Raw genomic sequence first — 57,091 nt, forward strand, 5'->3', positions numbered from 1 at the left:
GCCGTGGCCTCGCTCGAAGAGCCCGATCGCCGCCTTCCTGGCCTCGATGTCGTGCTTCACCCTCAAGTCGACACGCATAAAAAGCCTCCCATTTCTCATGTCCAAGAAATGGGAGGCAGTTCAAATCGCACGGGCTTTTCATTGGTTGCAGATGAGGCTAAAAGCAGAAGGCGGGGAACACGCAGTAGATGTTCGTCGCGCTGTAGTAGTCATAGCTGCCGTTGCTGTGGACACAGCGGAAGGACGCGAAGTTGCTCGGATGCACGGAGCGAGTCCAGTGATAGCTGCTCGACGAAGCACTGGAATAGTTCGACGTTGTCACGCCCTTGGATTTGTAGTACTCGTACTGGGCGCCGTCAGACTGGAGGTCACCGTAGACTTCAGTCATCGAGAGCAGGAAGACCTTGTCAGTCGTGGCCGAGGGGGTGCCTGCCTTGCCGCCGCCCAGGTTGTCGGTCATCTTCGTGACGGACTTCACCTTGGACTGGAGTTCGCAAGGCAAAAGCGACCAGAGGTCGCCGGTATTGAGGCGGCCGCGGAGTTCGGACTTCTCCCAGCCGCCGGCGTGCGTGTTCGTGGCGTTTATTCTCTGTAGGGCCAGGGCATTGTTGGTCGCCTCGAACGTAAGCCCCGCCTTGCCTGAGCCATCAGCAAAAATTAAGATAAGACCGTGTATGACCAATATGAACTTGAGCATATTCCGTCCGTATTCATACTGGATGATCAAGGAAACATCATCGGCTTATCCGAAGGAGAGGAAGAACCCCTTGCCTTATTAAAGAAATACGCCAAATACAACGGATATAAAGCGGAAGGAGGCGACATCAAGTAACTATCAAAGGCCAGATTAAGGAGCCAGCCATGAAGAAATGCCTGCCCTCCATCGTCTCAGCAGCTCTTTGCCTCTCCTTTGTCATGACACCATTTGTGCCCGTTGCGGCAGCCTATGCCGACGAGGGGTCTCCCGCCGAGAGCAGCGAGATCTACGTCCGAGACAACTACGACGAAAAATACGATATATCCCTTTTTGAGCGCGGACGCTGCACGGATTCATATTCCAAGGCGTGGTGCGATTCTCACGGATTTGCAAATAACCGCACCGTCCCTCACAAGGTCAAGCTGAACGCAAAGGAGGAGGCTTGCCTGCGCGATCCCTACCTTGCTGGCACCGCTGAAGTTATCGCCGGTCTCGTGACAACCGGTCCTGGCGGCGACTTGTTTGCAACCGCAATGACATCGTACCGACTTTTCACTTGCATGTTCTAAAAGGAAGTTGCCATGCTGTCGCAAACTCAATCGAGATACTTGACCACAATCGGCTTTGCCCTGCTTGCATTACTCTTTGCTAGCGACCTTTTGCTGAAACCGCCCAAGGAACTCGTTTCGCTTGCCATAGCCTGCATTTCCGCCCTTTACTTTACGGCAACCCTATTCGTCGGACTAAAGGAGAGGAAAAAGGGCGCAGTCGTTGCATCTGCCGTAGGCGTGGTCACAGCCATTGCCTCATTCTTTATCTGACGCATTGGTGATCTAGGGGCGATATCGTAGGAATGCGACCGGGAGAGCCGGGACCAGATTGCCCGGGTTGCCCGGTCGGCTCGCGCGACGGCGCGGCGGTTCCACAGAAAGCTCTCCGGACTTCACGCCGTTTCTGATCGCATTGTAGACAGCCATCTCGTCTTCGCAGTCGGCGAGCACGCGGTGTGCGTCGTCGTTTTGGATGTCCAGTTAATCTCGAAGGTCCTCCATGCACCAGCGTTCGAGATTTGGCCATGCGCGTTGCGCGAGCTGATAAGTGTCGATTGCGATGTTGTAGTTAAAGTCCAGGCCAAAGCCGTCCCAGGCAGAACGGCTTTGTTTCCTTGATTATCAACTTCATCCGGACACTTCCCGCATTCATCCGTGTGTACGGATGAATGCGGGGTTCGATACCCCGGCGGCCTAATCGGCAGACCGACGGGAATTCTCACTCCTCGAAAAAAGCCGGCACTCGGTTAGTCCTACGCATCTTGAAATCGCCAGTCTCGTGGGAGACGTAGAGAATGCCGTCCATCCCGTCTCGCGATGCATATGAAAGGTGAACAGAACCGCAATCCGCTCCATCATTGTCGAGAAGATCGAACGAGTTCGGGTCGCTCGTTGCGGCCAAACGACCACTCAGACAAGAGCCATCGTCATTACAGATTTGCCATTCCATATCTTCACCTGCAAGAATCGCCATAGACGGCTTGGTCGCGCCATCGTTGACATACATCCCATCTATGCCAAAACCGTTTTCAGCGCCATCGATGAACGACTGCTCGGACCTAAACCTCGCAAATGATGCACATAGCACCATTGCAAGACAAAGTGCAAAGCCAACAATCGCTATCTTTGCATAGCTCTTGCCTATCATGTCATTCACCTCCTTCGTATGTATCGAGGTATTCCTGCTTGAGTGTTTGCGAGGACGACTTGATCTTTTCCACGAGCGTGCCGGCCTCGATGAAGTAGAACGAGTTGGTGAGGTCTGCCAGGTCGTCGAGCAGATGGCTTGAGATGAGCACGCTTCGTCCCCGCGCCACCTCGCTGCGCATCGCGTCGCAGGAGGTTTTCCGCTTTCCCGGATCGAGGCCGTTCAGCGGTTCATCGAGGATGAGGTACGGGCAACCGGTCGATATCGCCATGGCAAGCTTTACCTGCTGCTTCATTCCTGTCGAGAGTTTACGGGTCGGCTTGTCGAGATATGGGGAGATTCCGAGGGAGCTGCAGAGCGAGTCGATGTCGGTGGCCGATTTCCACGCCTCCCTAACGAAAGAGAGGTGCTCGAGGGCTGATAGCGTGGGATAGAGATCCGTGTCGCCTGAAGAGCTCAGGTAGACGAGTTCTGCGAATTCGGCTGATCGACGTTGGCAGATTCCGTCTGCCGCCAGGCTTCCCGAGCGGATGCGGGTGGGAAATTGGCCCGACAGCGCTTCAAGAAGGGTGGTTTTCCCCGAGCCGTTGGGAGCAACGAGGCCCGCCGCCGTTCCCGGGCTCAGGAAAAGCGACCCGATTGAAAGTATCGTCGTGCTTCCGTATCCCACGCTCGCGTCCAGAAGCTCGAGCCCATGGTGCTTTTTCGCGGGTCCAGGCTGTTTGGGCGAACGTGTCGCAACGGCGCCGACCGCAAAAAGGACCGCGACGTATATCAGGGCCACGGCAAGCATCGATGCGCTGCCTGAACCGGAGCCAATGAATTCTGTCGGGAAGCATCCTACGTAACCCGTTGCCTCGATAGGCGAGAATACGGCCAGCGGCAGGAGATTGAGCGCGGCGTTATGCCCCAGTGCCGAATCGGACAGTAACGGGAATGCCGGGGCCGCGACAAGCAGCGCGGAGGTAAGGGGGCCTGCGAAGACGCGCCTCGTTGCGGTCGATAGGACGGCGGAGCAAACGGATATCAAGGTTCCGCCCGCAAGCAGCGCGATAAGCAGGGCTGTGAAGACGTTTCCCGCGGTCGTGGTGGTAAGCACGCCGTTATGGAAGAAGGCGATCGGGTACCCAGTTTGCCCGAAGCCGTTTAGGGCCAAGGCGTAAATGCTCCCGGGTGCAAGGCCGGCGAGGAGCATCGCGGTCCCCGCGCCAATTATCGAAAACACGGTTTGGATAAGGCGCCGGAATTTGGGCACGGGCGCCTTTGCCGCCAGGGTCGCAGGCCTTGTGGCGCCGAGCACGAGTATCGACGAGAGAAGGAAGGGGATGAAGGGAAGGAAAGACGGCGCCTGGGCAATGGCGTAAGGCAGGAAGGAAAGGAATGGCAGGTCGTTTGCGGAGGCTGGGATATCCGTGATGCCGGAGCTGCTCAGAGCGCGGCAATACGCGAGGTCTGCGTCATTGGTCTCTCGGTCTCCCACGATGGACCCGGATTGGAAGCCTTCGTCCATGAGCGCGTAGTAGCTCTCGGCAGAGTCGAGAAAGGCGGCGTCGGTTTGAGCGGCGAGGGCGGCGTTCGCGTATCTTGCAAGCTCAGCGTCATCTTGCTGCTCTGGCGATAGGTCTGTGCCGCTGGCCTGGGGCGCGCGCGTATTGAATGCGTCGACGAAGCCCTGCATGCCCTGCTTCATGAAGAAGGGTCCGTAGATGGGTGAATTGAACGCAATGGGGATGGAGAAGGCTGCAGCGAGAACGAGCGTACAAATCCATACGGCCTTGTCTCTTAGGATTAGTTTGAGAAGAAGTCGACAGTACATTTAGAAGCACCTACGTTCCTCAAAGAATTGTTAGATTAAAAGTAACAGACCGGATGAAGATACGTGCGACGGGGGCGAGGCGAATGGCTGAACGGTATCGATATGCGGGTTCAACGGTATTATATTGACTACATAGATTATTAACTTGCTTGACTTGTAAACCTAGTCGTCCTGTCATCATATTCAACTTCGAAAAAAGGGGAATGAGGGCATCCCGATGCATCGAGTATTACTGGAACCCTGGCGATACGCTGAATGATTTGTGACGAATAGTCATGTCCATCAAGAAGGCTCGACGCTTCGGGCAGCTCGTCAATCGATATGTCAATTCTTGGAGACATGTATTCCTACCATTTTTAAAGAAACAACGGCGGTAATCGCTATCGCGATTGCGCCAATAATACCGAGCGCCATCTATTTATACTTGATTTAAGGCGGAGTGGAATGTGGGCGCGCAAGGAGATGCGGAATCGATGAGAGCCTCAAAAAAAATTACTGCAGTGTTATCAACTTTCATCCTCTCTATTCTTCCATTTCTGATTCTATGGGCGGCTTGGTCAGTCCTCCCTGATACAATTCCCGCTCATTGGAGTGGGGGTGTGGTTGATCGATGGGGTAATAAGCTTGAATTGCTGGTTGTTCCGCTGTTTTCTCTGATTGGTTCTATTGCAATTTCTGTGTACCTTATTGTTTCCACGCGGCGAAGAGAGTTCGCGGATTTCTCTGTTCGAATGCGACGGGACTTTGTTGCGTGCTATATTTCAAGTCTTCTTTTATCGACAACCTGCTCAGTGATAATTGCCGTTTGGGTTCAGTTGATTCTTACGCAAAGCACTGCGTTTGATGGGGGGCTTGGACTATCGATCCTGTATTCCCTTCCCGGGCTATATGTGATCTTGTGCGCTTTGCCGCCTTTTTATGCGAGCGGCGAGAGCAAAAAGGCAGAGCGCCTGATAACAGTTCTTATTGGCGGCGCGGAGATTGTTCTTTGCGGAATAGTGCTTGAAGGTTCGGCTGCCTCTTATGCGATGATTGGACTGATGATTCTGTTCTGTGCGTTTGAGATTGTGTCACAGGTAAGGGATAGCCGGTCCTTATGAGTTGAATTACGCGCGTGCGGATATAAAGGGTGGCATGTTAAATTTGTTGAAAACTCTGACATGCGCTGCCGACTTCATTAAAGTCGATTGCCAATCAAGTCTTCCTATATATGCGAGCCCTGAGAAGCTGCGCTGTGAACCTGAGACCGCTATCGATCGGCCCGGTGCACCGGGCCGCTGTCCTCGAGCCGGCATCAGCTTGCCGGTCTCAAAACGTATGCCGTCCGGTACGACCAACAGCCGAGTCTTGCGCCCAGTTCGAGCAGCGCCAGAACCCCGTGCCGGAACCCACGCAGCCGATGGCAGGGGAATTCAGCCGCGGCAATCGAGGAGCCGACCCAGGGACGGCGCCCCCAGTCCTCGAAAGATTTCCACCGCCCCCTACAGGCCTGGATTGATTTAACAGTTGATTTAATCCGGCTGAACAAGCCGAGCATGGGCCGGTTGACAAAATGTAAGGTAAAAAAGCAGATACGACCGTACGCCGGTGCGGGGTTCGGGTGATGTGATAGAAAGTAATACACGTATTACATCTAACCGGGAGGTGCATCATGGCAACCGCCACCGCAGCCCTGAGAACCCCCGAGGACCTCGCGAACAGGTACGACCGCCTGGCGAAGTCGACGGGCCGCACTAAAACCTTCTACATGACGGAGGCGCTTGCCGCAGAGATAGGCAGGCTCGAACACGAGTACGGCCTCATGAATTATCCGGGAAGCGTTTGGTTGCGAGGTATGCCAGTGTGAGGGCCTGATTCGTCAGGCCCCGCACAGGGGGACCGCGATGGTGGCCACCGCGCCGCCCGAGGGGCTGTTGGCGAGCGAGACGGAGCCCCCGTGGGCGCTCGCGGCCTCGGAGGCGACGTGGAGGCCGAGCCCGTAATGGCGGCCTCCGTCGCGCGAGGAGCGAGAGGAGTCGTCTGTGAAGAGGCGCTCGCAGCCGCGTTCGAGGGCGGCGGGAGAAAAGCCCGGTCCGTCATCGGCGACCTCGATGACGAGGTATCCACCAGCGACGTCGCAGGAGACCACCACGCGCGAGCGCGCGTGCTCGGCGGCGTTGGCCACGAGGTTCGCGGCGGCTCGCGCCAGGGTGGTTCGGTCGAGTGGGGCCTCGGGCGCGCCCACGACAGCGGGGCCCGTGGCTGCGTCGAGCGTCACGCCTCGCGCCCGGGCGATCTGGGCGGCCTCGGCGAGGACCTGCTCGCAGAGCTCGGCCGGCCGCATGGGGGCCCTCTCCGCCCCGCCGGACCCGCGCGAGGCCTCGATGAGCAGGCGCACGTAGCCGTCGAGCCTTTCGACACTGCCGGCTATGTCGCGCGCGGCGGCCGCGAGGTCGGCGTCTTTCTCGTCTTCCAGCTCCTCCGCCACGAAGTCGGCGTTGGCGCGCAGCACGGTGAGCGGCGTCTTGAGATCGTGGGCGAGCGACGCCACCTGCTCGCGCTGCCCCCGCTCCGCGGCCCAGCGGGCCTCGAGCGACTCGGCGAGGGAGGCCCGCATGGCGTCCATCGCGGCGAGGACGTCGTTCACCTCGCGCACGTTGGTGCTGCCGACCGCGAAGTCGAGCTCCCCCGCGCCGACGCGCCCCGCCGCCTCCGCGAGCGGCGCCATCTTGCGCGAGATCACGCGGCTCGCGCGGCGCGCCACGAGCGCGAGCGCGAGCGCGCTTCCCGCCGCGGCGCCGACGAGCATGAGGTTCTGCGGGTTGGGAAGCAGGCCGGCGAGATCGCGCGAGACCCACTGCGGCAGGTACTCGCTGACGAGCGCGCATGCCCCGCCGTCCTTGAGCGGGAACGCGGCGTAGGTGAGGCCCGAGCCCCCGCCCTCGATCTCCACTGTGCCCGGATCAGCGGCGAGTGCCGTACGGGCCATTTCCGTCGCGTCCTCGAGCCGCGTGCCCTCGAGGTCTGTCATCAGCACGTATCCGTCCTTGTTCAGGATGAGGTAGCGGTACGCCGTCGGCACGTCCTGCTGCCCGCAGACGCCGTCGCGTGCCAGGCCCTCCGCGACCTCGCGCGCATTGGCCGGCCCCCAGCTTGCCTCGTAGACGAAGTCCACATTGATCGCCGCGGAGAGCGCCATGAACGAGGCGAGCCACGCCGTGGCGACCGCCGCGAACGCGTAGGCGAAGTAGCGCGCGATGACGAAGGAGAGCGGCATGCCCCCGCGACCTCGCGCCCCGGTCCTCAGAGCTGCCACTTGTACCCCATCCCCCAGACGGTCGCGATCGGGTCGGCGCCGGCCTCGGAGAGTTTCCTCCGGGCGCGGCTGACCTGCATGGATATGGCCGCGTCGTCGGCGTCGCTCTCCCAGCCGAGCACCGCCTCGCGGATCTGCGCGCGGCTCATGACCTGCCCGGGGTGGCGGGCGAGGTACTCGCAGATGGCGTACTCGGTGGGCGTGAGCGGCACGACCTCGCCGCCCACGGCGAGGCCGCGCGCCCCGAGGTCGATCCGCACCTCCCCGAAGGAGAGAGCGTGCGAGCGCGGCCGGCGCTCACGGCGTAGATGGGCCGCGACCTTGGCGCGCAGCTCCGCGGCCCCGAAGGGCTTGCGGACGTAGTCGTCGGCGCCCAGGCCGTAGCCGGCCACGGCGTCCTCCTCGGCCACGCGCGCGGTCAGGAAGACGATGGGCCCGTCGAAGTCCGGGCGGATCTGCCGCACGAGCTCGAAGCCGTCGAGCCCCGGCATCATGACGTCGCAGAGCACGAGGTCGAAGCGCGAGAGGTCCATCCCCGGGACCGCCGTCGGGTCCGTCGCCCTGACGACCTCATGGCCGTCGCGGCCGAGGACGCGCGCGAGCGCGTCGAGGATCGCCCGTTCATCATCCACTGCCAGTATCCTCGCCATGTTCGACCTCCTGAAATTCTCGTCGGAATTGTACTAGCGCCGCGCTCAGCGGTCCAGAGCCCTGCGCGAAGCCGCGGGCGCCTCGGCCGCGTCGCACGCGCGGTAGCGCACACCCGAGCCGCCGCGCGCCTCGATCTCGAGCCAGCCCTCGCCGTCCGACTCCCGCCCGAAGAAGATGAGCTGGAGCTCTCGGACTTTGCCTCTGTCGTCCGCCGCGTCCACCAGGTAGACGTAGTTTGCCCCCGCCCCAGTGGCGTCGGCGTAGGCTCTCGCGTGGCTGCCGGGCTCGGGCGCGGGCGCCCACATGGCTATCTCAGGGTTGGGCAGCACGCGGTCGGTGATCGAGCGCAGCGCCGACCCCCAGCCGGCGTCGAGCAGGGCATTCCCGCCCAGGACGAGCGCTGCGGAGAGGAGGACGAGCATGGCGGCGAGCGGCCTCCTACGCATCCGCCCTCCCGTCCTCGAAGCGGCAGAACCAGGCGAGAAGGACGGCGTCGGCTAACAGGGTGAGCACGAGGCCAGCGAGCGCAGTCGTGAGGAGAGGGCCCGCCGCGCGTGCTGCGTCGATGAAGGCCTCTACCCCGAGCGACCCCAGGCGCGCGGGCCAGGCGAGCGGCACCCAGCTCAGGGGCGTCGCCAGGGCACCGGTGAGCTCGCCGGTCATGAGGCCGTGCGCAAGTCCGCCCACTGAGAAGAACGCGAGGAGCATACCCGCCGCGCCGGCGCCGATGGCGGCGTTGCGGCCGAGGCGCAGGGCCACGCCGAGCCCCAGCGCGTAGAGGGGCAGGCTGCCCAGCACGATGCCCGCCCAGGCGGCCGCAAGCGGAGCGGGCCCGAGCGGCAGGCGCCCGGCAACGGCGATCACGGCCCCGAACACGCCAAGCGCCACGGCCAGCGCGCCCGCGCCGAGCGCCGCAAGGGCGAGTAGCTTCGCCGCGACGGCGCGCCCGCGCGAGGGGACCGCCGTGAGGTTGGCGAGACGCCCGGCAGCGCGCTCGTCGTCCACGGCGAGCCCACAGACGATGGCGGACATGAGCGGCATGAGGGCGCCGAGGAACTGGGCGTAGGCGTCCGCGCCCAGCGCCGGGTCCCATCGGGTTACGGAGAAGTACTCGCCGCAGGCAAGACCGGCTGCCAGGCCGCAGACGAGGTGCACCACCGTGAGCGGGGAGCGCGCCAGGCGCAGGGCCTCGGAGAGCAGGGCCCGCGGGAGAGTCATACGCGGCGTCGGGTCGGAGAGTTGTGTCATGGCCATCACCTCTCCTCGGAGCGCGCGAACCAGGCCGCGCCCGCCGCCGTGAGCGCGGCGAACGCGAGCGCGCAGACCGCAAGGCCCGCCAGTGTGAGCATGCCGTCCGCCGTGAGCGCCCCGCCGAGCGCCATGTCCGCGGCGAGTGGCTCGCCGCTCGGCAGCACGGGGATAAAGCTCGTGGGGATGACCATGCTCGCCGACGGCGGAAAGAGCTGCGGAAGCGGCATCAGCGACCAGGCGAACCCACCCACGAGCTGCGCGGCGAGCGGGCAGAAGATGCCCGCGAGCATGCCGAGCCGCGCCGTGAGGAAGAGCCCTGCGGGGATCATCCACGCCGCGGTCACCGTGTTGGCGAGCGCGCAGAGGAGCATCGTGAGCGTGCCCGCGGCCGTGAGGCCCTGCGAGGAGAACGCCGAGCCCGCGAGGTAGATGCCGAAGACCACGAGGTTCGAGAGCGTGCAAAGCGCGAGGCACCAGAGCGCCTTGGCCCACCAGGCGCGCCCGAGCGGGAAGCCCAGGCCCAGAAGCCCCCGCATCCGCGTGCGAGCGTCCGCCCGCGCGACGCACGCCACCACGAGTGAGAGAGACACGGGCAGGAAGAGCGCGTACCAGTAGTTCCACGCGCTGAAGATCTGCACGCCCCGGTAGGGCATCGCGCCGAGCAGCGGCATCGGCAGCGCCATGAGCACGGCCAGGCGAACCGGTGCCGCGTGGCGCGACTTCAGGGCCTCGGCGCGCAGGCCCGCGAGCAGGCTGCCTTTCTCGCTCGTCATGCCGCCACCTCCCCGCGCGCTCGACGCCCCTCCCGGCAGACGCTCATGAAGAGTTCCTCGAGGTCCTGCCCGGGTCGAAGCGCATCCTCGTAGGCGAGGCGCCCCCCGTAGATGATGCCGATGGTGTCCGCCATCTGCTGCACCTCGGAGAGGATGTGGCTCGAGACGATTACCGTCGTGCCCGCCGCCGCGAAGCCGCGGATCTGGTCGCGCAGCTCCTCGATGCCGATGGGGTCGAGGCCGTTGGTGGGCTCGTCGAGCACGAGCAGGCGTGGCCGGGCGATCAGCGCCAGCGCGAGCCCCAGGCGCTGCCGCATGCCCATCGAGAAGCGCCCGGCGCGCTTCTTCCCGGTGTCCGCGAGGTCCACGGCGGCGAGCACCTCATCTACGCGGCTCTCGGGAAGGCCCAGCAGCGTGGTGCGCACGCGCAGGTTCTCGCGCGCGGTGAGGTTGGGGTAGAGCGGCGCCTCCTCGATGAGGCTGCCGATTGCGTAGAGGTCCTCGCGGCGCCAGGCGTGCCCGGCAAAGAGGATCTCCCCGGCCGTCGGCCGCAGCATCCCGCAGATCATCTTGAGCGTTGTCGACTTGCCGGCGCCGTTGGGACCGAGCAGCCCGTACACCTCGCCCTCGCGGATATGAAGGCTCACGTCGGCCACGGCATCCTGCGCTTGGTCGCCGCGGCCGAAGCGCTTGGTGAGCCCGCGCGTCTCGAGCATGTAACCCATGGGTTCGTCCTTTCTCTTCCGGGCGCGCGGGCCGAGTCGCCGTGCCTGCGCGCCTTACCTTTCGGGTTCACCATCCATGGTGGGGCGCGTTTCTAACGAAGCCGTAACGGCCGTTGGGCTCTTTTGGCGCCAGCCAATCTCGACCCGCACGCATTTGCATAAAGTAACAACTTTCCCGATCGATGTAATCACCGAATCAAAACGTGTACACCAGCCACCGAAATCGACATTTTTCGACATGTTTGGAGGCAGATGTACACGAATGCGAAATTCCCCGCCTAATAGCGCCCTCCACATGTCTGGACTCTCTATGCTTACGCTGGATAGACATCGCCGGAACGGGTATAGTATCGAAAGTTTTGTCGTTAACCAGCGGGGGAGTCCTGTGGGCATCAAAAAGAAGATCAAAAAGGAGCTTATCGGCACTTCCGATTACCCGTCGAATAAGATCTTTACGATCTCCAATTTCATCACCTTTACGCGCCTGATCCTCACCCTGGTATTTCTGTACCTGTTTGTGACGGATAACAACCGTGTCATCGCCATCGTTATCTACGCCGTTGCCGCCTCCACCGACTGGATGGACGGTCAGATCGCCCGCATGACTAAGACGGTCTCGTGGCTCGGCAAGGTCATGGATCCCATTTGCGACCGTGCGCTGCTGTTCACCGGCGTACTTGGACTGGTGGTCCGCGGAGAGCTGCCCATCTGGGTCTGCGTGCTCATTATTGGCCGCGACATCTATCTGGGCATCGGCACGCTTATCGTTCGTCATTATCACCGTCGCCCCATCGATGTCGTCTTCCCCGGAAAGATTGCCACAGCGCTGCTCATGACTGGTTTCTCGCTCATGCTGCTCGGTTTCCCCGTTGTTGACGGCCTGCATCTTCTACCTTCATCCCTTACGGCCTTCCCGGGCCTCAACGGAAGCTCGGTGCCCCTCGGTATCTTCTTTGTGTACGGCGGCGTGATCTTCTCCATGCTCACGGCTGTCATCTACTCCATTAAGGGCGGAGTGGCCATTAAACAGGCTCTCGCGCATCCCGAGGACGAGGACATCGACTTTCTGAACCCCGAAATCGAAGACTGATTCGTTGGGGTATGATTACGTACGGTTCATTATTTGCGGCACGTCCGCGATAAGTTAGGGGTTGTCATGGACAACATGGTTAACAATATGCCTCAGAATGATAAGACTGCTGACGCTACCTGCGTATTCCGCGTGCCTTCAAGCGACGTCACCGTTCCCGACCTCATGGCCAACGTGCGCATCACCGCCCCCGTTCTGTCCATCGTCAAGGGTCCGCAGACTGGTGCCGCCTTTGAGCTCGAGGAAGACGTGACCACCATCGGTCGCGATCCCGCGAACGGCATCTTCCTCAATGACATGACCGTTTCGCGCAGCCACGCGCGCATTATTCGCGAGGGCCTCGGCGCTCGCATCGAGGACTTGGGCTCGCTCAATGGCACCTGGGTCGACGGTGCCATCGTCAATGCAGCCCCGCTGCACGACGGTTCTTCCGTCCAGATCGGTACGTTTACGCTCATCTACCACGAGAGCACGCCGGAGCGCATCGAAACCGGTGAGTAGGGCATGGCCGAACGCAACTATCTGAGTATCGGCCAAGTCGTCAACCTACTTCGAGGCGCATACCCCGATCTTTCGAACTCAAAAATTAGATTTCTAGAGGATGAGGGGCTCATTACCCCTCATCGTACGCCTAAGGGATACCGTCAGTACTCCAAGGAGGACGTTGATCGCCTGGAGGTCATCCTGCACTTGCAGAAGACCCGCTACATGCCGCTCAACGTGATTAAGCAGCGCTTGGAAAACGCCACGGACCTGTCAACGCTCGCTTACGAGGTGGGCTTGCTGTCCGATGTTCCGCTCAAGACGGAGCCCAAGGAGACTAAGCAAAAGCTGCATCCCATCGAGACCATTCCCGATATGCTGGGCGTCGAGATTTCGTTTATCCGCTCCCTTGCCGAAAACGACCTCATTCGCATCATCAAGAGCCCGCAGAATCGAGAGCTCGTCGATGGTCGCGATTTCCCGATCATCCGTTACTGCTCCGAGCTGTCACGCTTCCATATCGAGCCGCGCAACCTGCGTCAGTACGTGTCTTCCGCCAACCGCGAGTCCTCGATGTTTGAGCAGGTGCTCGTGAGCATGCTCGGCATGGATACCTCCGATGACGAGCGCGACGCCAAGCTCGAGCGCGCGTTTAAGAAGCTGCACGACCTGACGGAGGGCGTGCACACCGCGCTGCTCAAGAACCGCGTTTTTGAGTCGCTCAACGCCGTGGTCGAAGACGCCGACATCGATGCACTCGATGAGGAAATCACTCGCTCCGAGTCCACCAAGGCCAAAAACGAAGAGACAGCCGCGCCGGCTTCGCACGAGGATTCTCTCGTAAAGCCGCTCAAAGTCGTCGCCCCTTCGCAATCCGGCACCGTCACCGCAGGCAAATAACAGCTGCCGAAATTTCGACAACCCATTGAAAGGTCATGCAATGTACGACTTCGAATCTCAAATCGTCGACATCCCCGACTATCCCGAGCCCGGAGTCATCTTTAAAGACATCACGCCGCTCTTTGGCAATCCCGAGGCGCTCAAAGCCATGACCGATGCCCTCGCCGAGCACTTTGCCGGCATGGGAATCACCAAGGTCGTGGGTCCCGAGGCTCGCGGCTTTATGGTTGGCGTACCGGTGGCTGTAGCCCTTGGCGCCGGCTTTGTTCCCGCACGTAAACCGGGAAAGCTGCCGCGCGAGACCGTGAGCCAGAGCTACGAGCTCGAGTACGGCACCGATTCAATTGAGATCCACGCCGACGCTATCAGCTCTAAAGATACCGTGTTGATTCTGGACGACTTGGTCGCGACGGGCGGAACCGTCGAGGCAACAGGTAAACTGGTGCGAGATATGGGCGCAAAGCTTATCGGTTACGGTTGTATCCTTGAGCTTGCGTTTCTCAACCCGCGCGAGAAGCTCACGCCGTCTGATGACGATGTGGAGCTCTTTAGCCTGGTGACGGTGGACTAGCCGTTACCCTTAGTTACTGGAAAGGAAGCTACATGCGCACAGCAAACACGCACAAAAACATGGCACGCTGCGCTGCTACGGCAACCCTCGCTTGTGTTTTGGGCCTGGGCCTCGCGGCTCCTACCTATGCCGATACCGCATCCGACCTTGCCGCTGCTCGTACCAAGCTCGAGCAGATTGGCACGCAAACCCAGCAGATCTACGACGAGCTCGCCACTCAGACGCAAGCACTCGACCAGACCGCCGGTGAGATCACGCAAAAGCAGCAGGAGATCGCCGATGGTCAGGTCAAGCTCTCTAACTACGTTGCCGGTGAGTACAAGACCGGCGGTCTGAGCCTGCTCCAGGTTCTGACGGGCGTCGACGATCTGGGCGACATGCTCAACCGCCTGTTCTACTACGGCAAGGTTTCCGACAAGCAGGCCCAGACCATCCAAGATGTCAAGGAGCTTAAGCAGGAGCTCACCGACAAGCAGGCCGAGCAGGAGAAGAACGTCGCCGCCACACAAAAGAAGGTTGACGAGCTCAATGCTCAGCAGGCCGAGGCTCAGAATGTTGTGAGCTCTCTGGACTCCCAATTGCAGGCCGAGCTTGCCGCCGAGGCCGAGGCCAACGCAGCACTGCAGGCCGGCATTAACGCCAGCACCGCCGAGAAGGCCACGGTGAGCACCGAGACCACTGGCACGACTGAGAACACTAACAAAGGTGGCGGTACGACCAATGACGGCGGCAACACGCCTGCCCCCACTCCCACGCCCGCTCCTGCCCCTACGCCGCAGCCCGCTCCGGCTCCGGCTCCGGCTCCAACCCCTTCGGCGCCGAGCCAGTCCGTTGACGGCGGCAGTGTTGTTTTGCGCGCCTACAGCAAGCTTGGTTGTGCTTATTCCTGGGGCGGCATTGGCCCGGACAGCTTTGACTGCTCCGGCTTTGTGAGCTACTGCCTCACCGGTCGCTACTGCCGTTTGGGCACCACCGGCACGTTTATGGGTTGGACGCGCGTTTCCGATCCTCAGCCGGGTGACGTTGTGGTCAACTCTTACCACACCGGCATCTATATTGGTGGCGGCCAGATGATCCATGCTTCCGACTACAACACGGGCGTTATCATCAGCTCTGTCGCAGCCGGCATGAACAACAACTACATTTTCGTGCGCTACTAAGTCACTCTGTATAGCAAACGAATGTGAACCTCGTGGTCTTTGGGCTGCGAGGTTCATTTATTTAGGACCGTGCTCCATACATGATCCCAATGAGCTAGTTTTCAATACTAGATGCACGTTTCATAGGTAAGCAAGATGGCTATAATATATGAGAAACATTTAGAAAGGACCCTCTATGAGCTGGGCACTTATCTCCGATTCAAGCTGCAACCTCCGCGATTGGCAACCGATCGCACCCCATACCACCTTTGCATTTGCTCCCCTCAAAATTCGAGTGGGGGAGCGTGAATTCGTCGATGACCTTTCGCTCGATGTTCATGAGCTCAACTGCGCTGTTCAGGCGGAGACGAATGCCTCTTCGAGCGCTTGTCCCAGCGTGGGGGAGTGGGCCGAGCTCTTCAAATTGGCAGACAAGACCATCTGCATGCCGATCTCTGAGGGCGTGTCGGGCAGCTACAACGCGGCAGCCACGGCTCGCGATATGGTTCTTGCCGAGGAGCCCGACCGACAGATTCATCTAGTCAATTCACGCGCAGCTGGCGGCAAAATGGACCTCATTTTCTTGCTGTTCGACCGCTATCTTGCAAGCAATCCGAATGTCTCATTCGAGGATGCTTGCGCATACTTCGATAGCCTTGAACAGAACAGCAAAATCCTCTTCAGTTTGTGCAATTACGAAAACCTCGCCAAAGCCGGACGTATCCCTAAGGCAGCCGGCGTCATTGCCAACAAGCTCAATATCCGCATTTTGGGCACGGCGAGTGAGGCCGGTAAAATCGAACTCGTCGGGCACACGCGTGGCGAAAAGAAGATGCTCAACAAGATCATCGACACTATGGAAGCCGAGGGCTTTACGGGCGGTGAGGTCATCATCGATCACGTTGAGAACGAAGCTGGAGCCCAGGCGCTTACTGATCGCATAGTCGAACATTGGCCCTGCTCCAAGACCATCATCATGCCCTGCAACGGCCTGGATTCCTATTACGCCGAGATGCACGGCCTGATCATCGGCTACGGCATGGGCGTAGCTTCGGGCAAATAAAGTCCAAGCCGCAAAAAAACGGGCGGGACAAAGCGACAGATGGCTCTTTGTCCCGCCCGTTTTATACGTCGGCTAGCTATTAAACCCGTTGAACTTGAGATAGCTCATCAAGTAAGCCTTCGAAACAAAGGATGAAACCGCGCTGCGCACAAGCAGCGACTCACGCGTTACCTGATGCGCCGTATCGGGAACCGGCGTCTGCTCGACGGAAAACGCCGAACGAATCGATGCCTCGAGCTGATCGACCACATAATCAAAGGCCGTCGGGGCATCGTAGCTCAAACGCTGAATGTTAAAGAGTGCCTGCACCGCAGCAATAGGTAGCACCTGCTTAAAGATGCAGATAGCGATCAGGCGGGCAATCTGCTCGCGGCCATATTGCTTTTTGACCGGAGCAGGCACCAGGCCGACCTTCACGTAGTTATTGATCATCGATGGCGTAATGACAGGCTGCTCAACGCAAATGGACAGCGGCTCCATCCACAGCGCAACATACTCAATAACCTGGTCGCGGTAGAGCGTCACATTGGGCAACTGGTTATAGCGCAGCAGACTCAACGTATTAAGTTTGCGCACGATATCGGACTGAATAAATGCATCGGGCAGCACAGTGGGCTGAATATCCTCAGGCTTAATGCTGACCGATGTATCGGACATCGGGATAACGCGTTTGGCGTGGTTCATAAGGATCCTCCGTTCATTAGCTATATTGTATTCTAGGTTATCTAGTTTTGCATACCATATAGCCGGCAAGTAAAAGTGGTTGGACAGCACATTGATGCACCGTCCAACCACTTTGTTTTAAAGATAGCAACCTTACATAAGATATATTATCGTACTTATCCACGGAGAAACGCGTATACGCTCGTTGCCGCTATGGCTCCATCAGAAACGGCAGTCACAACCTGGCGTAAACGCTTGGAACGGATGTCGCCAGCGGCAAATAGACCTGGCGTGCGGGTCGCCATGGAATCATCAGTAACAATACCGCCGTCCGGCGCCAGATCGACTAGATGCTCAACGAGCTCGGAATGGGGCTGCGTTCCGGTAAAGACAAAGATACCAAACGAGCCAGGGACAAATGACTCGGTGTGAGTTTCCCCGGATGCATTGTCCTTAAAGGTAATCGTCGTTGGCATGGCTTCGCCCGAGAGCTCGACAATACTAGTTTGGTACCTAACTGAAATATTATCTTTTGCAAGAACTTTTTGAACCACACCATCGGGGGCACGGAACTGATCGCGGCGCAAAACGATGGTCACGCTGCTGGCGATTTCTGACAAGAACAGAGCTTCCTCGCAGGCAGCATTGCCGCCGCCGATGACAAAAACCTGCTTGCCGCGAAAGAACATGCCGTCGCACGTCGCGCAATACGAAACGCCGCGACCGCGATACGCATCCTCGCCAACAAAACCAGCAGATCGCGGCGTGGCACCCATGCAAGCGATAACGCTCGAGGCCGACGTATCGCCCAAATCGTGATGCACCGTAAACAGCGCTGCATCGGCATCGTAATCGATACCCGTAACCATGCTCCATGTAACCTGTGCTCCCAGGCCCTCTGCATGCTGCTGAAAACGCTCACCGAGTTCGGCGCCACTCAAGAGCGGAATGCCCGGATAGTTCTCGACTTCATTGGTCGTGGCGATCTGCCCTCCCGACATGCCCTGTTCAATCACGGTCGTCGTTAGGTTGGAGCGCGCCGCATAAATGGCCGCAGCATAGCCCGCAGGGCCGCCACCGATAATCGCAACATCGATCGGCTGATGGGTAGTCATGAAGAGACCTCCTGTCGAAAGATTGGCGTTCTTTGCGCTCATACCCAAATTTACGTGAACATGACACTCATGCACTACAATGATAAATCGCGTAACAAAGCTGAAGGGGAGTTATCGATGGATCAAACGCAGATGAGCAATAGCGCTCCCCTGCCCATGCAAGCCACTCCCCAACCGGAGCAAATGACCGTTTCACCTGCACAAAAACCCCTAGTAACCATTGTGCACGCATCGGTTGGATCGGGCCACAAAGCCGCCGCCAACGCGATTGCACAAGCATTTGAACTTATCCGCGGCACCAAGGGAATCCCTGAGGATATTGAAATTGAAGTGCTCGATATCCTTGATTTTGGACGTATTAAATTCGACGGCAATAAGACCGCGGCTTCTTTTACGGGAGCCACACGCCCCATTTACGACCTGACCTGGCGATATACGCTTACGGGACATCTTCTCTGGGGTGGCGGCACGGCATGGTCGCGTATTATGTTCCCCGCCTTCAACGAATATATTCGTCGCCGCAGGCCTATAGCCGTGGTCGCAACGCACATCACAGCAGCCAATGTTGCCGTGGGCGCCCGCGTAATTACGGGTATCGATTACCCGGTCATCTGTGTGCCGACCGATTACGAAGTCGAAGGCTTTTGGCCCCACAAGGACACCGACCTATTCTGTGTAGCCAACGAGTTTATGGCCGAAACGCTGCGCCCGCGCAAGGTTCCCGAGTCAAAGATCCGCATAACGGGCATCCCCATCCGAGCCGGTTTCGATTCAGATTACAAACGCGAAGATGAGCTCAGCAAGTTCAATCTCCCCATAGACAAAACCGTCGTATTGGTGATGGCCGGTGCCAGTTTACCCCAACCATACGTGCGTTTCCGCGCCGCGATGGACCACACGCTCCCCTTCTTACGCAGCTTTGAGGACATGCACTTTGTCTTTTTACCGGGCAAGGATAAAGAATACGCCACCCGACTCAAGACGCTCTTCGACGCCATGAAGCTCGAAAACGTCACGGTTCTAGACTACGTGGACGACATGGCGGCCCTCATGCACGGCTGCGACCTGGCAATTCTCAAATCGGGCGGACTCACCGTCACCGAGTGCCTGTGCGCGCATCTGCCGATGATCCTGCTGGGCAAGTCCTATGGCCAGGAAAAGGCAAACACCACGATGCTCACCGGCATGGGTGCCAGCATGCATGTCACCACCGCACGAGAACTCATCGTGACGTTGCGCCATCTCCACGATCATCCGGAGTCGCTCAAGGCACTGCTCATCAATGGCGAAGTCCTGCGCCGTCCACACGCAGCCGAGGACATCGCCATCGCCACCATGGAGCTTGCAGGTAAGCCCCAAAAACGTAAACGAGCCTTCTGCCGCTTCTACTGGGGAGGAAAGCCCGCGCATATCCGCTAGTCGAATGTCCGCCGCTCTGCCGGAGCCGCCCTTATATCATTCCATGCTCAAACATTCTCGCTTCGCTGCGAAACTGCGCGTGGAACGATATAAGGGCGGCTCCGGCAGAGCGGCTGCGTTTACTTACTAGCAGCTACTTCGGTATCCCCTCCATTAGAACCTGCAAAGGTAAAACAGGTAAATATAAATACAGTAAGCCGATGCGACAAAGGGACAGCCCCTTTGTCGCATCGGCTTACTAGAAAAGTAAATATTGTTTCAAGCGAGTAGCCGCCCGCCCGGGGCTTACCTATATCGTTCCACGCGCAGTTTCGCAGCGAGCGAAGCGACGCGAGAATGTTTGAGCATGGAATGATATAGGTAAGCCCCGGGCGGGAGGGATACGAGCGCCCCTAGGCGACGCCGCTGGAGCCGAAGCCTCCGTTGCCTCGGTCGGTTTCGTCTAGTTCTTCTACTTCTATGAGGTTGACCGTGGGGACTTCTTGGATGACGAGTTGGGCTATGCGGTCGCCTTTGTTGATTTGGATGTTGTTGGAGGGATCCAGGTTGATGAGGATAACCTTGAGTTCTCCTCGGTAGTGGGCGTCGATGAGGCCCGGCGTATTGACTATAGACAGGCCCTGCTTGATGGCCAAACCGCTTCGGGGCTGGACGAAGCCGGCGTAGCCATCGGGCAGGGCGATGGCCAGCCCAGTAGAGACCAGACGGCGTTCGAAGGGCTTCAGAATGCAGTCCTCGTTGGAGCGCAAATCCAAGCCGGCATCGGTGGGATGGGCGTATTTGGGAAGCTCGACGGTGGGGTCGAGACGCTTTATGTTGACGGTAATGTTGGACATGGAATCACCTTAGCTTGTCGAGCTCTTGCAGAAACTCATCGACGTCTTTGAAATCGCGGTAGACCGAGGCAAAGCGGATGTACGCCACCTTGTCGATCTTGGCCAAGCGCTTGAGTACCATGTCACCCAACTCATGGGACGTAACGGCCGTCAGCGTGCGAGAGCGCAGCTCGACCTCGATGTCATCGATAATCTCATTGAGCTTCTTAGTGTCGATATCGCGCTTGATAGTGGCGCGCATCAAGCCGACGAGCAGCTTATTGCGATCGAACCGCTGCTTGGTTCCGTCCGACTTAATGACCTCGATTGGGTCTTCGCATCGTTCGAACGTTGTAAAGCGATAGTTACACGAGCAACATTCGCGGCGACGCTTAATGGTGTTATTTGACTCCTGCATACGGGAATCAACGACGCGGGTATGTGCCTTGCCGCATTTGGGACAGCGCATGGTACCTCCTCTTAAACGATAACAAGGGTACCATGCGCAGCGCGATAATGATTACGAACGAGCAGGAACCTTAAGATGCGCACCGGCGGCGAGCGAACCATGCTCCAGATGATTGACGTTACGGATCATGTCGGAAGTCTCTTGCGTGGAAAGGCCTTCGATTGGATATTCCTCGGCAAGCGACCAAAGAGAATCACCAGACTGAACGCGAATGGTCTCATAGGTAACGTTGGAAACGGACTCGGCATACGCGGCGTGACGAGCGCTAAAGACCGACGTAGCGAGGACAAAGAAGAGCGTAAGCGCAACGGCAACGGCGACAATCGTCGGAACCTTCAGGGCAACGCGGCCCGGCGCGGCTACAGCCTGCTGATTGCGAGCAGGCTTTACGGTCAAAGGCTGAAAGCCGGAGCAGCCACCCTGAACAACCGTAAAAGTGTATTCTGCAGACGTCTCGAGCTTAAGGGCGAGGTTTCCCTGGACCATATTCGTTGCGTTCATCATGTTCTCCTCTCGCGTGTTTTGCTGAGAACAGTTTTATCAAGCCGCGCGGACAAAAATGTCTAGCGCGAGAACGAATGTTCGGTTATTATTATCTTCGAACAGTTGTTCCTGTCAAGCAAAATTCGAACATTTGTTTGACATGGGTAGAGAGGATGCCCTGATGGCTCGCAAAATTACCAAGCGTCAGCAGCAAATTTACGACTTCATCAAGGAATATCAGCAGGAGAAGGGTTATCCGCCCAGCGTGCGCGAGATGGCTTCTGCCGTGGGCCTTTCCTCCCCCAGCACCGTGCACGCCCATCTATCTGCCCTGGAGGCGCGCGGGCTACTCAAGCGCGATGCCACCAAACCGCGCGCTCTGGAACTCTTTAACGAGGACGGTTCCTCTGTCTCAATTTCTAAATCTGACGAGACCACCGCACCTCGCGGAACGGTCTCACTACCGCTCGTTGGTCGCGTCGCGGCTGGGATTCCCATTCTGGCCGAGCAGAATATCGAAGACACATTTACTATCCCGACCGAAATCGCCACTGATCAGGGTTCCTTTATCCTTGAGGTGCATGGGAGCTCAATGATCAATGTCGGTATCTTCAATGGCGATTACATCATCGTCCGTGAACAAAAGAGTGCCATGAACGGCGAAATTGTCGTGGCTATGATTGATGGTTCAGCGACCGTCAAGACGTTCTACAAGGAGCAGGGACGCGTACGCCTGCAGCCTGAGAATGACACCATGGAGCCTATCTATGCAACGAATCCCGTTATCTTGGGCAAAGTCGTCGGCTTGATGCGCCGGTTCTCGTAATGCAAAAACGCATCACCATCTTTGATACCGTCCGCGGGCTTACGATGATTTCAATGGCAGGTTTTCACGCTTGCTACGATCTTGCCTACCTGTACGACTGGGATATGCCCTGGTTTACCCAGACTGTCTTTCAAGACATCTGGCGCGCCAGCATCAGCTGGGTATTTTTGTTTATCGCGGGTTGGATGTGCACCCTTTCGCGCAACAATATCAAACGTGCCGCCAAATACGCCTTAGCAGCACTCGTCGTCTGGTTGGCAACAACACTTGTCTCAGTTGACGATTCTGTTAATTTTGGCATCATCTACTGCATGGCCGCATGTACCGGCATCGTGGCGTTGACCGATCCCGTCCTTAAGAAGATATCGGCGAGATGGGGCATGTCCCTATGCCTTTTGTTGTTTGCCCTCACCTGGAGCATCCCCAAAACGATCTACCCTGTCCCCTACCTGGCGTGGCTGGGATTTCCGAGCCCTGGGTTTGTCTCAGGTGATTACTACCCCATCATCCCGTTTTTCTTTATGTATCTTGCAGGATACTTCGCCGCACACATAGCGAAGGGAATCGATAAGACCGTCCCTAGCTGGGCCTACGCCAATCCCATCCCGGAGCTCGCCAGCCTTGGACGTCACGCACTCCCCTTTTATCTACTGCATCAGCCCATTATTCTGGGCTTTTTGGAGCTCGTCTACTCGGTGCGATAACGCTTGAGCCGCGGCGCGATACGAGCCGGCAGCTTCGCAACAATACGAACGCCGCCCTCAAGATATTCCTCGTGCAAAAGGGTTCCCTGTTCATGCACCAGCGTGATGAGGGCGCCCTCGCGATACGGGATTTCAGCGGAGAGCAACACATCGGTGGCAGCCGCCTCGCGAGCAATACGGTCGACGAGATCGTCGAGTCCCTCGCCCGTCTGGGCCGAGAACAGCACGGCCTCGGGATAGCGACGACGGAAACTCAATCGATCAACGCTATCGAGAAGATCGATTTTATTGAACACCGTAAGCGTCAAACGCTCGCCGGCACCGATCTCGTCAAGAACGCGATCGACTGCCTCGAGCTGGCGCTCGTAGTCCTCGTCAGAGGCATCCACAACTTTAAGGATCAGATCGGCACCAAGAACCTCAGACAGCGTGGACTTAAAGGCATCAACGAGACCATGCGGTAGCTTTTGAATAAAGCCAACAGTATCGGTAATCGTCATGCCACGACCGCCGGGCAGGCGATACGAACGCGTCGTCGGGTCGAGCGTAGCAAACAGCTTGTCCTGCGAAAGCACCGTAGATCCGGTCAGACGATTGAGCAACGACGATTTACCCGCATTGGTATAACCGGCTAACGCGACGCGAAACGCCGGTGACTCAATGCGGCTCTTGGATTGAACATCGCGACGCTGTTCAACCTGCTTGAGCTCACGACGAAGCGCAGCGATCTTATTACGAATGAGGCGACGGTCGACCTCGAGCTGACTTTCGCCCTGACCAAAGCGTGAGCCGATGCCGCCGCGCGTCTGTTCCTTGGCGAGATGGCTCCACATGCCACGCAGACGAGGCAACAGATATTGAAGCTGTGCCAGCTGTACCTGTAGGCGTCCCTCACGCGTCTGAGCATGCAGGCCAAAAATATCCAAGATCAGTGCCGTACGATCGATAATCTTTACCGGCTCGCCCACGGCTTTCTCCAAATAGGATTGCTGCGAGGGCGTCAGGTCGTCGTCAAAAATAACGACATCGGCATCCATGCGATGCACCAGGCCGCACAGCTCTTCAACCTTACCGGAACCGATAAACGATTTAGGATACGGCTTTACCAAACGCTGTGACAAGCGTGCCACGCACTGGGCACCAGCCGTGTGGGTAAGACGCTCCAGCTCATCAAGCGAGCGATCGAGCGGCCATGCATTGTCGCGCCACTCAACACCAACTAATATGGCACGCTCGGGCTCGGGTGCCGTGGGAACAAGGGGGAAACGGGCCATTAGGCAGCCTCAATACGATGCAGGATGTCCTCAACGACCTCATCGATCGTAAACTCGTCCATATCAAACCACACGATACGGTCATCGCGCTTAAACCACGAAAGCTGACGTTTGGCATAGCGACGCGAACGCATCTTGATGAGTTCGCGAGCCTCATCCATAGAAATCACGCCATTGAAAGCATCAATGATCTCTTTATAGCCAATTGCCTGCATCGAAGTCAGGGCATCTCCCAGCCCCTGGTCCATAAGACCGCGAACCTCATCGACAAGACCCTGCTCAAACATCAGATCGACGCGCAGGTTAATGCGCTCGTAGAGCACCTCGCGATTACGCGTCAGACCAAACCATAGAGCATGATAATGCTCGCGCGGAACACTAAACTGACTTTTTTGCTGTGCATAGGAAATACCATCATCATGCATCTCGAGCGCACGAATCACACGGCGCACATTATGGGGATGAATAACAGCAGCCGATTCTGGGTCGCGCTCGGCAAGCAGGGCATGCAGCTCTTCCTCGCCAATACGCTCGGCAAGCTCCTGATAGCCCATACGACGATCGTCCTCAAGTTCACCCGAGGGAAAGTCCATCTCATCGAGGGCGGCCTTGAGATACAGCCCCGTACCTCCGCAAAAAACCGGCAGGCAACCCGAACCAAGGAGACGTTCAACATGCGCGCGAGCGTCAGCCTGATAAAGCGCAGCAGAATATGCCACACCCGGCTCTACAATGTCGACGAGACGCAGCGGCACCGTACACTCATCGGGCGCCATCTTTGCGGTACCGATGTCCATGCCGTGATAGATTTGCATCGCATCGCACGACAGCACTTCGGACGAAAGACGAGCTGCCAAACGGTCGGCAACATCACTCTTACCAACCGCCGTCGGACCGACGATCGCAACGGCGGAAAGTCCTGCCCTGGGAGAAACCATTAGCGCGGCTCGCCCACAACGGAGCCGGACAAATACCAGGTCTTGGCAACGTCAACGTCAACATCAACGATCTTGCCAACAAGCTGATCGATGCTGTAACCCTCGGGGATAGGCGCATGCACGGTCTGATTCTTGGGACTCTTGCCCAGCAGGACCGCGTCGTTCTTTTTACTCGTTCCCTCAATGAGCGCCGGCACCACAGTATGAAGCTCACCCTGGTTATACTCGTGTGCCGTAGTCTCGATAACCTTAACCAGGCGGTTGAAACGCTCGAGAATAACCTCATGCGGCGTAGGATCGTCAATCTCTGCGGCCGGGGTACCGGCGCGCTTGGAATAGATGAAGGTATAGGCCTGAGCATAGCGGACCGTCTCGGCAAGTGAGAGCGTCTGCTCAAAGTCCTCTTCAGTCTCGCCCGGGAAGCCAACGATAATATCGGTCGAGAGCGCGATATCGGGCATGCGGTTGCGAATGCGATCGACCAGGCCCAGATAGTCCTCGCGTGTATAACGGCGATTCATCTCTTTGAGGATACGCGTGGAGCCCGACTGAACGGCCAAGTGAAGCTGCGGCATGACGGCGGGCGTCTCGGCCATGGCGTCGATGGTCTCGGGCAGCAGATCCTTAGGATGAGAAGAGGTAAAGAAGATGCGCTCCACACCCGTATCACCCACGGCACGCAGCAGATCGGCAAAACGCGGCTTGCCAAACAGATCGCGACCATATGAGTTAACGTTTTGGCCCAGCAGCGTAATCTCGCGCACGCCCTGGCGCACCAAACCGGTCACCTCGTCGACAATTTCCTCGAAGGGGCGGCTCTTTTCGCGACCGCGCACGTACGGCACGATGCAATAGGTACAGAAATTATTGCAGCCCGTCATAATGGGCACCCAGGCGTGATACTGGGTCTCGCGATGCCACGGCATGCTCATGGCATCCGTATCCTCATGCTCATTGGTGCGGATATGACGCTTGCCATCAAGGAACGCCTCGGCAATGAGCTCTGCCACATGTGCGATGGAATGCGTACCAAAGATGACATTGACGTTATCGACGTTGGTGAGCAGGCCCTCGCCATCGCGCTGCGCGATGCAACCACCAACGGCAACCACACGCTTGCCCGAAGGCGAAGGCGGCAGGCTTTTACAGGAATTGCACTGGCCGTACAGGCGAGTATCGGCGGCCTCGCGCACGCAGCATGTCATGAAGACAACAATATCGGCATGCTCGGGATCGAGCGCCATGAGGCAACCATACGAATCGAGCAGACCGCTCACGCGCTCGGAGTCGTGCTGATTCATCTGGCAGCCAAAGGTGCGGATAAAGTAGGTTTTACCGGCAAGAATATCGCGTACGGAACGCTGGTCCATGTGCATAAGTCCTAACGATGGAGAGGGGGGGCGAATCGAGGCAAGCAGAAGCTATGCCACAGGCTTAACATCATCCATGACGACGTTATCCATAGCAGCTCGATTGATCTGGTGAACGTAGATAGAAAGGCGAATGGCCGTGCGCGACTCCCCGTTAATGAGGATGTCGGAGAACACGGGCGCGCAGGAAATATCAAAACCGGTTGGAATCAAAAAACCGCGCGCGATAGCCACGGCCTTAATGGCCTGGTTGACAGCACCAGCGCCGACACACTGGATGTTGACGGGTACACCATCCTTGACCATGCCGGCGATGGCGCCGGCAACGGACGCGGGCGATGATTTGCTTGATACCTTCAGGCAATCCATGAAGAAACTCCTGCGTTTAAAAGTACGTTTTAACTGCAATAACTGTATCGTACCGAGTGGACTCGGTAAAGGCACTATTCCTCTTTGGCAAGATCGAAGGTCACAGTGATTCGATCACGCGAAACACGAATCTTTGGGTCGCCACAAAGGTTGAGATAGTACCGGGCGGCAAGGTCATTAAAGTCACGCTCCACAGCACGCGAAAACTGTGCCATGTCATCCTTGGCAATACGTAGCCCGCGACGATCCTTCGCAAGATCGACAGGAGCCGGCGCATGCGAGGACGAATCACGCTCGCGCAGCAGACGCGCGGTCACACCGCGAACGGGCTTAATCTGCCCTGCCAAAATGCGATGAGCAGTGCGCTCGGACATCTCAAGACCCAAACCCGAACAGATACGGATAAAGTCCTCGGCATCAGAGGCAAGGCCTAAACGATCGACAACCGGAAGCTCACTCTCGTCATCAATGAACAGGAGACGCGACGTATCGAGCCGACTTGACGCCTGAGCATAAAGGGTCGCGGCAATCTCAGACGGAGAACCAAGATAGACATCGCAACCACACAACTCCTCGAGCGCAAACTCACAAGCAGCGCGAATAATATTATGCGGGCCGCGAGCACAGACATAACGTCCGTCCTCATCCCTGACGGCCTGGGGCCAGCTGGACTGATCGGCACGCTCACTGAGGCGGTCGGCCGCAACGCTCACCTTAAAGGCCGAGCCAAGGTCGACACCAGACGTGACCACACGGGCCTCGTCAGTGTTCTGCTTGATCGAAAACAATGCCATGCCACGACCGTGAACGCCCCAACGGTCCATCTTCATGCTCTCGAGCTTGGAGGTAACGCGGGCATCGAAGATTCGCTCTTGCATATCCTGTGGAACGCCCGAACCGTTATCCAGAAAGACAAGCGTGCGGACGCCATCTTCCTTGGTCGTGGCGAGATAGACCTTGTCGGCACCAGCATCGCGAGCATTACGGAGCATTTCGATGACGATATCCTCGACATGCTGAATGTCGTGCTTTGCCTGGCGCCGCTCGGCCTCCGAAACGCGGAGGCGGACATACCCCTCGCCAAGGTTCTCCTCGACGCGAAGGTTGCCCTCCCCCGACATCGACGCGATAAATGAGATGAGCTCGTTCGCGTCGCTCATGTTATTTAGCGATATCGACAGCGCGGCTCTCGCGAATCACGACGACGCGCACCTGACCGGGATACTCCATCTCTTCCTCGATCTGATGGGCGATATCGTGAGCCAGGACCGTGGACTGGGCATCGGAGATCTTGTCCGGCTGAACCATGACGTGTACCTCGCGACCAGCCTGCATGGCATAGGTACGCTCGACGCCTTCATGGGAGTTGGCGATCTCCTCGAGCTTCTCGAGACGCTTGATGTAGTTCTCGGCAGACTCGCGACGGGCACCGGGGCGAGAAGCAGAGACAGCATCAGCGGCCTGTACCAGGACATCGAGCACCGTGTTAGGGTCGACATCGGCATGGTGAGCCTCGATAGCATGAACGATAACGGGCTTCTCGCCATAACGGCGGGCAAGCTCGGCGCCGATGACGGCATGCGGACCCTCGACGTCGTGGTCAATTGCCTTGCCCAGGTCGTGCAGCAGGCCGGCGCGCTTGGCGGTCACAACGTCCAGGCCAAGCTCGGAAGCCATCACGCCGCACAGGTCAGAGACTTCGAGGGAGTGCTGAAGCACGTTCTGACCAAACGAGGTACGGTAGCGCAGGGCACCAAGGGTCTTGACGATCTCGGGGTGCAGGTCGTGAATGCCGGTATCGAAGGCAGCCTGCTCGCCAGCCTCGCGCACGCGCTGCTGAACCAGGTCGGCAGCCTTGTGATACATCTCCTCGATGCGGGCGGGGTGAATGCGGCCGTCGGCGATGAGGTTCTCGAGGGCAACACGGGCGGTCTCACGACGGACCGGGTCGAAGCTCGAAAGAACGACGGTCTCGGGCGTGTCGTCAATCACGAGGTTGACGCCGGAAACCTGCTCGAAGGTCCGGATGTTGCGACCCTCGCGACCGATGATACGGCCCTTGAGGTCATCAGAGGGAATGTGCACGGAGGTAACGGTGACCTCGGCTGTGTGGTCGGCAGCGCAGCGCTGAATCGCCAGGGACAGAATCTCCTGGGCGGTCTTGTGGCACTCGGCGCGAACCTGCTGCTCGGACTCGCGAATGATCGTGGCGGCCTCGTGGGTGACCTCGCCGCGAACCTTATCGAGGAGCTCCTTGTGGGCATCCTCGCGGGTCAGGTCGGCGATACGCTCGAGCTCGGAGGTCTGCTTGGCGCAGAGCTCCTCAAGCTCGCGGGAGCGTTTCTCGACCTGACCGGCCTGGCTGGACAGCTGGTGCTCACGCTTGTCGAGAGCGTCGTTTCGGCGATCGAGGGACTCCTCGCGCTGCATCACACGGTTCTCGAGCGTACGAATCTCGCTCTTACGCTGCTTGTCCTCGGCCTCGGCGGCCTGCTTGTTCTTGATGATCTCCTCTTTAGCCTCGAGCAGAGCCTCTTTTTTGAGGGTCTCGGCCTGACGCTTAGCATCACCGATCAGGGACTCAGCCTGCGCGTGTGCCGACTGAATCTTTTCGTCGGCCTCGTGAAGACTACCCTGCTTGGCGGTGCGCATGTAGGCAATGGCGGCGATGGCACCCAAAACGATGCCGACGAGCGCTGCGATGATAGGCATGCTCACTCCTTTTTATGGATTCGTTACACAACAAAGCGAACCGTCCTTACGAACGGCTCGCGACATTTGAGTAATATGGGCGCAGCTTATGCGGGTCGGATACAGATAAACATATAAACAAACTCATCACAGATGAGCACATATCACAAAGCAAATGACAGTGTTTATCGTACGTTGAACCACAACAACTGTCAAATAAATGGCCCCGGCACGGCGGCTAAAACGCGGTGAACGGCAGGGCCACAAAGCGCATACGCCTAAACCGCACATTTCTCGCGTTCGGCATCGAGACGTGCCTTAACGGCATCGGCGGCGATGTGATACGAGAAGCCCTTGCCCATCAAAAACCGAACCAGTTTTTCGAATCCGCGCGTCTCTGGAACACGCCGCTTGGCGAGCAGGGCTGACGCACGCGCCAAATCGTCTTCGACGGCAAAATAATCCTCGGGATAACCGGGAATGTCATCGAGCACGACATGACGGCGCTTGAGCTCGGTCTCGATTTTGCGCTGTCCCCAACCGCGCCGCTTGCGCTCCTCGATAAAGTACGAGCAAAAGCGGTTCTCGTCTAAAAAGTGATACTCTGTGGCGCGCTCGACGGCGAAATCGATCGCGGGCTGGTGAAAGCCGTAGCGAGCCAGCTTGTCACGGACCTCACCCGTCGCATGGTCGCGGCGCGATAGCATCTCGGTCACCATGGTAAGTGCACATTTACCCTCGATGAGCTGCACCGCCTCACGAAAGTTGTCCCAATCACAGGGAAGATCGGGGCGGTTTTTGACATACAGCCGCGCGACCCGCACGGGAATCCAAATGGACCGCTCAAAACCGCCCTCAAGCTCACAATCGATATGTGCGCAAGGCTTTTTGGACGCATACCCGCTCGAGAACGAGGAAGCCGCCTTCTTATCGGGAAAGAAGGCCGTGGCCTCGGTCACCGTATACGACATGAGCGTAACCGCTACTCGTCGTCATCATCGAGCATGGCGGAACCATCGATGGCGTAAAGCTCGTCAAACTCCTCAGGCGCAGGCTGATCGGTCAGCTCGACCTCGGACGGAGCATCGTCATCAAACTCAAGTCCGCAGGCAAGGCGGACCTTATGCTCAATCTCGTCGGCGCAATCGGGGTGTTCGCGCAGGAAAGCCTTGGCGGCCTCTCGACCGTTGCCAAGCTTGTCCTCGCCATAGGCAAACCAGGAGCCCATCTTCTTGCAGATGCCGCACTCGACAGCCATGTCCAGAATTGAGCCCTCCTTAGAGATGCCCGTACCGTACATGATGTCGAACTCAGCAGAACGGAACGGAGCTGCCACCTTGTTCTTAACGACCTTGGCGCGCACGCGGTTACCGATAACCTCGTCCTTAAGCTTAATGCTGTCGATACGGCGAATGTCGATACGCACCGAAGAGAAGAACTTAAGGGCGCGGCCGCCCGTCGTAGTCTCGGGGTTGCCGAACATGACGCCGATCTTCTCACGCAGCTGGTTAATGAAGATGCACGTCGTGTTGGACTTGGACAGCGAGCCGGCGAGCTTGCGGAGCGCCTGACTCATTAGGCGAGCCTGAAGACCGACCGTAGTATCGCCGATTTCTCCCTCGATCTCGGCACGCGGGGTCAGCGCGGCGACGGAGTCGACGACGATGGCATCGATGGCGCCGGAACGCACGAGCATGTCAACAATCTCAAGCGCCTGCTCGCCCGTATCGGGCTGGGAAATGAGCACCTCGTCGATATCCACGCCGATGCGCGCGGCATACGTGGGATCAAGCGCGTGCTCGGCATCGATAAATGCCACAACGCCACCCATTGCCTGGGCCTCGGCCAGGATCTCGAGCGAAAGCGTCGTCTTACCGGAGGACTCAGGACCGTAAATCTCGACGATACGGCCGCGCGGCACGCCGCCGATACCCAGCGCGGCATCGAGGGCCAGGGCGCCCGTGGGAATGGCCTCGACCTCGAGCTCGGGACCACCGTCGCCGTACCTCATGATGGAACCCTGGCCGAATTTCTTCTCGATCTCGGCCTTGGTGGTGGCGATCATCTCATCGCGCTCTTTACCCGTCGTGCGAGCATGAACGGTACGTACGGGACCTGAATTCTTGGCCATGAATAGCCCTCCTCTTAACAACCTGCATCGATAATAAACGAACGGCTGTTCGTGGTCAACCGTTCAGGCCAATCATATGCAGGCGGTCTTTCCAAAACCCAACCAAACGCCGACCAAACACTGACCAAATGCTTGACCACAAAGGACCAAATATGAACAAGGCAGGCAAAAATACATCTACAACCAGCACAAACGCCAAATGAGCCTAAGGTCCCTATCTCCACAATTAAGGGGCTCGGAGGCCCCTTAAAACACGTCTATTCCATAGAGTTGAGCACAAGGGCAATGCGACCCAATGCCTCCGTGACCGCATGGGCACGAACACACGAACGGTCGCCCTCATAGTGGCAGCGCACAGAGTCCACGACCGGCACGCCCCCATCGGCGGAACGATGCGCCCAGCCAATATAGAAAGTGCCCGCCGGATCGTCCTCAGTGCCACCGCCGGGGCCGGCATAACCCGTTGCGCTCACTGCAATATCGCTCTGGTACAGCTCCAGCGAACCCACCGCCATCTCGCGCGCGGTCTGATGCGACACCGCGGTATAGCGGTCGAGCGTCTCCTGCTCAACACCAAGAACACGATGCTTAATCTCATCGCAATAGGTCACCGCACCGCCACGCAGCACCGCCGAGGCGCCCGGGATATCGGCAATCGTCGAGGCGATCATACCCGCCGTCAGCGACTCAGCCGTCGAAACCGTCACGCCCCGAGCGCTCGCGCGCTCGACAATATCACGCGCCAGCTCCTCGTTATGTGCGGAAATCTGCTCAAAAGAGTCCGTCATACCCACTAGGACCTAGACCGAAAAGACGATCTTGCGGCAGTTCCAGAAGTACTGGGCGCCCGAGATAACGGTCAGGACAACGGCAACGGCGTACAGGAAGCGCGACACCGAGTAGATGCCGAGCGTCAGCGCCACCGGGCCAAGGTGCAAGCCGGCCATAGCAAAAACGCACAGGTAACCGCAAATGGAGACCATCGTGGTTGCCGTCTTGTACTTGCCGAGCTTATCGGCCGCAACGACCACACCGGCCGCACTCGCGACCATGCGAAGGGCGCTCACCAGCAGCTCGCGGAACAGGATAATGAACACGGACCACACGGTCACCATACCAAAATCCAAGAACAGCAGCAGGGCCGAGAACACGAGCAGCTTATCGGCGATGGGGTCCAAGAATTTACCGAAGTCGGTGATCTCGTTGCGCGAACGCGCCAGATAACCGTCGACCTTATCGGTGCACGACAGGATCACATACAGAATGAAGGCAGCGGCGGCGAGCGGGCCGTCGAAGGTGCTCCAATCCGTACCGGCAACACTCGTGTGAGAAAGCGCCGACACGATCATGAACACCGGGATAAAGACGATGCGAACGCACGTCACGATGTTGGCGGGCGTCCAGACACTCGTCAGTTCCTTATTGCTCTCGTTAGCCACGACGCTCTCCTACTCCACAACATGACCGATAAGCTCATAGCAGAAGCTATCGGTAAACTCGACGGTCAGAATATCGCCCACGGACGCCTCGCTGGCGTCCAGATGCACCGCGCCATCGGAATCGGGCGCCTGGAACCAGGCATGGCCGATCAGCTCGGCGCCATCCTCGGTCTCTTCGATACCGTCGACGATCACCTGGGCGCGCTCGCCCACATGTGCGGCGGTGGCGGCAAAACCGAGCGACTCGGCCAGGTCCATGGCCTCCTGGGCGCGCTCGAGCTTGACCTCTTCGTCGACCTGGCCCTCCATCTTAGCGGCCAGGCTGCCCTCCTCCTGCGAGTAGGCAAAGACGCTCGTGTAGTCAAAGCCGACGGTGTCCATAAAGTCGATAAGGTCGCGGAACTCGTCGTCGGTCTCGGTCGGGAAGCCGACCATGGCCGTGGAACGGATCACGATGCCGGGGATACGCTCACGCAGATCGCGGAACAGGTCCTCGAGCTCCTGGCGCGAACCAGAACGGCGCATAGCCTTAAGGATGCGCGCGTCGCAGTGCTGCACGGGGATATCGATATAGGGCAGCACCTCGGGCGTATCGCGAATCGTCTCGATGAGTTCGTCAGTCATGCCCTCGGGCTGCAGATAGAGCACGCGGACCCAGACGTTGTGCGGGCGCACGGCCTCGGCGACGGCACGCAGCAGCTGCGCCAGATTGCGCGGCGAGCCATCGGCGACGTCCTCGTCGGCAAAGTCGGTACCCCAGATGCCCGTGTCCTGGCCGATCAGCACGATCTCGCGCACACCGCCGGAAACCAGGTCGCGCACCTCGGAGATAATGCTCTCGGCATTGCGCGAATGATAGCGGCCGCGGATGTAGGGAATCATGCAGAAGCTGCAGAAGCGGTTGCAGCCATCGGAAATCTTGACGTAAGCGACAGCACCCTCGACGGTACGTTTGACCTGCGGGATATAGGCTGCAATCTCACGCTCGACACCCAGCACGCCATCGATGACCGCCACGATGCCGTCCTCCTCGTCGGCCTTCACAAAGGCAGCGACCTCGGGCAGCTCGTCAGGCAGGTCATCGCCATAGCGCGACGGCACGCAGCCGCACATGACGATGGGACAAGAACGAACGCCGTCCTGAACCTCGTTGGCGAGCTCGAGCGTGGTCTCGATGCTCTCGGACGTTGCGGAGGCGAGGAACGAGCAAGTATTGACGATGGCGATATCGGCATCCTGCGGGTCGAATGCCTCCTCGTAGCCCGCGGCGGTCAAAAGAGAACGCATGCGGTCGGTGTCAACCTCGTTCTTAGCGCACCCGAGGGTGATGTAGAGCACGGAGCCCAACGGTGTATCCATGTTGGAGAGCGGTCCTTTCGATTGATATTAGCGGTAGTTGGTGAACTGCAGCGGCTGGCCGTAGTCCTGGTCGCGCAGGAACTGAATCACGGTCTGCAACGCGTCCTTCGAAGCAGAGGAAACACGCAGTTTGTCGGCCTCGATGGTCACCTTGACCTTGAGCTTTTGATCCTTGATGTCCTTGTTGATCTTCTTGGCGGTCGCCTGGTCGATACCCTCGACGATATGGCCGAGCACGCGCACGGTGCCACCCGATGCCGCCTGCGGAGCATCCCACGAGACAGCCTTGAGGTCGATGCCGCGCTTGATGAGCTTGGAGCTCAGCACGTCAACAATCTGTTTGGAGACAAAGTCGGCCGGGGCGTTGATCGTAAAGAGCTTGTCGCCCTTCGAAAGCTCGATCGTGGCGCCGGAATCCTTAAGGTCATAGCGCTGGGAAATCTCGCGCGTGGTCTGCTGGAAGGCGTTGTCGACCTCTTGCATGTTGACCTCGGACACGACGTCGAAGCTGGAATCTTTAGCCATGATGTTTCCTTTCGCGTACGAGCGGCCTAGTAGCTATCGTACGAATTGTCGGTAGAATCGGTGGGTGTCTGACCGTCAGTTGCGGTATCGGCGCCATCCGTGGACTGGGCATCGGTACCGTCGGTGGCATCGGTACCATCGGTGGTGTCGGTACCATCAGAACTTTCACCATTCTCGGAATCAGACGTCTCCTTCTTGGGAACGGTGATCGTCACACGCGCCACGCCCGAGGTCTTGGTATCGTAACGAACCTTTTCACCGTTCTTGGTAACGGTGACATCGGAAGGCTTGGACGTGGTGATCTCGATCGAAGACTCGGGCGTGTACTCCTGCTCAAAGGGGCCAGTCGCCTGGGCGCCATAGACCGACTTGCCGTCAACCTTGACCTCAATCCACGCGGTCTTTCCCTTGGCAACGGAGACTTTGACCTTCGTGACCTCGTTCTCTTCCTTCTTGGCCGTCGTCTTGGTAGCGTCCGAATCAGTCGACTCATCCGTCGCCTCATCGGTGTCATCGTCCTCGTCGACCGTTTCGGTCTTCTTAGAAGACTTCTTGGTCGTCATCTTGGTAGCAGTGGGCGTCTCGGGCGTGTTCTCGGGCGCCGAAGATGCGCAGCCACGTAGAAGCACCACGATGAGCACAATCAACAGCAGCACAACGGCACCGATGCCGGCGTAGACGATACGCGGATCGAGCCCGTTGTTTTGAGGAGTACGTGATCCGCCGCGTCCACGACCGGAACTGCTGCGGCCGCTTCCCTGAGGCATACGACCGCGATTGCTATCGGAACGGCCGCGATAGCCGCCCTGGCCCTGAAGGCTGTGCTGACCCGAGCGGGGCGCAAGTTCACCGCGGCCTTGATAGCCACGCTGGACCGAACGCGGAGCCGAAGAGCGCTGGCCATACGGCTGTGATTGAGAGCGAAGACGCGGCGTCACCTGCGTGGTATCGGCATCCGAATAGCCACCGCGAGAGCGTCCCATAGAGGCACCACGGTAACCGCGATCGGAATAGCCGCCGTCGCCGTAGCCGGCACGAGGGTCACGCGCCACGCCGCGGGCAGCGGGAAGTGCACGGTCCTCGGGCATCGGCGTACTGCGGAACCGGTCACGCTGTGAGCGAATCTCCTCGCCCGAACCCGTCTCAGTAATATAACCGGCCTGCTGAGGACGCTGTCCATAGCGGGTTGAACGACCGCCCTGAACCATCAGGAAGCGCCCGTTATCGACCGAGGAACGCGAATTGACGTAGCCGGCGGCGTCCTGAAAACGACCGCCCTGCTGCGACGTCTCGCGTTCGTATGCCATCAGGTCGTCAAAGTAGGCATTGACGACCTCGCGCGGATTGAGGCCCAAAAAGCGAGCATAGCTCGAAATCATGCCCTGCGCATAGCCGCGCGGCGGCATCGAAGCAAAGTTACCGGTCTCGAAAAACTCGATGATCTGCGGCCTGATTTTGATGGTGTTGGCGACCTGCTGAATGGAAAGGCCCATCCGGCGACGCTGCTCGAGCAGCATGTCACCAAAGCGTGCAGCCATCAGAATCCTCCAAACTCACGATCTTCACGTGCCATCTCGGCGTCGACAGATTCCAGCGCGGCAAGCCCCTCCTCGTCCAACAGGACCTCACGCGGCTTGGAACCGTCGGGCGGGCCGACGACACCCTTTTCTTCCAGCATGTCCATAATACGCCCGGCACGCGCATAGCCAACCTTCAGACGACGTTGCAGGCCAGATGTGGAGCCAAGCTGCGATTCCACCACAATATGGGCGGCTTCCCAAATGAGCGGATCATCGTCTTGCGGCTCGGCTACTCCGGTGCGGACAATACCGCCGCCACCCGCCATGGACATGGAAGCGGGCGCCACGGCAGACAGAATCTCCTCGTGGTAGTCGGGCTCGCTCTGCGACTTGACGAACTCGACAATCTCGTTGATTTCGTCATCCGAGACAAAGCAGCCCTGGATACGGCGAGGCTTGCCCCAGTCGACCTTGGAGAACAGCATGTCGCCCAAACCGGTGAGCTTTTCGGCACCCATCTGGTCAATAATGACGCGCGAGTCGATGCCCGTGGCGACGTTAAAGGCGATGCGGTTGGTGATGTTGGCCTTGATGAGGCCCGTCACCACGTTGGAGCTGGGGCGCTGCGTAGCCACGATAAGGTGTATACCGGCGGCACGGCCCAGCTGGGCGATACGAACGATCGAGGCCTCGACATCCTTGCCGGCGACCATCATCAGGTCCGAAAGCTCGTCGATGATAATGACCAGATAGGGCATCTTTTGGGGCGGGTTGTCGTAATGCTCAAACTCGCCGGCGGCCTGCTTTTCGTTGTAGGTCGAGATCTTACGCACGTTAAGACGCTCGAAGACCTTCAGGCGACGCTCCATCTCGGACACGGCCCATTGCAGGGCGCTCGCGGCCTGCTTGGGCTCGGTCACCACGGGCACATAGAGATGCGGCAGGCCGTTATAGCCCGCGAGCTCGACGCGCTTGGGGTCGACCATGATCAGGCGAACATCCTCGGGAAGCGCGCGCATGAGCAGAGTCGTGATGATGGAGTTGATCATGACCGACTTACCGGAACCCGTGGTACCGGCGATCAGCAGGTGGGGCATCTTGGCGAGGTCAGCGACGACCGGCGTGCCCTCGGCATCTCGACCGATGGCCAGCTCGAGCGGACCGCCCTTCACATAGGGAAGCACGTCGCCCAGGTTGACGTTCTGGCGCTTGCGATTGGGAATCTCGATACCCACAAGCGAGGTACCGGGGATCGGGGCAAAGATGCGCACCGACTGAGCAGCGAGCGAAAGCGCGATATCGTCCTCGAGGCTCGAAATCTTGCTCACGCGCTCGCCCTCGCCAGGTTGCAGCTTAAAGGTCGTCACCGTGGGGCCGGCGATCCAGCCGACCACGCGGGCACTGCGGCCAAACTCAAGCAAGGTGGATTGCAGTGACTCGGCAGTCTGTTCCAGCTCCTTGTCAGATGACGCGGAGGACGCCGACTGCGGGTTGGCGTGCAGGATCTCGAGCGGCGGAAGCTTGAGGCCGTCCTCTTCTTCGCCCTCGTTATCCGCGGGGGCATTGACCGCTCCCCCATCGCTAGGAGTAGGCGCCTCGGCAGCGCCCGCGACAGCCGTATCGGCAACCTTGGGATGCTTCAAGAAGTCGGGAATCTGAGGTGTTGCCGAGACAGGACTCACGGCAAACGGCGGCTCGGACTCGTCGATCTTATCGGGGTCGTCTTCCATCGAAAGCTGGCCGGTTACCTGTTCGCGCTTAGCATGGCGACGCGGCAGCAAAGTTGTCTTTGCGGTCTCAATCGGAGCCTCGTCGTCCTCGTCATCGCCCTCGGTAAGCTCAATCTCGCTATCGGACCAAGACGGGTCGGGCTCGCTTGTATTCAACTTGGGCGTGGCCTTGCCCTTCTTGACATGACGGCGCGGCAGCAGCGTCGTCTTAGCGCGCTCGGCCTCCACGGCATCGGATACGTCGACAAACGGATCCTCGTCCTCGTCGTCATCGTCCAAAACCGGGTCCACATCGTTGCCCATGACCGTGGTCACGGCAGCATCGGAGCCCTTTTGACGAAGAATGCTCAGGTGCGGACGGGCAACGCCGGGCACCGACAGGGCTTCGTCGTCACCCCACGGGCTCGCGTTAACATCGGCACGACGGCGCTCGGCAAAATCGGCCGCGCGGTCGCGAGCAGAGCGCAGCACGCCACCCACCGAAAAGCCGATGATGACAAAACCAACGACGGCCAGACCCAACAGGACCACCATCGCGATAGGCTTACCCAGGGCATTCTGCAGCGCACTCGCAATAAACGCACCGATGTAGCCACCCGAGGCGGACAGATTTTGCGGCGTGAACATAAGGTCACACGAGTCGCTCGTACCCGGCACCATCAGCGAAAGAATGGAGACAACGGTGATAAAGACCACGGCTCCGCCCGCGACCGAGCGCACGTTGAGCGGCGAGTCCTCGCCTAAAAAGAGCGTGGCGGCAAACAGCAAAATGACGATCGGCAGCACGTAGGCGCCCAGACCAAAGCCCAAGTGGTAGAAACCGGCAACCGCAGCCGTAACGGGCGCAGTCGCCGGCGAAATCACGGCAATAAAGGACGCAATCGCCAAAACGGCAATGACCACGCCGGCGATATCGCGGTTGGCCGAGGGCTCGACCAAGGGCTCGAAATCATCGAACTCGGACTCGTGGCCCTTATTGGCACGCAGATGGGAACCGGCACCCTTAGCAGATGCCGGTTGGTTATTGGCCTTATTGCCTTTGGCGTTTTGTGCAGATCCGCGCGCCAAACTAAACCTCCATGACGACCGGGATGATCATCGGACGGGTGCGAGTACGGCTCCAGATAAAGTTAGAGAGCGAATCGCGCACGGCCTTGCGAATGGCATCGGAACCGCTGCTCGTAAAGCTGAACTTGCCCTTCTCGATCGTCTTCATAATGGACGCGGAGGCATCCTCGGAGAACTGGTCGTCGATGGCAAACGAGACGCCGCGGCCCGAGAACTCGATGGCCTCGATCTTCTTGTGCTTGAGCGAGACGATGGCAACAGCGGTAACCATACCGTCGTTGGCGAGCTTCTGACGATCACGCAGGACGATGGGGTCGGTATCGCCGATGCGCAGGCCGTCGACGTAAACGACGCCGGACTCGACGGGCGTACCGCGCTTAACGATACCGCCGCGCATCTCGAGCGTGTCGCCGTTGTCGAGGATAAAGATATGATCGTCCTTGAGACCCATCTTGCGGGCCAGCTGGGCATGGGCGCGCAGATGCACGGCTTCACCGTGAACCGGCATAAAGTACGTGGGCTTGGCCATGGCCATCAGGAGCTTGAGCTCCTCCTGGCTACCGTGACCGGAAACGTGAACGAGGGCGCGGTTCTTATCCCACACGTCGCAGCCGAGCTTGGCCAGGCTGTTGACGACCTGCTGGACGGCTTTCTCATTGCCGGGAACAGGAGTTGCCGAGAGGATAACGGTATCGCCCTCGTGGATGGAGAGCGTCTTGTGCTCGCCATTGGCCATGCGGGACAGGGCCGACAGCGGCTCGCCCTGCGAACCGGTGCACATGACAACAATCTTGTCGTCAGGCAGGTTATCAATGTCAAAGGCATCGATGATATCGGCGTCGTCGATGTTGAGGTAGCCAAGCTCGCGCGCCACGCGGGTGTTAGTGAGCATGGAGCGACCGGTCACAACGACCTTACGGCCGCACTTGCGGGCGGCATCGCAGATCTGCTGCAAACGATGGATGTGGCTCGAGAACGACGCAACGAACACGCGACCCGGCGCGTTCTTGATGGCGTGCAGCAGGTTGGGACCAACCTCGGCCTCGGACTTGGTAAAGCCGGGAACCGTGGCGTTGGTGGAGTCAGAAAGCAGCAGGTCGATACCCTGCTTGGCAAAGCGGCTGATAGCGGCATAGTCGGGCGTGACGCCGTCGATGGGCGTCTGGTCGAGCTTAAAGTCGCCGGTGTGCATAACGGTACCCTGGTTGGTGCGGATGAACACGCCCAGAGCGCCGGGAATGGAGTGCGTCATCGAGAAGAAGTCGAGCGAGATGCCGCCGAGGTTGACATGGCTGCCGCCCTTGACCTCGCGGAACTTGGGTGCGCGGATGCGGAACTCAGAAAGCTTGCCCTCGATAAAGCCAAGCGTCAGCTTGCTCGAAAAGATGGGCACCTTATTGTTGAGGTCCTGCAGCAGGTACGGAAGCGAACCGGTGTGGTCCTCGTGGCCGTGGGTGACGACGATACCGCGGAGCTTTTCCTCGTTCTCCAAAACATAGGTGTAGTCGGGAAGCACCAGGTCGATACCGGGCTGGGAGTCATCCGGGAACATGAGGCCGGCGTCGACGAGCACCATGTCGTCGCCGCACTCGAAGACCGTCATGTTCTTGCCGATGCCGTCAAGGCCGCCGAGCGGGATGATCTTCAAGGGAGATGATTTTTTAGCTGCCATAGGTTAGTGTTGTTTCCTTTCTTCGAAACGGGTCTGAAACAACCGACGGGGCGCTTCTGGCAAACCGACCGTCGGGAACGTACAAACATGCATCATAGAGTCGACGCAGTAACCACAGTATGATACCCATTTGCCCACCAACAGACCACCCATGCATCAAAGCCCCATCTGAACTGGTCCATCCCGCCGGTCTGGGGCCATCGGGGGCCGGGGCGGGTTAAGTTTGCTGCTCTACAGTCCTGCGCAAGACGAAAAGCACATTAAGTGCTTTCCTTTGCGTGCGGAACTCGCGACAAACTTAACCCGCCCCGGCCCCCGATGGCCCCAGACCTGACAAATAGGGACAGGTTTATTTTGGTCGGTTGTATCTGGGGTAATGCCGCACATGCGTTTATCTAAAGATCTGAATTCATATAACTGAATAGACTGTCTGACAAAATCGAAACCCGCATCAACCAGCCCTTTTGCTATTCCCGGCGGGGTCCGCGGATAAAGTTTATCGCGAGTTCCGCACGAACAGGAGACCACTTAATGTGGCCTCCGTCGTGAGCAGGACTGTAGAGCAGGAAACTTTATCCGCGGACCCCGCCGGGAATAGCAAAAGGGCGACCCCAGTCCGGAGTCGCCCTTGTTGAGCTGCTTATGTGTAGCTGTTACTCGGCGTCGTGGTGACGGCGGGGCTTGCGGCCTCCGTTGTCGCCGGGACGGCGCGGACGGTCGCTGCGCTCGGAGCGCTCGCGACGCGGACGCTCACGGCGCTGGAAGTGCTCGCCGTCGCCCTCTGAGGCACCCTCGGCGCGAGCCGGGGCCTCGGGCTTATCCAGACGATCGAGCGAAATCTTGCCGCGGTCATCGACTTCGATGACGACGACCTTGACCTCGTCGCCCACATTGAGGACGTCCTCGACCTTCTCCACGCGGCCCTTGGCGACGCGGGAGATGTGCAGCAGGCCGTCCTTACCGGGCAGCAGGTTGACGAAGGCGCCGAAGGGCTGGATGGAGACCACGCGACCGGTGTACTCCTCGCCCGGCTCGGGAACCTTGATGATGAGCTTGATACGCTCGACGGCCTGGTCGACGGACTCGCCGGTGCCGCCGACAAAGACGGTGCCGTCCTCCTGGATGTCGACCGAGGCGCCGGTCTCGTCCTGGATACCGCGGATGACCTTACCGCCGGAACCGATGACGTCGCGGATCTTGTCGGTCGGAACCTGGATGGAAACGATGCGCGGAGCGGTGCTGCGCGTGGTGTGGCGCGGCTCGGGGATCACATCGAGCATCTTCTGCAGGATGAAGGCGCGACCCTCCTTGGCCTGCTGCAGAGCGCGGGCCAGGATGTCGAAGGTGAGGCCGGTGGCCTTGTTGTCCATCTGCAGGGCGGTGATGCCCTCGGTGGTGCCGGTGACCTTAAAGTCCATGTCGCCCAGGAAGTCCTCGAGACCCTGGATGTCGGACAGCACCACGGTCTTGCCCTCCTCCTGGATCAGGCCCATGGCGATACCGGAGACCGGGCGCTTAATGGGCACGCCGCCGTCCATAAGGGCGAGCGTGGAGCCGCAGGTCGAAGCCATCGAAGAGGAGCCGTTGGACTCCATGACCTCGGAGACGACGCGGATGGCGTAGGGGAACTCGTTCTCGTCGGGAAGCACCGGAAGCAGAGCGCGCTCGGCCAGATTGCCATGGCCGATCTCGCGGCGCTTGGGGCTGCCCATGCGGCCGGTCTCGCCGGTGCAGAAAGGCGGGAAGTTGTAGTGGTGCATGTAGCGCTTGCCCTCGGTGGGCTCGATGGTATCCAGACGCTGGCCCTCGTTGAGCATGCCGAGCGAAAGAACCGAGAGCACCTGGGTCTGGCCACGCTGGAACAAACCGGAGCCGTGAACGAGCGGCAGGTAGTTGTCCTTCACCATGATGGGACGGATCTCGTCGGCGGCACGACCGTCGACGCGCTCACCGGTCTCGACGACCATGGTGCGCATGGCCTTCTTCTCGAGCTTCTTGAGCGCCACGGGGATCTCGCGCTCCCAAGCGGCCTGCTCCTCCTCGGTGAACTCGGCACGGATGGACTCCTTCAGAGCCTCAACCTTGCCGATACGGGAGAGCTTGTCGGCGTCACGAAGGGCGGCTGCCATCTCGTCGTAGTGGGCGAAGATGCGCTCCTGGACCTCCTCGACGGGCTGGTCGAGCGGGTACTCCTTCTTGACGATGGGGCCGTTGACCTGCTCCCACTCGGCGACGAACTCGTCCTGAGCCTGGCAGAAAGCGGCAAGGGCCTCCTGGCCAAACTTCATGGCGGCGAGCATGTCGTCCTCGGAGATCTCCTCGGCGCCGGCCTCGACCATCGAGATGAAGTCGGCGGATCCGCCCAGCTCCAGGTCCAGATCGGAGTTCTCGCGCTCCTCGTAGGTGGGGTTGACGATAAACTCGCCGGTCTCCACGTTGCGGCCGATGCGCACGCAGGCAAGCGGGCCCTCGAAGGGCACGCCGCCGAGCGTCATGGCCAGGGAAGCACCCATGACGTTGATGACGTCAAAGGGGTTGACTTGGTCGGCAACAAGCGAGGTGGCGACGATGTGCACCTCGTTGCGGAAACCGTCCGGGAAGCTCGGGCGAATCGGACGGTCGATCATGCGCGCGGTGAGCGTGGCCTTCTCGCTGGGACGGCCCTCACGCTTGAGGTAGCCACCCGGGATGCGCCCTGCGGCGTACATCTTCTCGTTGAAGTCGACGGTCAGCGGGAAGAAGTCGTAGTTCTTGCGCTCCTTGGAGACGACCACGGTGTCGAGCATCGTGGTGTCGCCCTGCTTGACCAGGCAGGCGCCGGTGGCCTGCTTGGCAAGCTCGCCCGACTCGAAGGTGTAGGTCTTGCCGTACAGCTCAAAGGTCTTGGATACGAGTGTCATTGTTCTCCTTTACCCCACAGGCCCCTTGCCTGCGGGCTTCTCATGTGACGCGGGCCCCCTGCCCCCGCCACGCTTCAGAGCGTGATTGTTCGCGCCCTTACACAAAAAGAGCGCCCCGCTGCGCAGGACGCTCTTAGCATGTACAAATCCTACTGGATGTTGTCGCGGATGCCCAGAGCCTTGATGAGCTCACGGTACTCGACGATGTCGTTCTTCTTGATGTAGGAAAGAAGACGACGACGACGACCGACGAGCATGAGCAGGCCACGACGGGTGTGGAAGTCCTTCTGGTGGGACTTCATGTGCTCGGTCAGCTCCTTGATGCGCTCGGACAGGATGGCGACCTGAACCTTGGGGTTGCCGGTGTCGACCGGGGTGTTACCGAACTGGGCAGTCAGCTCCGCCTTGCGCTCTTTGGAAACAGTCATTGTTTCACCTTTCGTTTTGCGTCGCCCACGGGCGACTCGATTCGCCTCGGACTGGGAAGCCGCCGGTGGAGCGAACAACCAAGGTCGAGGTACCAACAGGTCGGTATGTTACCACAAGCAGCCCGCGCCTGCGCATCATCACCGACCCAACATGAATTCCATCGCGCGGAGGCGCTGATCGGTGTGCGTCGCAGCCCAAACATGCGAAAGCCCGAGCAGGAATGCCGCCGTATGCGGGTCGATTCGCTCGGCCATGAGCGCATCGAAGGTCATGGACATGAGGGCGCGCAGCCATGCGGTCTCACCGGTCGACACCAGTTCGGCACCTGGAACGCTCGACGCGCACGACCCGCACATGAGACCGCCCGCCTGGGCTGAAAAATACGACAGCATGGGGTCTCCGCACAGCACACAGGCCGAAAAATCGGGTCGATAGCCAACGTGCGACAGCAGCTTAAAGACATATGCCGCCACAAGTAGGTCCATATGCGCCGTGTCAAGCCCGCTGCCCACCAGGGCAAGCGCTCGCTGCGTGATGGCAAAGGTAAACGGGTCCTCGGCGTCCTCGAACGAGCACACGCGCGCAACCTCGGCGATCGCGCTTGCGGCGCAGGTCGTCTCGTAATCGGGCGCAGCGCCGAGCGGCGCCTCCATAAGCTCGGCCTGGGAAACCACGTCGAGTGACCGTCCATGTGCGAGCAGCATATCGACCGTACAGAACAGCTCGCAGCGCGCAGCCAGGCGTCCGCCGGGTTTGCGGGCGCCCTTTGCCACGGCACGAACCTGCCGCCCCCGCTCGTCAAGCATCGTCAAGATCAGGTCGGTCTCTTTGAGCTTAGTCTTATCGAGCACGACCACTTTCGTGCGATATGTCCGGGAGCCTGCCATGCGCGCCGCGCGTCCTTAGTCCTCGGCGTTATAGCCAAAGCGGCGAATCTGGGCCTCGTCGTCACGCCAGCCGGCCTTGACCTTCACGTCCAGCTCCAAAAAGACCTGCGTGCCAAAGATGCGCTCAAGATCGCGACGGGCGTCGATACCGATATGCTTGATCATCTCGCCGCCCTTGCCGATGATGATGCCCTTTTGGCCCTCGCGCTCGACGTAAATGGTGGCGTGCACGCGCAGCACCTTCTTGGTCTGCTCAAGCGCATCGCAGATCACGCCAACGGAGTGCGGAATCTCATCACGGGTGCGGCGCAAGACCTTCTCGCGCACAAACTCGGCAACGAGCGTCTCATCGGAAGCGTCGGTACCCATGTCCTCGGGGAACCAACGCGGACCCTCGGGCAAAAAGTGCGCAACGGTCTCGATAAAGGCATCGACGTTGAAGTTCTTGACCGACGACGTCACGATCTCATCGTCATATTCCATGAGCTCGTGGGCAGCCTTAAGCTGCTCCATGACCTGTGCGGGGTCGGCCTCATCGGCCTTAGTGAGCACCAGAACCTTCTTGGAACGGGCGCATCTGACGCGCTCGGCAACCCAAGCGTCTCCCCTGCCGATAGGTTTGGTGGCATCAATCAAAAACGCGACGACGTCAACATCGTTCAGCTCGAACAACGCACTCTTGTTGAGCTCGGAACCCAGACCGTCCTTGGGCTTGTGGATACCCGGGGTATCGACAAAGACCAGCTGGTAGCCGGGACGGTTAACGACGGCGCGCATGCGGCGGCGGGTCGTCTGGGCCACCGGCGAGGTGATGGCGACCTTTTTGCCATAGCAGGCATTAAGCAGCGTGGACTTGCCAGCGTTGGGACGACCGACCAGGGCCACAAAGCCGCTGCGGAAACCGGGCTCCACGTCGCCAAAACCCGCGAGGTTGTCGTCCTCGTCGCACAGGGCGTCGAGTTCCTCGTCGCTCATACCCTCAAACGGGTCGAACTCCTCGATCTCCTCGTATGCCTCGGCCGCTTCGGTATCCACCGCATCCAGGGACTCGTCATCCAGAGTTTCATCGATAGGCTGCATAGTGTCGGACATGGAAATCCCTTTCTAAATAAAGTCGAGTGCGTGGGCAAATACCAGCAATCCCACAATCGCGGCGGTGATGGAAAGTACGTATACGGAGGCGGCGGCGATATCTTTCGCACGCTTTGCCAGAGGATGGAGCTCCTGGGTCGCCAGGTCGACGATCGCCTCCATGGCGGTGTTGCACAGCTCGCCGTGAATCACCAGGCCACAGCAGATGATAACCGTGGCCCATTCGGCAATATCGAGCCCCACGATGCAGCCGGCAATGACGGTGCACACGCCTGCCGCGAGCATAACCTTGATGTTGCGCTCGGTCTTGACGGCGGTGACGAAGCCCTCCATGGCATAGGAGAACGACTTTAAGAAGGACGGATGGTCCTTGTTCGATCCGGGAATCATAAACGGCTCCTAGTCGTGGGCGTGGTTGGTGATGGGGCCGACGTGGACCAGCTTGGGGTCCTCGCCGCGCTCGAGCGCCAGATCGCGCAGGATGGCGTCCTCGCGGGCCTCCATGACCTCGGCCTCGTCATCCTCGATATGGTCATACCCCAGCAAGTGCAGCATGCCATGAACGAGCATCAGGCGACACTCGTCGGCAGGGCTATTGCCAAAGCCGGAGGCCTGACGGGCAATGACCTGCGGGGCCAAGATGATATCGCCGAGCTCGAGCGTCTCGTCGGCGGGAATATCCTCGTCAAAGGCCGAGTCGCATTCAAACGAGAGGACATCGGTGGTGCGGTCGATACCGCGCCACTCGTGGTTGAGCTCGTGCATCTCGTCCTCGTCGACATACGAAAGGGAAATCTCGACTTCACGCTCAACGCCCTCGGCGGCAAGCACAACCTCGCAGATGTGCTCTACCTCCCGCGCGTCGAGCAGCGTATCGAGCTCGGCATCGTTGCTGATCAATACACTCAACGGGACTCCTTTCGGTCGCGCACGCGCTTCTCGCGTACATCATCATAAGCATCGTATGCCTCGACGATACGCCCCACCAAGGCATGGCGTACCACGTCGGCACGCTCGAGGTGAGAAAATGCGACATCGTCGACACGGCCCAAAATCTGCTCAACGTCGGCAAGACCGCCACGACGGCCCACCAGGTCGCGCTGACTCAGGTCGCCGGTAATCACAAACTTGGAGTTAAAACCCAGGCGCGTCAGGAACATCTTCATCTGCTCGGGCGTGGTATTTTGCGCCTCGTCGAGCACCACAAAGGCATCGCTCAGCGTGCGGCCGCGCATGTAGGCAAGCGGGGCGATCTCGATCACGCCACGCTCCATAAGCTCATCGGTGCGCTCGCGATCCATCATGTCAAAAAGGGCGTCGTAGAGCGGACGCATGTAAGGATCGATCTTTTCCTCGAGGGTACCGGGCAAAAAGCCCAGGTTCTCCCCCGCCTCGACAACCGGACGCGTCAAGATCAGACGGCCCATCTCGTGACGCTTGAGCGCGGCAACGGCGAGCGCCATGGCCAGATAGGTCTTACCGGTACCGGCAGGACCCAGGCCAAACGTGATGGTATGCGAGCGGATGGCATCCACATAGCGCTTTTGACCGAGCGTCTTGGGGCGAATGACACGGCCGCGATACGAAAGCAGCACGTCATCGCGAAGCGACGTAGCCTCGTGCTCACCGTCGCGCAAGACGGCCAGGCAGCGAGAGACATCGTCGGCAGACAGCGTGCGTCCGGCGGCCGCCTCACGAAAAGTATGCTCGAAAAAGCGCGCCACGAGCTCGACCTCGTCCGGGTCACCGCTCACGGCGATGCTGTCGCCACGGGCGACCACGTGGGCGCGAACCAAGCTCTCGAGCGCACGAAGGACGCCATCGCCGGCGCCCAAAACACGCGAGGGGTCAATACCCTCGGGAACGGTAAGTCTAATCTTCGAGGCTTCCATGGACCTCCCTGCGTGCATGGACCAAGCCGGAATCATCGACTCCGATGATAGCAACATCGAGCAGGCACGGGGCTGTAAGTCCACAGGTATCGTCAAGACGGGCATGATGGAACGAACCAAGCGTCAGGTTGTCACCATACTCGAGCACGGCACGCTCGACCGTGCCCACGCGACGACGAGCGTCGGCAATAGCGAGCTCCTGCGCGGCGGCCCGCATACGGCGGCTGCGCTCGGCCATAACCTCGGGTGGCACCTGGTCGGGCATGTCGGCAGCAAGGGTACCGGGACGCTTGCTGTAGCGGAACACGTGCATACGCGAGAAACCCACACGGCGGCACAGCGCCAGCGACTCCTCGAACTCCTCGTCCGTCTCACCAGGAAAACCGACGATGACATCGCACGAAAGGGACGCCAGGGGCAAGTTGGCGCGAATCATACGCACCGTGTCCTCAAAGGCCTCGGCGCTATAGGGACGGCCCATGCGATGCAGGGTCGCCGTGCAGCCGGACTGCACGGGCAGGTGCAAAAACGGGGCGATACGCTGCGGGTAGCGCGCCATAACCTTAAGCAGGCGCTCGGAGATATCCATGGGCTCGACCGAGGAAATGCGCACATGCGGAATAGACGTGCGCTCCATGATGGCCTCGAGCAGCTCATCGATTTCGACGTGCTCGTCGGTCGCGCTCTTGCCATCGTAGGCACCCAGGTTCACACCGGTCAGCACCACCTCGGGCACGCCGGCCTCCTGGGCCTCGCGAACTTGCTCGAGCACGGACTCGACGGGCACGGAGCGCTCGGGGCCGCGCGCCTTCCACACAATGCAATAGGTGCAGCGATGGTTGCAGCCATCCTGAATCTTCACGCCCAGGCGAGAGCGACCGAGCGCATCGACCACCTCGCCATCGCTGCAGGCGGGAACGCTATCGGACTCAACACCCAGCACCTCGCAAACACGTTCGGCGACATCTATCTTGGACGGCTCGGCAATCACGCGATCCGAAAGCTCCGACAGCTCCTCGGGATGCAAATTGACCACGCATCCGGTCACGACCACATAGGGCTCGTTTGGATGGGCCAGCGCATGACGGACGGCCTTACGGGTCTTAGCCTCGGCCTCGCCCGTAACGGCACAAGTGTTAATGACGATCAGATCGGCATCCTGGGGCTCCACAATAGCAAAGCCCAAGCGCATAAGATCGGCAGTGATACGGTCAGACTCAACCCGGTTGACACGGCAGCCGAGGTTGACGACGGAAATATGGGGTGCGAGCACGCGGGCTCCTTAATCGAGGATATCGTCGAGGGCACTCTTGATACGGTCGGTCACCGACTTCTTACCAGAAGCGACGTCATCGCCCATCTCATCGGCAAAAGCACGGAGCAGCTCGCGCTGCTTATTGGAAAGATTGGTGGGAACGACCACGCGCAGTTGCACGATCAGGCGGCCACGCGAACCGCCACCGCCAATGCGCGGCATGCCGTAATTATTGACGCTCACGGTGTCGCCGTACTGGGCGCCGGCGGGAACCGTCACCTTAACGACCTCGTCGGGCATAATGCCCTCGACCTCAATCTCGCAGCCGAGCGCAGCCTGCGCAATCGAGATATCGCTCACCAGGTACAGGTCATCACCGTTGCGCTTAAAGCGCTCATGGTCGGCGACGCGCACGTTGACAATCAGGTCGCCCGAAGGCTCGCCGCGAAGGCCGGCCTCGCCAAAGCCGCTCACACGAAGCTGGCGACCGGTCGAAACGCCGGCGGGAATATCGATGTCGATCTTTTCGTGCGAAGGCGTGCGGCCTTGACCGTCGCAGGTCTCGCAGGGATGATCGATAACCGTGCCCTCGCCATGGCAGTCGGGGCAAGGCGAGGAAGACTGAACCTGGCCCAAAAACGATCGCTGAACCGTCGTGACGTAGCCCGTACCGTGGCAGCGGCCGCACTGCTTTTCCTGTGCGCCCTCTGCCCTACCGGTGCCATTGCAGTCCTCGCAAGGAGCAAGGCGGTCATAGCTGATTGTCTTTTTGCAGCCGAGCGCCGCCTCCTCGAGCGTCACCGAAAGCGAGATGGCCATATCACGTCCGCGACGACGCTCACGACGGCTGCGGGCGCCACCGCCGGCACCGCCGCCAAAGAACGACGAGAACAAGTCGTCCATGCCCATGCCACCAAAGATATCGTTGATATCGACGTAGCCGGAGCCACCGGGGCCGTCGGCAGTGCCGTAACGGTCGTAGTTAGCACGCTTCTGCTCATCGGAAAGAACGGAATATGCCTCGTTGAGCTCTTTGAACTTAGCCTCGGCCTCGGGGTCGTCCGAAACGTCCGGGTGTACGGTACGGGCCTTCTTTAGAAACGCGCGCTTAATCGTCCGCGCGTCGGCATCCTTGTCGACGCCAAGCACCTCGTAGTAATCCCTATTTTCCGACACGACCGAATCCTTCCGACTTTCATTATTGTCACAGTGCGTCCTATACCCAAGCTGGGCCGGCCGCAAACAGAGGGTTTGATGTTATTGCATTGCGTAGGGCGAAAGCATGGCACGTTGCGAGCAGCTCGCAAACCAAACCGACACGAGCGCAAACATAAATCCGTTGGCAAAACCGTTGGCAAACTGCATCGCGCCGCGCTTCCACCACAGCAGGCTGCGGTGCAGCACGCCGTCCGAGAGCACCATGAACAGGCCCATGGCAAACGGAATAAAGCACATCACGGCAAAGGCCGAGAACACGCCCGAGATGGCCGATAGCACCAAAAACGGCGCCACGATGCCCATCAGGTAAAAACCGGTACGGGCCTTGCCTTCCAGGCGCTCGGCCTCAACATGGGCCCGACCGACCAGATCACCGCCAGAGGCGCCGTTGGTGCCGGCGTGACCCATGCCGCCGATACGGACCTCGTCGCCATCGTGCGTGCCGGCGGGAAACTCAATCGTCTGCTCGGAGGTCACACGGGTTCGCCCGCTGCCGCCGCAATCGGGACAGGGGTCGGCGACGACCTTACCGGAGCCACCGCACTCAGGGCAGACAGACTGGAACGTGCCGGCACCAAACAGAAAGGACAGGTCGACATCGATGTGGCCGCGACCGCCGCAGCTCGGACAGGTATGTGCATGCTCGGACGAAACAGAGCCCGAACCGCCGCAGTGACCACAGGTATCGAAGCGCGTATAGCGGACGGTCTTGCGGGCACCGCCCTTGGCCTCCTTGGCGTCGAGTTTGATATCGACGACCACGTTGGCGCCGTTCTCGGGATTATAGGCAGCCTGCCCGCGACGCGGCTGACCCCAGGCGCCACCAAAGGGAAAGCCGCCCTCAAAGGGATTGCCGTAGCCCGCGCTGCCGGCGTAACCGCCGCCATAGGGCGAAGCCGTGGGAGCGCCGGCAAAGGGATTGCCCGAGCGCATGGCGTCGTAGCGCGCACGCTTCTGCTCGTCCGAAAGCACAGCATAGGCCTCGGAAACCTCTTTGAACTTTTCCTCGGCATCCGGTTCTTTGTTGACGTCCGGATGGAGCTTGCGGGCCTTTTGCTGGAAGGCTTTCTGTATATCACGCGAGGTGGCGTCCTTGGAGACACCCAAAATCTCGTAGTAATCTTTTTCGTTCATCGTCGCCATGCGCGGCAACCTCCTGCTCACAGCAGCGTATATATAGCGGTAATTCTACCCGAGCGGCCTAGGCTAGACCCCAAAACAGCTCGAACAGCACATTTCCATCGAGCCAGCCCAAGTGAGTGGGCGCTAAACGAGCACGGACGCGACCTGCGATAACGTCTTTCGAGGTGACGCGCCCCGCATGTCCTTCAATATGATCGGGCACCCAGGTGGCAAGGCCCAACTCGACCGCACGGTCGCAGGCCGCCGCCAACTCATCTGCAGCGATCACGCTTGCCGAGCGAACCAACAGATCGGGCCCAATGCCACGCGTCATGCGACAGGCAAGCATCAAATCCTCGGCCGCCGCCTCGCGCTGCGACAGATACTCGGCATCAAACGTCGTCGCGGCATCGTCGCGTTGCACCAAGCGCACGCGATACGCATCGCCGCGAGCAAGCACGTCGGGAAACAGCCCGGCCAAGCGATCGAAATCCTCGGCGTCGAGCATACCGGCGGCAGAGCGGCCCAAACCCAGATAGCCCTGTCCGGTCCAATAGGCAATGTTGTGGGCGCACTCATGGCCGTCGAGCGCGTAGCTTGCCACCTCATACGGGTGATAGCCGGCCGCACTCAGGCGCTCACGCGCCGCATCCATGCATGCAGCCTGAAAATCCTCGTCGGGCTCGAGCGACTCGTCGCGACACGCCATGCGATAGAGCGGCGTGCCCTCCTCGAGCGTGAGCGGGTACACCGACACATGATGCGGCGCCGCCGCCAACACGCCATCGAGTGTGCGCTGCCAGCTTAGGTCGGTCTGCCCGGGAAGGCCGCACATCAGGTCGCACGACACGACAAGCCCAGCGTCCTTGACCGTCGTGATGGCAGCGAGCGCCCGATCGGCATCGTGAATGCGGCCGATGGCGGTAAGTTCGGCGTTATCGAGCGTTTGCACGCCCAGAGAGACGCGCGTGACACCAACCTTGGCAAGCGCAGTGGCAAGCTCTGCGGTCAGCGATTCGGGATTGGCCTCGCAGGTAAACTCAACAGGCTTGCACCACGCAGAGATACGCCGGGCAAATTCTACCAAACGCTCCCCCGCCAGCGACGGCGTACCGCCGCCAACATAGACGGTGCGGGTCTGGTCAAGGGCACCAGCCTTGCCAAAAGCATCGAGGCGCGCGAACAACTGCTCAAAATAGGCATCGAGCGCAGCGCTCAGGTCGCACGGAGCAAAACTGCGCGAGTCGAAGTCGCAGTAGCGGCACTTTTGGGCACAGAACGGCACGTGCACGTACAGCGCGGTAACGGCCACCCTTAAGCCTCCAGCGGATGAGCAGGCACCGACTTGCCAGCGGCAAGGGCGGCCTCGCAGGCCACCGCATCATGCTCGATCTCATCGACCAGCACCATAAACTCCTCATACGTGGAGCAGCGCACCACATGGGCACGCCAAGCGGCGGCATGGGGCATGCCTTTTAAGTACCAGCTTGCGTACGTACGGGCACGCGACATAAGCGGCAGGAGCTCATGTGTCAGCGTTAGGTGCTCACGCAGGGCGTCCAGGCGCTCGACGGAGCTGCGAACCGGCACCGGTATGCCATCGAGCGCAAGGGCGCGAGCATCGCCAAACACCCACGGGTTCCCGTAGATACCGCGCGCGATAAACACCGCGCTGGCGCCCGAGTTGCGCAGATGCTCCGCGGCATCCTCGGCGGTAAACACGTCGCCCGAACCGATCACGGGAATCTCAACGGCGTCGGCAACCTCATCGACGACTGACCAATCGGCCTGGCCCGTATAGAGCTGCGTGGCGCAGCGGCCATGCACCGCCACCGCGGCGGCACCGGCGCCTTCGAGCATCTGGGCAAACGTCGCGGCATTACGGTCCTCGGCATAAAAGCCTTTGCGAATCTTGACGGTCACGGGTACATGCGCCGCGCCCACCGCCGCCTCGACGATCTTCTCGGCCAAAACGGGCGTGCGCATGAGCGCCGAGCCCTCGCCCTTGGTAACGACCTTGCGGGCGGGGCATGCCATATTGATATCGATGAGCGACAGGCGATCGCCAACGCGCTCCTCGACGGCGGCGACGGCACTCGCAAACTGATCGGGCTTGGAGCCAAAGAGCTGCACACAAATCTGCTGCTCCTCGTCGGCCGGCAGCACCAGGCGCCACGTTTTGTTGCTGGCATAGGCAAGGCCTGCCACGCTCACCATCTCGCTGTAGGCAAGGTTGGCACCGCGGCGGCGGCACATGATGCGGTAGGCAGGGTCGGTCACGCCCGCCATGGGAGCCATAAGGAACGGTTGCTCGGCATAGGCGCCCAGCAACCGCTCGCTGTATTCGGAAAGCGCCATAGGCCTACTCGTCCACCTTGAGAATCGCCATAAAGGCCTCCTGCGGGACCTCGACCGAGCCGATGGCTTTCATGCGCTTCTTGCCCTCTTTCTGCTTCTCGAGCAGTTTGCGCTTACGCGAAATATCGCCGCCGTAGCACTTGGCAAGCACGTCCTTGCGACGCGCCTTGACGGTGGAGCGGGCAATGATCTTGTTGCCGATAGCACCCTGGATGGGCACCTCAAACAGCTGACGCGGGATGATCTCCTTGAGCTTGTCGCACAGACCGCGGGCCAGGCCATAGGCCTTGTCCTTGTGCACGATAAACGACAGCGCGTCCACCTCATCGCCCGAAAGCAAGATATCGAGCTTCACAAGCTCGGAAGGACGATACTCGTTGAACTCGTAGTCGAGCGAGGCATAGCCCTTAGTGCGGCTCTTGAGCTGGTCAAAGAAGTCCAAGATGAGCTCGGCAAGCGGCATATCAAAGCGCATCTCGACCGATTTGCTCGTCAGGTGGATCATGTCGGTCGTAACGCCGCGGTGCTCGATGGCGAGCTGCATGACGGCGCCCGTGTACTCAGGCGGGCAGATGATCTTTGCCTTGAGGTAGGGTTCCTCGATACGCTCGATGCGCGTGGCCTCGGGAAGGTCCTGCGGGCTGCGGACATCGATCATCTCGCCGTCGGTCTTGTAGACGTGATAGTCGACCGAGGGACTCGTGGCAATGAGGTCCAAGTTGAACTCGCGCTCCAGGCGTTCCTTAACGACTTCCATGTGCAGCAGGCCCAGGAAGCCCACGCGGAAGCCAAAGCCGAGCGCCACCGAGGTCTCGGGCTCCCATACCAACGACGGGTCGTTGACGTGCAGCTTATCGAGCGCGTCACGCAGGTTCTCGTAGTCCTTGTTATCGATCGGGAACAGGCCCGTATAGACCATGGGCTTGGCCTCGCGGTAGCCGGGAAGCGGCTCGGGGCAGGGATTCGACGCCCACGTGAGGGTATCGCCCACGCGCACGGCCTCGGGGTCCTTCAGGCCCGTGACCACGTAGCCCACCTCGCCGACCGTCAGCGCATCGACCGGAGTCTCGGCGGGACGCTTGACGCCCACGCCATCGACCAAAAAGTCACCCTTTGCCTGCATCATGCGCAGGGTATCGCCCTTTTTGATGGAACCGTCAAAGATGCGCACCGTGGCGACGACACCACGATACTCGTCGAAGTACGAATCCAGGATGAGTGCCTTGAGCGGCGCGTTCGCATCGCCCTTGGGCGGAGAGATCAAAAAGACAATGGACTCCAGCAGATCGTGGATGCCCTCTCCGGTCTTGCCCGAGACACACACGGCATCATCGGCAGGGATCGCCAAGTCATCCTCGATCTCGGTCTTGACCTCATCGGGATGGGCCGAGGGCAGGTCGATCTTGTTGATGGCCGGCACAATGTCCAGATTGGCGTTCATGGCGAGCGTCGCATTGGAGACGGTCTGCGCCTCGACACCCTGGGTGGCATCGACGACGAGCACCGCGCCCTCGCAGGCGGCCAGCGAACGCGAGACCTCATAGGTAAAGTCCACGTGGCCCGGCGTATCGATGAGGTTGAACTGATACGTCTCGCCGTCGTCGGCGTCATAGGACACGCGGACGGCGTTGGACTTGATCGTGATGCCGCGCTCGCGCTCGATATCCATGGTGTCGAGCAGCTGCGACTCCATGTCGCGCTCGTCGACGGTATGGGTGAGCTCGAGGATACGGTCACTGATCGTGGACTTGCCATGGTCGATGTGCGCAACAATTGAGAAGTTGCGGATGTGGGAAATGTCAATTGAAGTATTCATGCGGACTATCTTACCCGAGCGATACAAAAAATGGAGCCTGTTCCATAAAACAGGCTCCATTTATGCGCGTAATCTGTGTGGTGTGAAATTTACAACTTAGGCGTTGATGCTGTTCACGAGCTTGGCAAGACCGGACTTGCGGTTGGAAGCCTGGTTCTTGTGGATAACATGCTTGGCGGCAGCCATGTCGAGACGCTTGGTGACGGTCTTGAGGGCAGCCTGGGCCTTCTCGGCGTCGCCCTCGGCGACGGCGGACTGGACGTGCTTGGTCAGCGTCTTGAGCTCGGACTTGACAGCCTTGTTACGCATGCGAGCTGCCTCATTGGTGCGGATACGCTTCTTCTGAGACTTGATGTTTGCCACTTCTGGAGTTCCTTTCGAGTTCCTTGCAAAAAATGTATGACACCTCTGAGACACGGTGAGGTCATGCAAGCGCCTACTATAGCACGCTCCCCCTCAAAGGGATAGAACGAATTTGTCAAATAGGCAGGTATCATCACGATTTTCTCAAGATGTTCGTAATCCAGAGCAAAAGCGCGGTCTGAGAATCGGCCGAACCCTTCAGTGCGAGCTCCACATCGACCGCGCCCTCGAGCGCGGCAACGAGCTCTGCCATCGAAAAGCGACGTGCCCAGGTCAGGTGATTCTTGACCTGCCAGGACTGGAGCTTAAGTGTTGCGGCCAGCTCACGACCCTGTCCGCGCGCATCGAGCGCCTTGGCAACGATAAGCTCGCGGATGCGGCCGCACAGCAATGTGTAAGTCCACACGTAGCTCTTGGCGGGCAGTAGATTGAAGAGCTCGAGCGAGCGTCGCATGTCACGGGCCGAGACCGCATTGAGAAAGTCCCAGGGTTGAACCTCGGCCGTACGTACAATCCAGCGCTCAACGTCGGCAAGCTCAATCTGGGGCACCTCGACCATCTGGGCAAGCTTAGCCAAGTCGTTATCGAGCATGCGAGTGTTTTCACCCGAACGCGAGACGAGTTCCTCGGCGGCCGCCGTCGTGATCGACTTGCCGTGCTGCGTCGCCATCTGCTGCACGCGGCGCGGTAGCTCCCAGCGCTTGGTGCCGGAGCAATCGATCACAGCCTTCTTGTCGATCTTGGCGATCGCCTTATACAGGCGCGTGTTCTTGGCAAGCGAGTCGGCGATGATGAGGCAGACCGTTGTGGGACTGGGACTCGCCAGATACTCGACGAGCGGCTCCGAGACCGACTTGGCGAGCTTTGAGCAGCCATCAAGGATTACCAGGCGAAACTCGCTGCCCATGGGAAAGGTGTTGAGCGATCCGATAATCGACTCGATATCGGGGTCTTTGGTCATATCGCGCTCGTCGAGGTTGAACTCGACCATGCCCGTCTTTTCCAGACGCGCTTTCATACGCGAGAC

57 protein-coding genes (1 of these 57 cut by a window edge) are annotated in these 57,091 nt (G+C 59.6%); 13 read left to right on the forward strand and 44 right to left on the reverse strand.

Annotation, left to right across the window (positions count from 1 at the left end):
* Positions 1 to 157: 157 nt before the first annotated feature.
* A complete protein-coding gene (locus tag NBH09_RS05275; RefSeq protein ID WP_250787278.1) occupies positions 158 to 697 on the reverse strand; it encodes a DUF6273 domain-containing protein in 540 nt (179 codons plus the stop codon).
* A 164-nt stretch (positions 698 to 861) separates the two neighbouring features.
* On the opposite strand from NBH09_RS05275, the gene NBH09_RS05280 reads away from it, so the two are divergent.
* Together NBH09_RS05280 and NBH09_RS05285 are read left to right on the forward strand one after the other, a co-directional pair.
* Positions 862 to 1,266 (forward strand): hypothetical protein, encoded by a 405-nt coding sequence (locus NBH09_RS05280; protein ID WP_250787279.1) that lies wholly within the window; start codon positions 862 to 864, stop codon positions 1,264 to 1,266.
* A gap of 12 nt (positions 1,267 to 1,278) precedes the next feature.
* Positions 1,279 to 1,518: a hypothetical protein gene (locus tag NBH09_RS05285; RefSeq protein WP_250787280.1), complete on the forward strand. Its 240-nt coding sequence runs from the start codon at positions 1,279 to 1,281 to the stop codon at positions 1,516 to 1,518.
* Positions 1,519 to 1,966: 448 nt separating this feature from the next.
* Here NBH09_RS05285 and NBH09_RS05290 read toward each other — a convergent pair whose 3' ends face one another.
* Complete coding sequence (locus tag NBH09_RS05290) at positions 1,967 to 2,395, reverse strand: hypothetical protein (RefSeq protein WP_250787281.1); 429 nt, start codon at positions 2,393 to 2,395, stop codon at positions 1,967 to 1,969.
* 1 nt (position 2,396) lies between these two features.
* Positions 2,397 to 4,211: an ATP-binding cassette domain-containing protein gene (locus NBH09_RS05295; RefSeq protein ID WP_250787282.1), complete on the reverse strand. Its 1,815-nt coding sequence runs from the start codon at positions 4,209 to 4,211 to the stop codon at positions 2,397 to 2,399.
* 446 nt (positions 4,212 to 4,657) lie between these two features.
* Between NBH09_RS05295 and NBH09_RS05300 the strand changes: the two genes are divergently transcribed.
* Together NBH09_RS05300 and NBH09_RS05305 are read left to right on the forward strand one after the other, a co-directional pair.
* Positions 4,658 to 5,311 carry a DUF1648 domain-containing protein gene (locus NBH09_RS05300; RefSeq protein WP_250787283.1) on the forward strand — a complete coding sequence of 218 codons (654 nt, stop codon included), beginning with the start codon at positions 4,658 to 4,660 and terminating at the stop codon, positions 5,309 to 5,311.
* 551 nt (positions 5,312 to 5,862) lie between these two features.
* On the forward strand, positions 5,863 to 6,057 hold the full coding sequence (locus NBH09_RS05305; RefSeq protein WP_250787284.1) for a YlcI/YnfO family protein: 195 nt from the start codon (positions 5,863 to 5,865) through the stop codon (positions 6,055 to 6,057).
* A gap of 12 nt (positions 6,058 to 6,069) precedes the next feature.
* Here the strand turns inward: NBH09_RS05305 and NBH09_RS05310 are convergent, their stop codons facing one another.
* From NBH09_RS05310 to NBH09_RS05335, 6 genes are read right to left on the reverse strand one after another with little or no spacing between them, the layout of a single operon-like run.
* Positions 6,070 to 7,467: a sensor histidine kinase gene (locus NBH09_RS05310; RefSeq protein ID WP_250787285.1), complete on the reverse strand. Its 1,398-nt coding sequence runs from the start codon at positions 7,465 to 7,467 to the stop codon at positions 6,070 to 6,072.
* Positions 7,468 to 7,493: 26 nt separating this feature from the next.
* Positions 7,494 to 8,156, reverse strand: a complete 663-nt coding sequence (locus NBH09_RS05315) for a response regulator transcription factor (protein WP_250787286.1) — start codon at positions 8,154 to 8,156, stop codon at positions 7,494 to 7,496.
* Positions 8,157 to 8,201: 45 nt separating this feature from the next.
* Complete coding sequence (locus NBH09_RS05320; RefSeq protein ID WP_250787287.1) at positions 8,202 to 8,579, reverse strand: hypothetical protein; 378 nt, start codon at positions 8,577 to 8,579, stop codon at positions 8,202 to 8,204.
* Positions 8,580 to 8,595: 16 nt separating this feature from the next.
* Positions 8,596 to 9,411 carry an ABC-2 family transporter permease gene (locus NBH09_RS05325; protein WP_250787288.1) on the reverse strand — a complete coding sequence of 272 codons (816 nt, stop codon included), beginning with the start codon at positions 9,409 to 9,411 and terminating at the stop codon, positions 8,596 to 8,598.
* The gene (locus NBH09_RS05330) at positions 9,411 to 10,181 is read right to left on the reverse strand and encodes an ABC-2 family transporter permease (RefSeq protein WP_250787289.1); all 771 of its coding nucleotides are present in this window, start codon (positions 10,179 to 10,181) and stop codon (positions 9,411 to 9,413) included. Before NBH09_RS05330 ends, NBH09_RS05325 begins: the two co-directional genes overlap by 1 nt.
* A complete protein-coding gene (locus tag NBH09_RS05335; protein WP_035136943.1) occupies positions 10,178 to 10,906 on the reverse strand; it encodes a lantibiotic protection ABC transporter ATP-binding protein in 729 nt (242 codons plus the stop codon). Before NBH09_RS05335 ends, NBH09_RS05330 begins: the two co-directional genes overlap by 4 nt.
* A gap of 385 nt (positions 10,907 to 11,291) precedes the next feature.
* On the opposite strand from NBH09_RS05335, the gene NBH09_RS05340 reads away from it, so the two are divergent.
* From NBH09_RS05340 to NBH09_RS05365, 6 genes are all read left to right on the forward strand, one after another.
* Positions 11,292 to 11,996, forward strand: a complete 705-nt coding sequence (locus NBH09_RS05340) for a CDP-alcohol phosphatidyltransferase family protein (protein ID WP_250787290.1) — start codon at positions 11,292 to 11,294, stop codon at positions 11,994 to 11,996.
* A 66-nt stretch (positions 11,997 to 12,062) separates the two neighbouring features.
* Positions 12,063 to 12,497 (forward strand): FHA domain-containing protein, encoded by a 435-nt coding sequence (locus NBH09_RS05345; protein WP_250787291.1) that lies wholly within the window; start codon positions 12,063 to 12,065, stop codon positions 12,495 to 12,497.
* Positions 12,498 to 12,500: 3 nt separating this feature from the next.
* Positions 12,501 to 13,379 carry a transcriptional regulator FtsR gene (gene ftsR / locus NBH09_RS05350; RefSeq protein WP_250787292.1) on the forward strand — a complete coding sequence of 293 codons (879 nt, stop codon included), beginning with the start codon at positions 12,501 to 12,503 and terminating at the stop codon, positions 13,377 to 13,379.
* A gap of 40 nt (positions 13,380 to 13,419) precedes the next feature.
* Positions 13,420 to 13,950 carry an adenine phosphoribosyltransferase gene (locus tag NBH09_RS05355; RefSeq protein WP_117800106.1) on the forward strand — a complete coding sequence of 177 codons (531 nt, stop codon included), beginning with the start codon at positions 13,420 to 13,422 and terminating at the stop codon, positions 13,948 to 13,950.
* 32 nt (positions 13,951 to 13,982) lie between these two features.
* Positions 13,983 to 15,110, forward strand: coding sequence for a C40 family peptidase (locus tag NBH09_RS05360; RefSeq protein ID WP_250787293.1), 1,128 nt, complete (start codon positions 13,983 to 13,985; stop codon positions 15,108 to 15,110).
* 175 nt (positions 15,111 to 15,285) lie between these two features.
* Complete coding sequence (locus NBH09_RS05365) at positions 15,286 to 16,152, forward strand: DegV family protein (RefSeq protein WP_138112615.1); 867 nt, start codon at positions 15,286 to 15,288, stop codon at positions 16,150 to 16,152.
* A 72-nt stretch (positions 16,153 to 16,224) separates the two neighbouring features.
* On the opposite strand, the gene NBH09_RS05370 is transcribed toward NBH09_RS05365, so the two are convergent.
* Positions 16,225 to 16,836 carry a DUF1836 domain-containing protein gene (locus NBH09_RS05370; protein ID WP_195625232.1) on the reverse strand — a complete coding sequence of 204 codons (612 nt, stop codon included), beginning with the start codon at positions 16,834 to 16,836 and terminating at the stop codon, positions 16,225 to 16,227.
* Between the two features lie 155 nt (positions 16,837 to 16,991).
* On the reverse strand, positions 16,992 to 17,930 hold the full coding sequence (locus NBH09_RS05375) for an NAD(P)/FAD-dependent oxidoreductase (protein WP_138112617.1): 939 nt from the start codon (positions 17,928 to 17,930) through the stop codon (positions 16,992 to 16,994).
* 117 nt (positions 17,931 to 18,047) lie between these two features.
* Between NBH09_RS05375 and NBH09_RS05380 the strand changes: the two genes are divergently transcribed.
* On the forward strand, positions 18,048 to 19,349 hold the full coding sequence (locus tag NBH09_RS05380; RefSeq protein WP_230320388.1) for an MGDG synthase family glycosyltransferase: 1,302 nt from the start codon (positions 18,048 to 18,050) through the stop codon (positions 19,347 to 19,349).
* A gap of 392 nt (positions 19,350 to 19,741) precedes the next feature.
* Here NBH09_RS05380 and dut read toward each other — a convergent pair whose 3' ends face one another.
* Genes dut through NBH09_RS05395 form a run of 3 tightly spaced genes read right to left on the reverse strand, consistent with a single transcriptional unit; the run spans position 19,742 to position 21,134 of the window.
* On the reverse strand, positions 19,742 to 20,185 hold the full coding sequence (gene dut / locus NBH09_RS05385; protein ID WP_138112619.1) for a dUTP diphosphatase: 444 nt from the start codon (positions 20,183 to 20,185) through the stop codon (positions 19,742 to 19,744).
* Positions 20,186 to 20,189: 4 nt separating this feature from the next.
* On the reverse strand, positions 20,190 to 20,633 hold the full coding sequence (nrdR, locus tag NBH09_RS05390) for a transcriptional regulator NrdR (RefSeq protein ID WP_022093781.1): 444 nt from the start codon (positions 20,631 to 20,633) through the stop codon (positions 20,190 to 20,192).
* A 51-nt stretch (positions 20,634 to 20,684) separates the two neighbouring features.
* Positions 20,685 to 21,134, reverse strand: a complete 450-nt coding sequence (locus tag NBH09_RS05395) for a LysM peptidoglycan-binding domain-containing protein (RefSeq protein ID WP_161144708.1) — start codon at positions 21,132 to 21,134, stop codon at positions 20,685 to 20,687.
* Positions 21,135 to 21,297: 163 nt separating this feature from the next.
* Between NBH09_RS05395 and lexA the strand changes: the two genes are divergently transcribed.
* Positions 21,298 to 21,942, forward strand: coding sequence for a transcriptional repressor LexA (gene lexA / locus NBH09_RS05400; RefSeq protein ID WP_138374200.1), 645 nt, complete (start codon positions 21,298 to 21,300; stop codon positions 21,940 to 21,942).
* Positions 21,942 to 22,646 (forward strand): heparan-alpha-glucosaminide N-acetyltransferase, encoded by a 705-nt coding sequence (locus NBH09_RS05405; protein WP_138112623.1) that lies wholly within the window; start codon positions 21,942 to 21,944, stop codon positions 22,644 to 22,646. Before lexA ends, NBH09_RS05405 begins: the two co-directional genes overlap by 1 nt.
* Here the strand turns inward: NBH09_RS05405 and hflX are convergent.
* From hflX to holA, 30 genes are all read right to left on the reverse strand, one after another.
* A complete protein-coding gene (hflX, locus tag NBH09_RS05410) occupies positions 22,631 to 23,920 on the reverse strand; it encodes a GTPase HflX (protein WP_138112625.1) in 1,290 nt (429 codons plus the stop codon). The two genes, NBH09_RS05405 and hflX, sit on opposite strands and share 16 nt — an antisense overlap.
* Positions 23,920 to 24,858, reverse strand: coding sequence for a tRNA (adenosine(37)-N6)-dimethylallyltransferase MiaA (gene miaA / locus NBH09_RS05415; protein ID WP_138112628.1), 939 nt, complete (start codon positions 24,856 to 24,858; stop codon positions 23,920 to 23,922). The genes hflX and miaA overlap by 1 nt, the downstream gene beginning before the upstream one ends.
* Complete coding sequence (miaB, locus tag NBH09_RS05420) at positions 24,858 to 26,228, reverse strand: tRNA (N6-isopentenyl adenosine(37)-C2)-methylthiotransferase MiaB (RefSeq protein WP_055285164.1); 1,371 nt, start codon at positions 26,226 to 26,228, stop codon at positions 24,858 to 24,860. Before miaB ends, miaA begins: the two co-directional genes overlap by 1 nt.
* Before the next feature lie 51 nt (positions 26,229 to 26,279).
* Positions 26,280 to 26,597 (reverse strand): stage V sporulation protein S, encoded by a 318-nt coding sequence (locus NBH09_RS05425; protein WP_006235982.1) that lies wholly within the window; start codon positions 26,595 to 26,597, stop codon positions 26,280 to 26,282.
* A 74-nt stretch (positions 26,598 to 26,671) separates the two neighbouring features.
* Complete coding sequence (locus tag NBH09_RS05430; protein WP_138112632.1) at positions 26,672 to 27,757, reverse strand: ATP-binding protein; 1,086 nt, start codon at positions 27,755 to 27,757, stop codon at positions 26,672 to 26,674.
* A gap of 1 nt (position 27,758) precedes the next feature.
* The gene (rny, locus tag NBH09_RS05435; protein ID WP_117770339.1) at positions 27,759 to 29,309 is read right to left on the reverse strand and encodes a ribonuclease Y; all 1,551 of its coding nucleotides are present in this window, start codon (positions 29,307 to 29,309) and stop codon (positions 27,759 to 27,761) included.
* 257 nt (positions 29,310 to 29,566) lie between these two features.
* The gene (locus NBH09_RS05440; RefSeq protein WP_138112634.1) at positions 29,567 to 30,259 is read right to left on the reverse strand and encodes a regulatory protein RecX; all 693 of its coding nucleotides are present in this window, start codon (positions 30,257 to 30,259) and stop codon (positions 29,567 to 29,569) included.
* Positions 30,260 to 30,270: 11 nt separating this feature from the next.
* The gene (recA, locus tag NBH09_RS05445; protein WP_022094695.1) at positions 30,271 to 31,419 is read right to left on the reverse strand and encodes a recombinase RecA; all 1,149 of its coding nucleotides are present in this window, start codon (positions 31,417 to 31,419) and stop codon (positions 30,271 to 30,273) included.
* 257 nt (positions 31,420 to 31,676) lie between these two features.
* Positions 31,677 to 32,207 (reverse strand): CinA family protein, encoded by a 531-nt coding sequence (locus tag NBH09_RS05450; RefSeq protein ID WP_055309901.1) that lies wholly within the window; start codon positions 32,205 to 32,207, stop codon positions 31,677 to 31,679.
* A gap of 12 nt (positions 32,208 to 32,219) precedes the next feature.
* Positions 32,220 to 32,768 carry a CDP-diacylglycerol--glycerol-3-phosphate 3-phosphatidyltransferase gene (gene pgsA, locus NBH09_RS05455; protein WP_229028279.1) on the reverse strand — a complete coding sequence of 183 codons (549 nt, stop codon included), beginning with the start codon at positions 32,766 to 32,768 and terminating at the stop codon, positions 32,220 to 32,222.
* A gap of 99 nt (positions 32,769 to 32,867) precedes the next feature.
* The gene (gene rimO, locus NBH09_RS05460; protein WP_138112638.1) at positions 32,868 to 34,217 is read right to left on the reverse strand and encodes a 30S ribosomal protein S12 methylthiotransferase RimO; all 1,350 of its coding nucleotides are present in this window, start codon (positions 34,215 to 34,217) and stop codon (positions 32,868 to 32,870) included.
* A gap of 27 nt (positions 34,218 to 34,244) precedes the next feature.
* A complete protein-coding gene (locus NBH09_RS05465; RefSeq protein WP_006235971.1) occupies positions 34,245 to 34,742 on the reverse strand; it encodes a YajQ family cyclic di-GMP-binding protein in 498 nt (165 codons plus the stop codon).
* A gap of 26 nt (positions 34,743 to 34,768) precedes the next feature.
* Positions 34,769 to 36,280, reverse strand: a complete 1,512-nt coding sequence (locus NBH09_RS05470; protein ID WP_250787294.1) for a helix-turn-helix domain-containing protein — start codon at positions 36,278 to 36,280, stop codon at positions 34,769 to 34,771.
* Positions 36,280 to 39,060 (reverse strand): FtsK/SpoIIIE family DNA translocase, encoded by a 2,781-nt coding sequence (locus tag NBH09_RS05475; RefSeq protein ID WP_230320369.1) that lies wholly within the window; start codon positions 39,058 to 39,060, stop codon positions 36,280 to 36,282. The genes NBH09_RS05470 and NBH09_RS05475 overlap by 1 nt, the downstream gene beginning before the upstream one ends.
* Position 39,061: 1 nt before the next feature.
* Positions 39,062 to 40,732 (reverse strand): ribonuclease J, encoded by a 1,671-nt coding sequence (locus tag NBH09_RS05480; protein WP_022094702.1) that lies wholly within the window; start codon positions 40,730 to 40,732, stop codon positions 39,062 to 39,064.
* Between the two features lie 653 nt (positions 40,733 to 41,385).
* Complete coding sequence (locus NBH09_RS05485) at positions 41,386 to 43,632, reverse strand: polyribonucleotide nucleotidyltransferase (RefSeq protein ID WP_055309899.1); 2,247 nt, start codon at positions 43,630 to 43,632, stop codon at positions 41,386 to 41,388.
* Positions 43,633 to 43,781: 149 nt separating this feature from the next.
* Positions 43,782 to 44,060: a 30S ribosomal protein S15 gene (rpsO, locus tag NBH09_RS05490; RefSeq protein ID WP_035138510.1), complete on the reverse strand. Its 279-nt coding sequence runs from the start codon at positions 44,058 to 44,060 to the stop codon at positions 43,782 to 43,784.
* 138 nt (positions 44,061 to 44,198) lie between these two features.
* On the reverse strand, positions 44,199 to 44,948 hold the full coding sequence (gene recO / locus NBH09_RS05495) for a DNA repair protein RecO (protein ID WP_138112644.1): 750 nt from the start codon (positions 44,946 to 44,948) through the stop codon (positions 44,199 to 44,201).
* Between the two features lie 15 nt (positions 44,949 to 44,963).
* The gene (gene era, locus NBH09_RS05500) at positions 44,964 to 46,040 is read right to left on the reverse strand and encodes a GTPase Era (protein WP_250787295.1); all 1,077 of its coding nucleotides are present in this window, start codon (positions 46,038 to 46,040) and stop codon (positions 44,964 to 44,966) included.
* Between the two features lie 12 nt (positions 46,041 to 46,052).
* Positions 46,053 to 46,430, reverse strand: a complete 378-nt coding sequence (locus tag NBH09_RS05505) for a diacylglycerol kinase family protein (RefSeq protein ID WP_250787296.1) — start codon at positions 46,428 to 46,430, stop codon at positions 46,053 to 46,055.
* A 9-nt stretch (positions 46,431 to 46,439) separates the two neighbouring features.
* A complete protein-coding gene (ybeY, locus tag NBH09_RS05510; RefSeq protein WP_250787297.1) occupies positions 46,440 to 46,949 on the reverse strand; it encodes an rRNA maturation RNase YbeY in 510 nt (169 codons plus the stop codon).
* Entirely contained in the window at positions 46,946 to 47,932 is a 987-nt protein-coding gene (locus NBH09_RS05515; protein WP_250787298.1) for a PhoH family protein, read from the reverse strand. The genes ybeY and NBH09_RS05515 overlap by 4 nt, the downstream gene beginning before the upstream one ends.
* Positions 47,913 to 49,205 (reverse strand): MiaB/RimO family radical SAM methylthiotransferase, encoded by a 1,293-nt coding sequence (locus NBH09_RS05520; RefSeq protein WP_250787299.1) that lies wholly within the window; start codon positions 49,203 to 49,205, stop codon positions 47,913 to 47,915. The genes NBH09_RS05515 and NBH09_RS05520 overlap by 20 nt, the downstream gene beginning before the upstream one ends.
* Before the next feature lie 9 nt (positions 49,206 to 49,214).
* The gene (gene dnaJ / locus NBH09_RS05525; RefSeq protein ID WP_138374184.1) at positions 49,215 to 50,363 is read right to left on the reverse strand and encodes a molecular chaperone DnaJ; all 1,149 of its coding nucleotides are present in this window, start codon (positions 50,361 to 50,363) and stop codon (positions 49,215 to 49,217) included.
* A gap of 81 nt (positions 50,364 to 50,444) precedes the next feature.
* Positions 50,445 to 51,548, reverse strand: a complete 1,104-nt coding sequence (locus NBH09_RS05530; RefSeq protein ID WP_171021457.1) for a DnaJ domain-containing protein — start codon at positions 51,546 to 51,548, stop codon at positions 50,445 to 50,447.
* A 58-nt stretch (positions 51,549 to 51,606) separates the two neighbouring features.
* Entirely contained in the window at positions 51,607 to 52,839 is a 1,233-nt protein-coding gene (gene hemW / locus NBH09_RS05535) for a radical SAM family heme chaperone HemW (protein WP_250787300.1), read from the reverse strand.
* Between the two features lie 2 nt (positions 52,840 to 52,841).
* Positions 52,842 to 53,885 (reverse strand): tRNA dihydrouridine synthase DusB, encoded by a 1,044-nt coding sequence (gene dusB / locus NBH09_RS05540; protein ID WP_250787301.1) that lies wholly within the window; start codon positions 53,883 to 53,885, stop codon positions 52,842 to 52,844.
* 4 nt (positions 53,886 to 53,889) lie between these two features.
* Positions 53,890 to 55,701, reverse strand: a complete 1,812-nt coding sequence (gene lepA / locus NBH09_RS05545; protein ID WP_055285150.1) for a translation elongation factor 4 — start codon at positions 55,699 to 55,701, stop codon at positions 53,890 to 53,892.
* Positions 55,702 to 55,797: 96 nt separating this feature from the next.
* Positions 55,798 to 56,064, reverse strand: a complete 267-nt coding sequence (rpsT, locus tag NBH09_RS05550; RefSeq protein WP_022094714.1) for a 30S ribosomal protein S20 — start codon at positions 56,062 to 56,064, stop codon at positions 55,798 to 55,800.
* Between the two features lie 133 nt (positions 56,065 to 56,197).
* Positions 56,198 to 57,091, reverse strand: the 3' portion of a protein-coding gene (gene holA, locus NBH09_RS05555; RefSeq protein WP_250787302.1) for a DNA polymerase III subunit delta. The gene runs 69 nt beyond the window's last position; the window shows 894 of its 963 coding nt (coding positions 70–963); its start codon lies beyond the right edge, outside the window — the gene reads right to left on this strand; its stop codon occupies positions 56,198 to 56,200.

This window comes from Collinsella sp. BG-O-102, assembly GCF_023656745.1.
GTDB lineage: Bacteria > Actinomycetota > Coriobacteriia > Coriobacteriales > Coriobacteriaceae > Collinsella.

Coding starts and splice junctions, on each gene's coding strand:
- NBH09_RS05275 (WP_250787278.1), bottom strand. CDS start 697: ATGCTCAAGTTCATATTGGTCATACACGGTCTTATCTTAATTTTTGCT.
- NBH09_RS05280 (WP_250787279.1), top strand. CDS start 862: ATGAAGAAATGCCTGCCCTCCATCGTCTCAGCAGCTCTTTGCCTCTCC.
- NBH09_RS05285 (WP_250787280.1), top strand. CDS start 1,279: ATGCTGTCGCAAACTCAATCGAGATACTTGACCACAATCGGCTTTGCC.
- NBH09_RS05290 (WP_250787281.1), bottom strand. CDS start 2,395: ATGATAGGCAAGAGCTATGCAAAGATAGCGATTGTTGGCTTTGCACTT.
- NBH09_RS05295 (WP_250787282.1), bottom strand. CDS start 4,211: ATGTACTGTCGACTTCTTCTCAAACTAATCCTAAGAGACAAGGCCGTA.
- NBH09_RS05305 (WP_250787284.1), top strand. CDS start 5,863: ATGGCAACCGCCACCGCAGCCCTGAGAACCCCCGAGGACCTCGCGAAC.
- NBH09_RS05310 (WP_250787285.1), bottom strand. CDS start 7,467: ATGCCGCTCTCCTTCGTCATCGCGCGCTACTTCGCCTACGCGTTCGCG.
- NBH09_RS05315 (WP_250787286.1), bottom strand. CDS start 8,156: ATGGCGAGGATACTGGCAGTGGATGATGAACGGGCGATCCTCGACGCG.
- NBH09_RS05320 (WP_250787287.1), bottom strand. CDS start 8,579: ATGCTCGTCCTCCTCTCCGCAGCGCTCGTCCTGGGCGGGAATGCCCTG.
- NBH09_RS05325 (WP_250787288.1), bottom strand. CDS start 9,411: ATGGCCATGACACAACTCTCCGACCCGACGCCGCGTATGACTCTCCCG.
- NBH09_RS05330 (WP_250787289.1), bottom strand. CDS start 10,181: ATGACGAGCGAGAAAGGCAGCCTGCTCGCGGGCCTGCGCGCCGAGGCC.
- NBH09_RS05335 (WP_035136943.1), bottom strand. CDS start 10,906: ATGGGTTACATGCTCGAGACGCGCGGGCTCACCAAGCGCTTCGGCCGC.
- NBH09_RS05345 (WP_250787291.1), top strand. CDS start 12,063: ATGGACAACATGGTTAACAATATGCCTCAGAATGATAAGACTGCTGAC.
- ftsR (WP_250787292.1), top strand. CDS start 12,501: ATGGCCGAACGCAACTATCTGAGTATCGGCCAAGTCGTCAACCTACTT.
- NBH09_RS05355 (WP_117800106.1), top strand. CDS start 13,420: ATGTACGACTTCGAATCTCAAATCGTCGACATCCCCGACTATCCCGAG.
- NBH09_RS05360 (WP_250787293.1), top strand. CDS start 13,983: ATGCGCACAGCAAACACGCACAAAAACATGGCACGCTGCGCTGCTACG.
- NBH09_RS05365 (WP_138112615.1), top strand. CDS start 15,286: ATGAGCTGGGCACTTATCTCCGATTCAAGCTGCAACCTCCGCGATTGG.
- NBH09_RS05370 (WP_195625232.1), bottom strand. CDS start 16,836: ATGAACCACGCCAAACGCGTTATCCCGATGTCCGATACATCGGTCAGC.
- NBH09_RS05375 (WP_138112617.1), bottom strand. CDS start 17,930: ATGACTACCCATCAGCCGATCGATGTTGCGATTATCGGTGGCGGCCCT.
- NBH09_RS05380 (WP_230320388.1), top strand. CDS start 18,048: ATGGATCAAACGCAGATGAGCAATAGCGCTCCCCTGCCCATGCAAGCC.
- dut (WP_138112619.1), bottom strand. CDS start 20,185: ATGTCCAACATTACCGTCAACATAAAGCGTCTCGACCCCACCGTCGAG.
- nrdR (WP_022093781.1), bottom strand. CDS start 20,633: ATGCGCTGTCCCAAATGCGGCAAGGCACATACCCGCGTCGTTGATTCC.
- NBH09_RS05395 (WP_161144708.1), bottom strand. CDS start 21,134: ATGAACGCAACGAATATGGTCCAGGGAAACCTCGCCCTTAAGCTCGAG.
- lexA (WP_138374200.1), top strand. CDS start 21,298: ATGGCTCGCAAAATTACCAAGCGTCAGCAGCAAATTTACGACTTCATC.
- NBH09_RS05405 (WP_138112623.1), top strand. CDS start 21,942: ATGCAAAAACGCATCACCATCTTTGATACCGTCCGCGGGCTTACGATG.
- hflX (WP_138112625.1), bottom strand. CDS start 23,920: ATGGCCCGTTTCCCCCTTGTTCCCACGGCACCCGAGCCCGAGCGTGCC.
- miaA (WP_138112628.1), bottom strand. CDS start 24,858: ATGGTTTCTCCCAGGGCAGGACTTTCCGCCGTTGCGATCGTCGGTCCG.
- miaB (WP_055285164.1), bottom strand. CDS start 26,228: ATGGACCAGCGTTCCGTACGCGATATTCTTGCCGGTAAAACCTACTTT.
- NBH09_RS05425 (WP_006235982.1), bottom strand. CDS start 26,597: ATGGATTGCCTGAAGGTATCAAGCAAATCATCGCCCGCGTCCGTTGCC.
- NBH09_RS05430 (WP_138112632.1), bottom strand. CDS start 27,757: ATGAGCGACGCGAACGAGCTCATCTCATTTATCGCGTCGATGTCGGGG.
- rny (WP_117770339.1), bottom strand. CDS start 29,309: ATGCCTATCATCGCAGCGCTCGTCGGCATCGTTTTGGGTGCCATCGCC.
- NBH09_RS05440 (WP_138112634.1), bottom strand. CDS start 30,259: ATGTCGTATACGGTGACCGAGGCCACGGCCTTCTTTCCCGATAAGAAG.
- recA (WP_022094695.1), bottom strand. CDS start 31,419: ATGGCCAAGAATTCAGGTCCCGTACGTACCGTTCATGCTCGCACGACG.
- NBH09_RS05450 (WP_055309901.1), bottom strand. CDS start 32,207: ATGACGGACTCTTTTGAGCAGATTTCCGCACATAACGAGGAGCTGGCG.
- pgsA (WP_229028279.1), bottom strand. CDS start 32,768: ATGATCGTGTCGGCGCTTTCTCACACGAGTGTTGCCGGTACGGATTGG.
- rimO (WP_138112638.1), bottom strand. CDS start 34,217: ATGGATACACCGTTGGGCTCCGTGCTCTACATCACCCTCGGGTGCGCT.
- NBH09_RS05465 (WP_006235971.1), bottom strand. CDS start 34,742: ATGGCTAAAGATTCCAGCTTCGACGTCGTGTCCGAGGTCAACATGCAA.
- NBH09_RS05470 (WP_250787294.1), bottom strand. CDS start 36,280: ATGGCTGCACGCTTTGGTGACATGCTGCTCGAGCAGCGTCGCCGGATG.
- NBH09_RS05480 (WP_022094702.1), bottom strand. CDS start 40,732: ATGGCAGCTAAAAAATCATCTCCCTTGAAGATCATCCCGCTCGGCGGC.
- NBH09_RS05485 (WP_055309899.1), bottom strand. CDS start 43,632: ATGACACTCGTATCCAAGACCTTTGAGCTGTACGGCAAGACCTACACC.
- rpsO (WP_035138510.1), bottom strand. CDS start 44,060: ATGACTGTTTCCAAAGAGCGCAAGGCGGAGCTGACTGCCCAGTTCGGT.
- recO (WP_138112644.1), bottom strand. CDS start 44,948: ATGGCAGGCTCCCGGACATATCGCACGAAAGTGGTCGTGCTCGATAAG.
- era (WP_250787295.1), bottom strand. CDS start 46,040: ATGTCCGACACTATGCAGCCTATCGATGAAACTCTGGATGACGAGTCC.
- NBH09_RS05505 (WP_250787296.1), bottom strand. CDS start 46,430: ATGATTCCCGGATCGAACAAGGACCATCCGTCCTTCTTAAAGTCGTTC.
- NBH09_RS05515 (WP_250787298.1), bottom strand. CDS start 47,932: ATGGAAGCCTCGAAGATTAGACTTACCGTTCCCGAGGGTATTGACCCC.
- NBH09_RS05530 (WP_171021457.1), bottom strand. CDS start 51,548: ATGGCGACGATGAACGAAAAAGATTACTACGAGATTTTGGGTGTCTCC.
- dusB (WP_250787301.1), bottom strand. CDS start 53,885: ATGGCGCTTTCCGAATACAGCGAGCGGTTGCTGGGCGCCTATGCCGAG.
- lepA (WP_055285150.1), bottom strand. CDS start 55,701: ATGAATACTTCAATTGACATTTCCCACATCCGCAACTTCTCAATTGTT.